Raw genomic sequence first — 57671 nt, forward strand, 5'->3', positions numbered from 1 at the left:
GTTTTTGAAAACTTTTTCAAAACATTTTAATTTTCTTTGATATATTCTCTTTATTGTATTCTAATGTGTAATCTATTGGTATTGCTCCCGTCATTTTGAGGGAATGCATATAGTCAAATTGACGTATTCCATTCAGTCAAATTGTCGTATACCAATCAGTCAATTTGATGAATTCGTGACGTCATTTTGCACAAATGTATGGCAGAATTGGTAGTTTTCATTTTAAAAAATAAACTTTACATTCTAGGAATTTATTTATTTCGGAAATTGTAACAAAATTGTTGCAGTTATAAATTGGGATGACTATATTTTCAAACACATAAAAGGAATTTATCATGTTTAAATTAGAAAACAAAAGAGGGGAAATATGGAGAAAGCTAAGTTTGGGCAAACAATCTTAAGAAACAAACACATGTTTTATACTTTGTATATAAAGACGATCGAGTCCCTTTTCTTCAATTCCTGAACAAATAAAGAAGCAAGATGTTTTTGGAGTTCTAAAAAGTTAGAATCCCAAAATATATGGTTTGGGATTCTATTGCCTAACGTTTATTCTCCGTCCATTTGATCTTTAAGCAAATTTTTCATCGTATTTTGATTTATTGGTTCATGTTTCGCATTAAACTCTGCCGCGAACTCTTCGTTATTTTGGTGTCTACGCTTTGCTAAATGTGTCACGTTAGAAATTTGTTCCTTTTCTTGTTTCTTATTATTGCTACTTACAAAAAGTTCAAATTGATCATGGTTTGTCATAAAAGCAACTCCTTTCAATAATTATTTTGAGTTAGCTTGATTTCTTTTATGTAAGCAAAAAGTTACAAAATAACTTATAAAAAACAAATTACATATTATCCGACACTTTTATTTAAAAATAAAAATATGCACGCATCTTAATTATAAATAAATTTTGAATTTAACTACGCATTTCTTCTTTAAGTTACTATGTGTGAATTTCTTTTGAATTGGAGAAAATATCAAATGAGATGATCATTTGGAGGGATTTGCATGAAGGCTGTTACTTATCAAGGGATTAAAGATGTAGAAGTAAAAGAAGTACCGGATGCTAAAATTGAAAAACCAGACGATATTGTTGTTCGAATTACCACAACAGCAATATGTGGATCAGATTTACACATTTACAGAGGAAGTATGCCAACAACAAAAGGTTTTATCATCGGGCATGAACCAATGGGGATTGTGGAAGAAGTGGGTCCAGAAGTGACGAGAGTAAAAAAGGGAGACCGAGTCATTATCCCATTTAACGTTTCCTGTGGTGAGTGTCATTACTGTACACACGATATGGAAAGTCAATGTGATAATTCAAATGATTACCCGGAAGTAGATGCTGCGGGTTATTTAGGCTATACAGAACGATACGGTAACTATCCAGGAGGTCAAGCGGAATTATTACGTGTTCCATACGGTAATTTTGCGCCATTTAAAGTGCCAGATTCATGTGAATTAGAAGACGAATCTTTGCTTTTTATTTCGGATGTCATTCCAACGGCTTATTGGAGTGTTGAAAATGCTGGAGTTAAGAAAGGTGATACCGTTTTAGTATTAGGATCTGGTCCTGTCGGGTTAATGGTACAAAAATTCGCATGGATGAAAGGCGCAAGTCGAGTCATAGTTGTAGATGCATTAAACTATCGTCTCGAACATGCGGTAAAAACAAATAAAGTAGAAATCTTTAACTTAGATGAGTTTGAAGATGTAGGAATGCAAATACGTGAAATCACAAAAGGTGGCGTGGATGTTGTCATTGATTGTGTTGGGATGGATGGCAAGCTAAGCATTATGGAAAAAGTGGAGCAAAAATTAAAATTACAAGGTGGGACATTAAGCGCCATCCAAATCGCCATCAAAGCTGCCCGTAAATTTGGTACAATTCAATTAACAGGCGTATATGGTGCGAAATACAATATGTTTCCATTAGGTAATATGTTTGAACGAAACCTTACATTAAAAATGGGACAAGCACCAGTAATTCACTACATGCCAAAATTATACGATATGATTGCGAAAGGTGAACTTGACCCAACGGATATTATTACTCATCGTATGCCACTCGACCAAGCCAGTGATGCATATCAAATGTTCCATGATAATGTTGACAATAGTATTAAATTTGTTTTAAAGCCTTAATAAAAGAAGTACAACATACGTCTAGTGTGTTGTACTTCTTTAACATAATCTATTAAATTAATAATAATGGCATCATGGTGTATTATTTAGCCTTATAACAATAATTCTGAATAGTTTCAAAGTATGAGTGACAGCTTGGAACTCTTGTGTTACCATAAAATAGATTAAGATATTTGCAGGGGGACGCAGATTACGCGTTGAGAAGGTAAAACCTGACCCTTAGAACCTGTTCGTTAATACGATTGTAGGGAGCAAAGTACAAACTAAAGTGTGTATTATTTTACTATTTGTACTTTTAGCTCTCCGTTATGGAGGGCTTTTTTATTTGCTAAGAACATTTTTGTTTAAAGCAATTGATGAATGTCAATCGATTGACGTTTATTACAACCTCACCTACATCTAAATATTTTAATTGCTGGAGGACCGTGACAATTCCACCTCCAAAGGTAAATCCTGACCCTTTAGACCAGAACAATCAAGCTGACGTAGGGAGCAATGTTTACTAAATTAGTCCCTAAGTCTTTTAAATCTTCGGGACTTTTTATTTTGAAAGTAGTAGGACAAACAAATTTATAAGCAGTGCACATACGTTCACTAGAAGGAGGATAAGTATGAGTTTTTGTGATGAGGTTAGAAAAGAGACAGATTTATATTGGGAGGGTAGTTTCAATCATCCATTTGTTAAAGGGATCGTGGATGGGACACTACCAGTTGAAAAATTTAAATACTATATGATGCAAGATGCTTATTATTTAAAACATTATACAAAGATATTGTCTATTGCTGCATCTAAAGCACAAACAAACGAAGATATTATGTATTTCCTTAAGAGTGCAAAGTTCATTAATGAAGCAGAATTAGAATTACATCGAACGGTATTTAAAGAATTAGATGTAACTGATGAAGAAGTAGAAAATTTCGATCCAGCTCCAGCGGCTTACAATTACGTTAGCCATATGTACAATGCTGCACATAATGGTGACGTTGGAGAAGCTTTTGCGGCCATGTTCCCATGTCCTTGGTTATATCAAGAGATTGGTGAAAAATATCAAGATGCAAAACCGGGAATTAAGTTGTATGAAGAATGGATTGCACTTTACAGTGATCCAGAATTTAAAAAGTCAATTGAACACCAAAAAACAATGATGAACCGTTTTGCAGAAAAACAGCCTGAAAAAACTCTTATATTTAAAAGACATTTTGAAAAAAGTTGCTATTACGAATGGAAATTTTGGGAAATGCCTTGGACGTTAGAAAATTGGCAAAAGGAGGTTGAGCAATATGAGTTTGTATAATATTCGAAGAAGAAATCCTCTTGTTCATTGTATTACGAATAATGTCGTGACTAATTTTACGGCGAATGGGTTGCTGGCAACTGGTGCTTCACCAATTATGGCAGACGAAGTTGAAGAAATGAATGATGTTGTATCGGTAGTGGATGCTTTACTTATAAACATAGGAACGATTCATGCTCGTTCAAGAAATGCGATGCTTGTTGCTGGTAAAAAAGCAAACGAACGAGGAATACCCGTTGTATTAGATCCTGTAGGTGTGGGCGTATCAGCCTTTCGAAAGGAAACAGTCAAGGAATTACTAGATACTGTAACCTTTAGTTTAATCCGCTGCAATGCTGGTGAGCTTGCAACCATTGCAGAAGTTGAATGGCACTCAAAAGGTGTTGACTCTGGTGATGGTGATATGGAAGTAGCAGAAGTAGCAAAAGAAGTTGCTAACAAATATAACAGTCTAGTTATTGTTACGGGTCCAACTGACGTTATTACAAATGGTGAAACAGTTCTTTATTCAACTGGTGGCAATGAATTGATGACACAAGTGACGGGGACTGGCTGTTTATTAAGTGCAATCTGCGCTGCTGCATTAACCATTGATGGAAACTCAATAGAACTCCTTCAAGAGGTCATGCAAAACTATAAGGATGTCGCGACAAAAGCTTCTGAACAAGATTTACTTGGTTCATTCCAAGTCGGGGTTTTGAATGCCATTCATGTATTGTCTCGAGGTGAAGAGTATTGAATATTGTCATGACGATTGCCGGTTCCGATAGTGGTGGGGGAGCTGGAATCCAAGCAGATTTAAAAACGTTCCAGGAACTTGGCGTTTTTGGAACATCAGTGATTACTGCTCTTACAGCACAAAACACATTAGGGGTAGAAGGAATTTTTCCTACAACACCCGATTTCGTGAAGCAACAAATTGAAGTGGTTTTTCAAGATTTGGCCGTAAAAGCGGTAAAAACAGGAATGTTATTTTCACCAACTATAATAGAAACTGTTTCAGATACGTTAAAAGAAAAGGACGTACAGCTAGTCGTTGATCCTGTTATGATTGCAAAAGGTGGGGCAAATTTACTGCAATCAGAAGCAGTCGATGCTTTAAAGTCACAATTATTACCTCTTGCAACTGTTCTTACACCAAATATTCCAGAAGCAGAAGTAATTACCGGAATGTCTATTCATTCAGTGAATGAAATTGAAAAAGCAGCAGAGAAAATCTTATCATTAGGTGTTGAATCAGTTGTCATGAAAGGCGGACACTTATCAGGTAAGGAAGCAATTGATCACGTTTACTTTAAGGATGGTTCATATTTTGCAATTCAATCGAATCGTGTGAACACGACCCAAACTCATGGTACTGGATGTACATTTTCTGCGGCAATTACAGCATTTTTAGGTCAGGGGAAAACATTAAAAGAAGCAATTATTGAAGCGAAGAAATTTATTCAATTAGCCATTGAACATCCACTCAATATCGGTCACGGGCATGGACCAACTAATCATTTTGCTTATAATCAAATGAAAAAAAGCTTTGAGGTGGTTGTACATGAATCGTAAACAATTAGAATTGTATTTTATCATGGGAACTTCGAATGTGAAAAATGCGAATCCCTTAAATGTATTAGAGTTAGCTCTACAAGCTGGAGTAACATTTTTTCAATTTCGAGAAAAAGGAAGTTCTGCTTTAAAAGGATTGCAATATGAAGAGTTTGCTCGTGAATGCCAAGCACTTTGTAGAAAATATAATGTTCCCTTTATTGTTAACGATGACATTGAGTTAGCTTTGAAACTTGAGGCAGATGGTGTTCATGTTGGTCAAGACGATATGGCTGTTGCAGAAACTAGAAAACTTGTGGGCAATAAAATCCTTGGTGTTTCGGTGCATAACCTAGATGAATTGGAAGTAGCAATCCGTAATAAAGCAGATTATATCGGGGTAGGTCCAATTTACAAAACTAAATCTAAGGCAGATGCAAAAGAACCTGCTGGTACAAGATTTTTACAACAAGCTTCAAAGAAATATCCTTCGTTACCTATTGTTGCTATTGGTGGAATCTCATCCTTGAACTGTCATGAATCAATTGAGGCCGGAGCTGATGGAGTAGCAGTCATTTCTGCGATTTGTGAAAGTGCTAACATCCACCAAACCGTAAATGAATTCAAACAAAAAATAAACGATGCTTCACAAGTCTCAAAAAGATAATTTAAGCATCGTATTGAAAGATTTACTAGAATTGTCGATTAATTTTGTTTGAACATTGTATACTATATGTAAACAATGATTTTTAGGAGAGATGGGATGATTTCTTTAATAGTTGCACATGACAAAAATCGTGTCATTGGATATAAAAAAGGCATGCCTTGGCATTTACCTGGAGAATTACAATATTTTAAAGAAAAAACAATGGGAAAGCCCATGATCATGGGGCGCAAAACCTTTGAGTCTATCGGTCGTCCTCTACCTGGGAGAAGAAATATCGTCATTACTCGAAATACTGACTATGAGGCTGAAGGCATTGAAATCGTTCCAAGTTTAGAGGAAGCATTAGATTTGGTTGGAAATGAGCAGGAAGTTATGATTATTGGGGGCGAACAAATTTTTAGAATGAGTCTTGATCTTGCAGACCGCCTTTATATAACGTACATCAATCATGAGTTTCCTGGGGATACATATTTTCCAGAATATGATGATAAAGAATGGGAACTCGTTTCTCAGCAAGACCCAATTCACACAAATGAGGGGTTTACTTATGAATACTTAATTTTTGATCGAGTAAATAAGAAACCAGCCATGTTAAAGGATGGAAGATTACTTTTAAATCAAGAGTATATCCAGCCTGAAATTACGCCAAGTCTAAAAAACCAAAAATAATACGCACAACCCAAGAGAATGGTTTGATCCATTCTCTTTTTTTGTAAAAAAATGAAACCTATGTAAACTTTATTCGTATATAAGTCAACAAAGTCAAAAGTTCAAAATAATGGTAAACGTGTTTATAAGTTATTTTCGATAACTTTAAATAAAAAGAACTCACATTAGGGGGAATAAGTGAATGGAAATTTTAAGTATGGCTTCCCTACTAGTCTTCTTGGTAGTACTAGTAGTATTAGGTGGTATTGGGTATGGTGTGTATTTTGTCATCACTCAAAGACTGCAAATTAAGGCAAAACCAACAGAGGTATTAATTGTTACAGGCCCAAAATTAGGAGATCCCGAAAAGGATAGTTCGATTTATGTGGGAATGGACGAAAAAGGAAATCCTAATGGAAAAATGGTAAAAGTTGCTCGCGGAGGTCATAGACGTAGACGCTTCCAAGTAGTTGAAAAAATTGAACTGAACGTTATTCAAATTAAAATTAATACAACTGCTCATGCTGGTGGAGAAATACAAGTTGAAGCAGAAGGAACAGCAACAATTTCTGTTGGAGAAGACAACGAATCAATTATTCGTTTTGCTGAAAAATTAGGTGCCATTGAGCCTTCACAGCGAAAACAAATTTTAACGAATATTTTAGAAGATAACTTCCGCGCAGTAATTACAGAAACAAAGATTGATAAGTTATATTCTGATAAAGAAACATTTAAAAATGCAGTTAAGACATTAGCAGAACCAGAAATTGCAGCTTTAGGTATGAAAATTGACTCAATCGGTTTAAGTGAACTACGTGACGTTGAGAAAAATGGATATATCAGTAACTTAGGCCGAGCAACAATTGAAACTTCCCGAGAGCTAGCTGAAAAAGCTCAATCTGACGCGAATAGAAATATTGAAAACCATAAGTTAGCGAATGACTTAGAACAAAAACGTAAACAAGTTGATGCTAACAAAGAAAAATCAGAATTAGAGAAGCAGTTAAAACTAACAGAAGCAGAAAACAAAAAGGTAGAAGATACTGCTCGTGCGAACTCTGACTTAGCTTATGATTTAGAAAAAGAGAAACTAAATAAAGCATTAACAGAAACTAGATTAGCTAATGAATTAGACGAGAACCAACGTAAACTAAGTGTAGACAAAGCTAGAAATGATTTGCGTTTGCAAGAATTAGAGATTAAAAAAGCTGAAGACAAGGCGCAAGCGGAAATCGAAGCGCAACGTAAACAAATTGAAGAAGAAACACAGGCAAGAATTAAGCAAATCCAAATAGAAACAGAACGTAAAGTTACAGAAACAAAAGCAAAGGCAGAATCGACACGTAAAACAGAAGAAGCAAAAGCAAGAGCGACAGAAATTGAAGCAATCGGACTTGCTGAAGCAAAAGCAGAAGAAGAAAAAGGGAAAGCAAAAGCGAAAAGTATTACATTAATTGGTACTGCCGAAGCGACAGCATTACGTGAGAAAGCAGAAGCATTAAATCTACTAGGTGAAGCTGGTAAACTTGAAATGATTCTGAATGTATTACCTCAATTTGCCGAAGCAATTGCACGCCCATTATCCAATATTGATGATGTAAAGATTATTGACATGGGCAATGGTGAAGGATTAAATGCACTGCCAACACAAGTAACAAAAAACGTGACAGCAGTTCAAGAAGTGCTACAGGCGACAACTGGTCTTAATTTAACTGACTTAATGACGAATGTATCGAAATTAGGTGCTAATCAAACAGTCGTGAATGTTGAAAAAGGATCTCAGGAACAAAATACTAAAGAGCCAATTGTAAATCAAGTAATAGAAAAACAACCACAACCTGTTGAGCTTCCAGAAGTAGATAAACTTTCGGAACAATAATAAATTAATAGTTAAAATGACAAAAAACAGGAGATGTTCTTTCAAAAGGACATCTCCTGTTTATTCAAATTTATAAATAAAACGCTATACAAACTACCATACATGCACAGCCACCAATCACGAACAAATGCCAGATTGCATGGTTATATGGAATCTTTCTCCAAGCATAAAAAATCGATCCAAATGTAAATAACAATCCACCAGCTAATAAAACTGTGAAACCCTCAAACTGTAACAACTCATACAATGGTTTTATTGCAAAAACAATCATCCATCCCATCGCAATATATAATAGTAGGGAAAATGTTTCGAAGCGATGTATAAAGAGGCATTTGAAAACTATGCCAAACAGTGCAATTCCCCAAACGATACATAATAATACAATCCCTAAAACGCCTTTAATGGCAATTAATAAAAAAGGGGTATAGGTACCAGCAATAAGAACGTATATTGAAGAATGATCTAAAATTGAGAAAAATTTCTTATATTTTTCGGGCATACTATGTAATAACGTAGACATTAAAAAAAGTAATACTAGGGAAGCGCCAAATATGGAATACGATACGATTTGGACTGCGCTCTCAGATTGAACAGCTAAAATTATGAGAATCACACAGGTTGGAATACTTAAAAATAAACCAAATCCATGTGTAATAGCATTCCAAAGTTCTTCTTTTAAATTTTTATAATCAAAGGCATTTTCTTGTTGCATAATTATTTCACTCCTTAAGTCTAAACTATGCTAATCGTGTTTAATCTGCTTTTTTTCAGTTTTTTTTAGGACGCTTAAAACCAAGTAGCTCCGCTTTTCCTTATACTTACCTTACTACGATAAGATCATTATGCCCATTATCATTTGTCATATGTTTTGAAGCTACTTTAACATACGAGAGTAGCGTCATATCAGCTTTTATTAAGTAATGAGATTACATTTGTCATCTTTACAACTAGTGGAAAAACTACTTATAATTGGCCTAATGCTAATAAAGGATGTGTCGTTGTGAGTCGAATACATATAGTTACTGATTCAACATCTGACTTGTCAAAAGATGAAATTATCGCTAATGACATTCATGTAGTTCCGTTAACAATTCAAATTGATGGAGAAACTTTTGTAGATGGTGTTGATGTACAACCTGATACTTTTCTAGAATTAATGAAAAACTCTAAAAATCTACCTAAAAGTTCTCAACCAGCAACTGGGAAATTTAAAGAATTATACGATGAGCTTGGAAAAAATGGTGACAGAATTATTTCCATACATATGACAGGTGGAATGAGTGGAACATATGAATCTGCTAGACAAGCAGCAAGTATGTCAGATTCTGATGTAACAGTCATTGATTCTCGCTTTATTGCAATTGGATTAGCTATTCAAATTCGTGAAGCTATTCGTTTACGTAAAGATGGGGCGAGTGTAGAAGAAATTGTAAAGCGCCTTGAGGTTGTAAGAGACAATACAAATTTATTCGTTGTCGTTGATACATTAGAGAATTTAATCAAAGGTGGTCGTATTGGTAAAGGTAAGGGAATGATCGGTTCTCTATTAAATATTAAACCAATCGCATCGTTAGAAAATGGTGAATATACACCGGTTTCAAAAGCAAGAAGCTACAAACAAGTAATCAATTATTTATTTAACCAATTCCAGGAAGATACAGCAGGTAAACAGGTTAAGGCTGTGGGTCTTTCTCATGCAGATGGCTTAAATACGATGGGTAACTCTTTAATTGGACTCATTGAATCAACAGGGTTTAAAGACGTAGAAATTAAATTTACTTCACCTATTATTAGTACTCATACTGGTCGTGGGGCAATTGGATTTATATACTTTGCGGAATAGTGAGAAGTTAAATTTTAATTTTTCTAACAATTCAATAAATATAAATGTGTCAGCATCCTAATAGAGGAGTTGGCACTTTTTTGTTAATAAGAAAATTAAGATGTATAAGTACAGCGATTTAATGATGAGTGGAAAAGTTTTTTTGCGAACAGTTAAAATAAATGAGACCAAACACACTAGTATTTCGTAGATAAATAGTGAAACTTATCTAAAGGAGAAGTGATGATTTAAGTGAGGTCATACCCAATAGATGTAAGAATAAATGAATTAGTTGAGTTTGCAAAGAAAAAGTTTGGATTAAACAACTATTATTTACAAGATTATCAGTTTTATCGAAGCATTAATTTCTTCAACGAAACGGTTTATACGTTATCCATGGAATGGTTCCCTAATCATGCAGTACTAGAAGAAGATGGTTCCAATCCAGAAGGTACTGCAAGTATTGAGTTAGACATAACAAGTCGTAAAATTAAAAGTGCCATTTTTGTAATGGGTAAGTCCTTTGCAATAGATGGAGTTAAGTTTAGCAATAATAAGGATGACGTCATTAAATGGGTAGAAAATGAAACAGGATTACAGTTTGGCACGCAATTTAATATACACAAAGAAAATGAAGGTGAATTTTACTTTATGGCATGTGTGGATGGTGTTTCTGTATCACCGTCTGGTTATATTGATGTCAAGTTTAACGCAGATGGGAAGCTCACTTTGTTTTCCATACATGGTCAATTTCCGTCAAAAAATCTAATTAAAGAAGGAAAATTTACACTTACCCTTGATCGATTAGGAGATTTGAAAAAAGAACAATTGAAGTTGATTGAATCTCATTTATATGACCAGAAGAAAATTATCTATATATATGCGATGGAAGAGATTTTTGTTACAAATGATGGAGAAACAACAATAAAATTTGAGGCTTTTGCAGATAAAAGCCAGTTTTTAAAAATCAATCAAACAATCTATTGGGATGAACCAATTAATAAACCGTTTAAAAGGAAAAAGATTCGTTGGGTAGAAGAACTTACAGCGGAACAAGCATTTTCATGTGAACCTTCTCCTGATTCGTTCCCAATTACAAAGGTAGATCAAGAAAAATGTATGATGGCTGTTAAGAATCTTCTAAGAATGGAGTATCCGAATGAATCTGGAAATTGGATATTAAACTTTCTATATCGTGATAAAGGGTATATTCACGTCACACTTAAAGAAAATAAACAAAACAATCGTTTATTTCAACGTAAAATTAAGGTGATGATTGATGGAACGAGCCTACAAGTTGTGAATTATATGGATAGCAAACTGTTGTTGAATGTCTTTGACAACTTCCAAGAACCTCCGCTAATAACAATCTCAAAAGATCAAGCCTATCAAAAACTGAAACAATTCTTTGAACTAAGACCTTTCTATGTTTATGACTTAAACCGAAAGCATTATGTTTTATGTGGAAAATTAGATTGTCACTACGGGGTGAATGCAACAAGTGGAGAAGTGCGAGCATTAGATGATTTGTAGTTTTAATAGTTTTTGAAAGGGAACGAACTTGTAACCTTTTAAAGATAATTAGTTCCGCTCTTTTTATTAGATTAGAATCGTAGTTAAATAGAAAAAATGATTCTGGAAGTTATTTGTATTATTCTATAGCCTTTGCGAATTTTAGGAGTTGATGAGACTGGATTATCAAGGGAAAACTCAACAAGGGTATTTGTACTTTTTAGTAATGGTATTGTTATTAACGATAAGTAATATTAAGTTAGACGGGTATGATGAAAAATATTTGTACATACAAATCGTTGTTTTTACTTTTACGATACTTACGGTTTGTTTTCGATTTAAATTTACAATTTACGAAAAAAAATTAACCTATCGCATCCAATTATTTATATTTCAAATTTATCAGAAGGAAATAGAAATTAATGAAATAAAACAGATCAAATTTACGCGTGTTGGCTGGGCGAAAAAGGGAGCGATTGTAAAGGTAACAAAGGGATTTAACATTCGGATTTTTGATTTCGAACCTAACCATGTATATACAGATTTACTAGAGTTTGCAAATAATAATTCAATCATGATTTTTAAAACTAAGGACTATTTAATTTTAGAAAAACTAAAGTAACTCAAAATATGGCGAGCAAAAAACACAGTGGAGATTTGTAATTCTCCCCACTGATTTATTCACATTATAGATTTTTTAATGCCTCTCGTTTGCTGAGTGGTTGTAAATTGGATGAGGTGACAAATTCTTTTATGATAGAGGGGTTTGTTTTAGCATATTCTCGCAATACCCATCCAATTGCTTTTTGAACAAAGAATTCCTTACTATCCGCTCGAGCAAGGATGTATTGAAACAAACGCTTCTCGTCGGTGCTCTTCTTAAAGAAAAGTTGATATAAAATCGCAGCTCTTTGTAGCCAAATGTTTTCATTCAAAATCCACTGATCTGCGTATTGAGGAATAAGTTCTGGATATGCCTTGAACATATATCCGGCGATATGTGGGGAAAGCACATCTACTGTATCCCACCAAGATTTTTTCACTATTAACGTTGTTAACCAGGACATATCTTCAACGGAAAGTGTTTTCTTTACCACCTCTAGTAGATCTAGTGCAGCTTTTTGATACTCCCGTTCTGGAAGATCCCATAATTCAAAAATAACTTTTTGAAGATTTTCTTTTGTTGGAACTCCATATTCCTTAAAATACTGTTTTGTAATCTTTCGGCGAATCGGAGTTCGTATTCCTAAAAAGTCAAACTGATTTCTCATGTAATTTTTCGACCATTCGGCATAATCCGGATCGATATACTGTGAATAAATCTTCCTTAGCTCTTCAACATATTGTTCGTTGTTAAGCTCTGTTTCTTTTCGTTTATTTAAGTTATTCTTCAAATTGTTTTTCTCCAATTCAAACTTTATTTCATTCTGCTTAATATTAGCTCCTGGTTAGACAAAATGGAAATGTACATAATTGATTTTATTTTAAATAGTACTTCAGTTCAAACGAGCATGATATTTCTCAAAAGATTTATTAAAAAAATTCAAAAATATGACACCAAAACCATTCACAATTCGTAAATTAAGTAAATATGATTTAAATTACTAATTCAATGCATAGAAGAAAAACTGAAAATACATATGTAAGGTCACGAATATTTAAATCAGAAAAGAAAGGATGGATTATTTGGATTCTACAGAACTTCGGAAGCTAAGGTTAAATCAAGTCGCGATCATAAATGGCTTAATGACAATTATTATGATCTCTTTTTTTATCATTATTAATAAATTCTCTATTACCTTCTCCCAATTCTTTTTGATTATTGGAGTAATTGCACTATTTCAAGGTGTTTTTGGTTTAATTAAGGGAGATTCTACAAAATCATTTATTCCTCTCTTTGAGAAAATAGCAATCTATGAGAAACAAAAAATGGGGAAAGAATGGTATAAACAACGAAAAGTAGGGTATATTTGGCAATTATTATTAAGTGTATTAATGTTTTTACAATCCTACTGGAATCGCGATACTAATGATCATATCTTTCAGTTCGATTTTGGTTTTATTGGAATCCTACTTATTATTCTTTTAGCTATGGTAAATATTAGCATGCTTCTACACTTTAGAAAAGTTGACCGTTCTAATTCACTAACGGATATGAAAGGATATACTTGGAAGTCAAATCTGGTTTCTATTGCAGTCGGAATTGTTTTTACCTTTGTAATCTTCTCTATTACTATTTTTTATTTAATGTCTAATTATTAATTTGCTTATTTTTGAGTTCCAAATGGGTTCAAAATTTTGGCTAAAGGGAAAAGTGTCGAGTCCTAGAAATCATAAGGAATCGACACTTTTTATGTTACGTAAAATATCGTTGAATTGTTTGAATGTGCAGTTCATTTCTCACATATATTTCATATTATATAGAAAGTATATGTTTATGTTAGAGGAACAGTTGGTTTGTTTATTTCGTCCTTATGATTAATCAGATGATTGAATCTGATATCTTTCATGATGAACAGAGAATTGTAGTAGTTTTAAAATGTGTGTGTTGGGGTTGAGATTACCCCCTTGAAAGTTATAAGGGGAAGGAGAAGGCAAATGAAAAGAGTATTTCTACTCATTTGCAGCGTTCTTTTGCTTTTGTTTTCTCAAATGCTAATTAGCGAAAGAGAGAAAGAGCATCAAGTAATGAAAACCGAACAAAAAACAATACCTATACAATCACAAGACGTAGAAGTCGAGCCATTCTTTGCACTACCTCCGCAATCAGACGTGGTCATCCCTCAAAAAGTAGAAGAGATACAATTTGATATTGTCGACGTAGAAACGGATTTGCTGCAAGATCAACCTTTACATGAAGATGAATCTCCAATCTATTATCTTGCGCTGGGTGATTCATTGACAAAAGGTGTTGGGGATGAAGAAAATAAAAAGGGTTATACTAAACGATTGGTGGAGAAAATTGAGCAATGGACATTAGAATCTAAAATCACATTAGACAATCGAGGGAAAAGAGGAAGAAGGAGTGATCAGCTTCTTTCCTTACTGAAAAAGGGACATTACGATATAGAGCTAAAGAATGCTGAGCTTATTACAATTACTATTGGTGGAAATGATTTAATGAAAATCGTTAAAAAAGATCTCTTTGACTTAAAGAAAGAGACTTTTGATAACGAGCTGATTGAATTTAAAGAACGCTATGATGAAATAATTAGAGAAATTCGATTGCGAAACAAGAATGTTCCGATTATTTTAATTGGGTTGTATAATCCAATAACAAAATTCACAGGAGATATACCTGAACTTGAAGCCATAGTTACAGAATGGAATCAGGCTATTTTTGAAATATCAGAGGAAAACACGAATGCCTGCTTTGTCAATGTGCAAGACTTATTTGATGAAAATACAATAATGGTCTATCATAGTGATTTTTTCCATCCAAATGGCAATGGCTATACACTGATTACGGAACGGATTCTTTCTAAAATGAATGAATGTCACTTGGAAGTGAAGCCTGAGGAGGAGTCATTAGATTCTGATTGATTGGGTGTTAGCCTTTCCTAGTAAGCGCGGCCTACCACAGTAAGCCGCGCAAATTACCCAAAAATTTAGTAGGACAACCTTTAAGGAAGTGGTACAAGGAGTCAAACGCGAGTATTGTGACATTAAACCATGTCCAAGCCCGTGCTCATCCCTTGCATGCTTTAACCTTACACTATTTTGATTTATTGTTAGAATATACCTAAATACAGTGAATTATATTTAGAACTATATTATGATTTTTCAACACGAACTCAATATAGTGTAATACTTATCCGGTATGAGTGAAAACCTAACAGTGAAAGATTGTTAGTTGTAAAAATAGTATACATAATAAGGAATTTAATTATTTTCAGATTAAAGGAGTGATTGCAATGAACATTTGGAAAGTCGCCTTTTTTGTACTTGCAGGAGCACTCATTTCATTCGTCATTCTCATCGTTGTTTGGGCGACTTCACCAACAGAAAAAGTTCCTGAAACGGTTCCTAAAGAGATGAGTGCTAATGGAAGTAGTAGCGTCTTACTCGTAGAAACTACAGCTAAGGATTTTGAAAAAATCGCGATGAAATATTTAGATGAAGAACTTAATTCGTCACCATTACCAGTAGAATTCGTTGTAAATGAACAAATTGAGTTATACAGCGAACTCATCGTTTTTGGCGTTTCTGTTCCCATACAGATGAATTTTGATCCAATTGTTAATGAAGATGGTAATATAAGGTTAAAACAGACTTCTGTAAACGTTGGGAAATTGAATATTCCTCCAACAACTGTGTTAAAATTGATGGACGATGCTATTGCATTCCCTTCATGGATCACCGTTCGACCAAATAATGAGGAAATTTTTGTGGATTTATCAAATTTACATATTTCTTCAAACTCAACGGTAAAAGCAAAAGAAATTGATTTAGCAAATGATCGCATTTTATTAGAAGTAATTGTGCCAAATGAGTGAATAGGAGGTTATCTTATATGACAAAGGAAATAGCAACTTTTGCAGGTGGTTGTTTTTGGTGTATGGTTAAACCATTCGATCAAATGGATGGAATCGACGAGGTAGTGTCTGGATATACAGGTGGACATGTTGAAAACCCTACATATGAACAAGTTTGTTCAGAAACTACGGGTCATTTAGAGGCAGTACAAATTACGTTTGATTCGGATATTTTCCCATATAAAAAACTTGTTGAGTTGTATTGGACACTTATCGACCCAACTGATCCAGGTGGACAATTTTTCGATCGTGGGGAATCCTATACGACAGCTATTTTTTATCATAGTGAAGAACAGCGCGTGGTCGCGGAAGAGTCAAAAAAACAATTAGAACAGTCAGGGAAGTTTACTAAACCGATTGCTGTAAAAATCTTACCTGCAAAACCGTTTTACCCTGCAGAGGACTATCATCAACAATATTATAAGAAAAATCCATTACACTATGAGCGATATTCGATTGGCTCTGGGCGAGCAGCATTTATTAATCAACATTGGGGGAACCAACATGAATAAAGAAGAACGTTTAAAACAGCTTTCACAAATGCAATATTATGTAACACAGCAAAATGGTACTGAACCGCCGTATCAAAACGAATTCGATCAACATTTTGAAGAGGGGATTTATGTTGATATCGTTTCGGGGAAACCTCTCTTTAGTTCAAAAGATAAATTTGATGCGGGTTGTGGTTGGCCAAGCTTTTCAAAACCAGTTGTGGAAACAGAAGTAATTGAGAAATTTGATACGTCACACGGGATGCGTCGAATTGAAGTCCGAAGTAAAACAGCAGACTCTCACTTAGGACATGTTTTCCCAGATGGCCCCCGTGAATTAGGTGGCCTGCGCTACTGTATCAATTCTGCTTCCCTACGTTTCATTCCTAAAGACAGACTAGAAGAAGAAGGATATGGGGAGTATTTAAAGTTATTTGATTAATGAATTACAATTTGCGGCTTTCCTTTTGAAGTGGAAATGTGAAAGAAGTTTCTTAAAATCATGGTAATTAGTAAAAGAATTCGCCATGTCTTTTAGTTGCTTTTAACCCTTAATATAGCAATGAAAAATGGGAAAAAAACCATTCTGATTTCTTCCTCCATTTATATTGCTATATACTGTGTTGTCCCCTTAAAAAGTGCCCTATGAAAATAAGGCACCTATACTTTTAAGGGGACCTTAAATCTTAAATTGATTGATCACATTACTTAAATCATCTGCTTGTTTTGCGAGTTCAATTGCAGAGGCATTGATTTCTTGCATAGAAGAAGAGCCTTGTATAATTGAAGCAGCTGTTTTTTCAGTGTGCATCGCAGTATTTTCAGCAATCGTATGTACTTCCATAAAGGATGCCGCCACTTCATGACTTGTAGTTAGAGTATATGATATCTTTTGAACCATTGATGCAAGGATTGTGGTAGTTTGGTCAGTTTGTAAAAGTATATTTTGAAGTAGTTGGTTCATCTCCGTCGATACTTCCATCCCTCTATTAACAGAGGCTACACCTCGATTATTTTGCTCCACAATTAAAGCTACCTCTTGTTGTATTGAATTTACAATATCGGTCACTTCTCTCGTTGCATTTTTAGATTGTTCTGCCAGTTTGCGAACCTCTCCTGCAACCACTGAAAAACCACGTCCATGTTCACCTGCACGTGCAGCTTCAATTGCTGCATTTAGTGCTAAAAGGTTTGTTTGTTCAGCAATAGCTTTGATTGTTGAAATAATTGAATTAATTTCTTTTGACTTCTCACCTAATATCTCAACTGTCGAAGTTGTTTTAGCCATTGTATTTTCAATTGACTGCATCACATTGGTAGATTGATTAACCGCGCGACTTCCATTGAAGGCTGCTTTTTTCATTTCTTCTGCCGCCACTTTGACTTCATTTGCTTCCTTATTTAAATCAACTAAGGATTGTTCAAGCCCATGCATTTTTTGTAATGCTCCATTCATTCGAGCCTTCGTTGACTGACTATCTGCAGCAATATCTTGCGTACTGTTTGCGACTTCATCCATCGCTTTGGAGTTTTCTTCTGCAAGTACCGTAAGCTCTTTTGAACTGTTAAATACGTTGTCTGCAAGATTCGATACTCTTTTAACAAGTGTAGAAATCGATTCTATTAAGATATTCGTAGAGTTTGCAATTTGAGCAAATTCGTCATTCGTTCTTACATGTACGCGTCGGGTTAAGTCTCCTCCAGCTTGTGCAATATCTAAAATAGAGTCATTAATTTTCTCTGTGTTGCGACGAATCGTTTTAAATATGATATATCCGAACGTCACTGTTAGTATCATGGCAAAAGCCGATAAAATGAAAAAGGAAATACGACTAATCGTTGCAAATGATTCAAGATCTCTTATTGTTTCTTCGTTTTTCTTTTCAAGGAGTTCAATTAAGTTAGCAGTATAGCCATCAATATAGTTTTTGCTATTTTGGGAGTCATTTAATTCCATCAATTTTTGAGCATTGTCAAATCCATAATCTCTCCTTGCTTCGACAACACTATCTGTATAGGACAAATAAGTTCTATAGTATTGGTGGATAATTGATATAAATCCACTTTCTTCCTGTCGGTCACTTAAAATGGATTGAAGCTCTTTTAGATGGGTATCAATAGTTTCTTTTAAAGATTCATAACTAGTTAAAGAGTCTTCTTTACCTGTAATGAGGTAGTGTTGCTGATAATTTGAAAGTTTTGCTATATCACTGGCAAAATTATTAATTTTAACTTGTTCATGTAAGTTTTCTTCAGCAAATAAATTTAAGTTTTCTTGTAGTCGAGTGATGTTAATATATGATAGAATTTGCATCGCTACAATAATTGCAATTAAGATGGTAAATATGATTAAAACCTTACCACGGATCAATTGATAGAACTTTGTCTTTATAGCTGAATTAGTCTTAAAGTTACTTTTTGTATTAGTAGTTTGGTACGATTTTTCTATACAAAACACCTACTTTCGAATTAATGGCTAATATTCTAAATTTTACAATATTTTTACACACTTTACTATATTTTAATAATTGCATCGTGTTTTTTTATTAAAGGAGAAGATTGTTATGAAAAAAAGCTTTTATTTATTTGTGCTAACTTTTCGAGGAGGCGACTGGTCTGATCAAAAGTCTAGATTTGCAGAGAGTATGTTCCATGATCATAGTTTTCCAAAAGCAAGTACTTCTTTCGAAGAGTTATCAAGCTATATCGAGACCCAAGCAGACGAATATTTAACAACATCTGCTTTCGATGAATTATGGGATATTTATCGATTAAAATATGAATAAGAACCTTACTTATTTTCCCATTAACGCTAGTGAAGGCTAATCATTGCGTAATTGTGGAAAAGCAAGTATATTTTAATGTGAAATAATTTTGGAAAAGAGGGATTGCTTTTGAGCATTCATATTAACGCAAAACAGGGAGACATCGCAGAAATCATTCTTTTACCTGGAGATCCATTACGTGCAAAATATATTGCTGAAAACTTTTTAGAGAATGCAACTATCTATAACGAAGTGCGAAATATGTTTGGCTATACTGGTACTTATAAAGGACATCGTATTTCTGTTCAAGGTACGGGTATGGGGGTACCTTCTATTTCTATTTACGCAACGGAGTTAATGCAAGAATATGGCGTACAAAAATTAATACGTGTAGGTACTTGTGGGGCAATCCAAAAAGATGTGAAAGTACGTGACGTAATTCTAGCGCAATCTGCTACAACTGATTCTAAGATGAATGATATTATCTTTAACGGTCTAAGCTATGCGCCAACTGCAGATTTTGATTTATTGTATAAAGCATATAACGCTGGTAAAGCAGCTGGTCTTAACTTAAAGGTCGGTAACATTATGACTGCTGATATGTTCTACTCTGAAGAAAATCAAAATGAGAAACTAGCACGTTACGGTGTTTTAGCTGTCGAAATGGAATCAGCTGCACTTTATACACTTGCTGCTAAATTCGGTAGACAAGCCCTTTCTGTATTAACAGTTTCAGACCATATTGTTACAGGTGAAGCGACAACTTCTGAAGAACGTCAAACAACATTCAATGATATGATTGTCGTTGCATTAGAAGCTGCGATACAAGAGTAGAAAATTAAGCAAAGCATGCTTGAACTTAAAGACTGTCTTAATTTTTTTGACAGTCTTTTCTTTTCGTTAATGCTTGAAACTGTTAATATTGAAATAGTGTCGCTATAGTAAGTGTAAATGAGAGTGGTGAATGAAATGGATGAACAAAATCAACAAAATAATGAACAGAAAGAAACAAATGTTCAAGAGCGAGATGAACAAGTAAAACCAGCTAAGAAATATTTATCAATTAAGCCTTTTACGTTCATCATGTTAATGTTTTTAACAATCCTACTGACTGCAGGGTTAACGATATTCGCATTAACTTTTGGTGATGAAAAAGTCGTTGAAGTATCAGTACCAGTAGAAAGAGAAGAATTCTCTAAACTATATGATGCCTATGACGAATTAAAAGAAAAGTATTATGTAGATATTGATGATGAGAAAGTTGTTTTTGGTGCAATCAATGGGATGTTTGAGGCTTTAGATGATCCTTATTCTGATTTTATGAATAAGGAAGAAGCAGACCAATTTAATGCTGATCTATCTTCTAGCTTCCAAGGAATTGGTGCAGAAATACAAGAACGTAACGGAAATATTGTCGTCGTTTCCCCAATTAAAAATTCGCCAGCTGAAAAAGCAGGACTTTTACCAGAAGATGTCATTCTTCTAGTTGATGGAAAAAGTATACAAGGGATGAGTGCTTCTGAAGCTGTCCTGTTAATTCGTGGTGAAAAGGGTACACCGGTTACTTTAACAATTCAGCGTGGAGATTCTGATGAAACAATGGAGATCAAGATTGTTCGTGACGAAATTCCTGTTGAAACCGTCTATGGAGAAATGGGCGATGACAAAATTGCTCACATCCAGATCACATCATTTAGTGAAAAAACATATGAAGATTTGGAAAAGCTACTAGTTCAATATGATCAAGAAGGAATGAAGAGTGTCATTTTAGACGTTCGTCAAAATCCTGGTGGGTTCTTAACATCCGCAATCGACATTGCCAATCTATTTGTAGGAGAAGGTAAACCAATAGTACAAGTACAAAGTCGTGAAGGTAAACCAGAAGTAATGGTTGCTGAAGGTGGTAAGAAATATAACATTCCAGTTGTTGTATTAATTGATAATGGTAGTGCATCTGCTTCTGAAATATTGGCTGGTGCTTTAAGAGAATCTGCAGGTGCAAAAATTGTTGGATTAACTTCTTTTGGTAAAGGAACTGTACAAACAGTTAGCTATTTACCAGATGGTTCAAACTTAAAATTTACAACAGGTAAATGGTTAACACCGGATGGTAACTGGATTAACGAAAAAGGAATCAAACCAGATATTGAAGTTAAATATCCTGAGTATGCTACCTTACCATTTATTAACCCAGAAACAGAGCTTTCAAAAGGGACAACTTCACCTGCCGTAAATGCTGCAGAGCAAATGCTAGATGCATTAGGATATGACGTTGGTAAGGTGGACACTGAATTTGACGACTCAACTGTTGCTGCAGTAAAATCATTCCAAGCAGATCATAACCTAGAACAAACTGGATCAATTGCTGGAGAAACAACATATGAAATAATGGACGCTTTAAGAGAGAAAATCGATAAAGATGATCCACAAATTAAAAAAGCAACTGAACTTCTAACTAAAAATGCTGACACTGAGCAAGAAAAGAAAGCAGAATAATAATTAAAGGTTGAAGGGCCGCCTTGCTTCGATGTATGAAGTAAGAGGCCCTTTCTTTTATCTTCATCCAGTTTAGGTAAAATCTCGACTGTTAAAATGATTTCAGACTAAGGTCGTTGCATCCGTGCGTACTTATGGACAAATCAGACACAATGATGCCCAGGGAAATTGAAAAAAACTAAGGAGATGCAAAAAAATGAAAGATGTCTATTTATTTAGTGGATTTTTAGGTAGTGGTAAGACTTCTATGTTAGTAGATGTGATTAGACAGATAAAAGAAGTGGGACTCAAACCTGCTGTTTTGATGAATGAATTTGGAAAACTTCCATTTGATTCACAAAGTGTAGAAGAAGACGTTCCGTTAAAAGAAATGTTAGAAGGGTGTATATGTTGCTCGGGTGCGGAAAAAACAGAAGCTCAAATTCAATCTCTTTTGATGGATTCTGATTTTGATGTGCTAATCATTGAAACAACAGGCGTAGCACATCCTGTAGAGGCATTAGATGCGGTTTATTCACCCTTATTTGCTAAGCAGTTGAACATAAAGGGAATTGTCACGGTTGCAGATAGTAAGCTTTGGTTAAATCGTGAACAGCTAGCGCCGCAAGTTCGTTCTTTATTTTTAGAACAGATCCGCCATGCGCATTTATTAATAGCTAATAAAATGGATTTATTAACTGAATCAGAACAATCAAAAGTCGTATTTGAATTACAGGGCGCAAACCCGCATGCATTTATTTTACAAACAACTAAAGGGCGTGTCCCAATTAAGTTACTTGAAAATCTTCAAGCTACTGTCAGACCAGCAAAAGATGATGTCCATTCTGCTCACATTGGTAAACACCTACACTTAAGTTCACGTTTAGTGGAGTTTACATCTAGTTTTACTATTGAGCAGTTTGAAAAATGGATCAGCACATTACCAAGTACAGTTTATCGTGTAAAGGGCTATGTTCCAATAGAAGGAGTACGAAATCCTTTTCTTTTCCAATATGCTTATGGTTTAGTTCAGTGGCTTCCTGAATACGTAAAAATGGCTCCTCAAATTGTCATAATCGGTGACGATGTTCAAAACGTTGAAATAATAGGGGATAAATAATTATCGTAATATTATTGTAAAATATGAAAAAAAGTTGTTTTACTAAAATTCTGTCAATAGCTTTATAGTGGAAATAACGTATTCGATTGGATATAGCTGTAAATATTAATACTTAAAAAGCCTTAATAGATTTGAGATCTAAGTTGGATTGTCACTCCTCCCAAATTATGGACCAATTATTACGAATTTTGTGTTATATGATTGTCTTTGAGAGGAGGAGTACAAAATGAAAAAATGGATCGCAACATCGTTTTGTGCAGTAGCATTATTCGCAACATCTTTTACTTCAGCAAATGCAGCAAGTGTAAATGAAGATATGAAAAATGATTCAAATCTTCAAAACTTCCAAATTATTAAGTGGGATAATCATAATGGATTTGTATTACGTTCAATCCAAAAGCTTTCTATACATAATGGACAATTAACTTTTAATTCTTTTGAAGATTTTATAAATGAAACATTAAAAGAGCTTCAAGGATATAAAGGGTTCCAAATTAATAAAATAGTTAAAGAAGTACCAAATACTAATGAAACAGCAAAAGAAGTACCTACACCGACTTCTGTTAATAAAGAAACTACTAATCAAGTAGAAGAAAAAGAGGCAGCTCCTACGGTAACAAAACCTGTAGAAACACCTGCTAAACAAACGCCTGTTAAAGAAACACCTGTTAAAGTAGAACCGGTTAAACAGACACCAAATACACAAGCACCAGTTCCAAATAATAACGGTTCAAACAATAACACAACAACAAATAATACAAATTCAAATCAACAACAAGTAGAAGCACCTGTTACAAAACCGTCTACTACTTCAAATCAATCATTCTCACAGTTTGAACAACAAGTGGTAGATTTAACAAATGCAGAACGTACAAAAGCAGGTTTAAAACCTCTTCAAATTTATGCGCCTTTAATGGCAGTAGCACGTGATAAATCAGAAGATATGGCTCGTAATAATTATTTTTCTCATACAAGTCCAACTTACGGAAGCCCATTTGATCAAATGAGATCTGCAGGAATTTCGTACCGTGCTGCTGGAGAAAACATTGCACAAGGTCAAAGGTCACCGCAACAAGTAGTACAAGCTTGGATGGATTCACCTGGTCACCGTCAAAACATTTTAAACCCAAGCTTTACGCATATTGGTGTAGGGTTTGTTGAGAATGGATACTATTGGACACAACAATTTATCCAAATGTAATAGTTTACTAAATTATTATTTTTAAGATGGTCTTGTAAGCTGATAATGCTTATAAGACCATCTTTTGTTTGTGTTATAATTTTATTAAAATGGTTCAGATCAGTTTTTCTATTCTTATTAGCAATTTGTGTTTTTATTAAAGTAATTGTATATTGCGACACGCAACTTGTTAAAAGTAAGTCTACTTTACTTTTTCTTCAATATTATCATCGTCTATTTTAAATTCTTCAGTTACATGATCAACTACATCTTTAGTAGAACCTTTAAATTCCTTTATGGTCTCTCCAACCGCTCGCCCTAGTTGGGGTAATTTTGACGGTCCAAAAAGAATTAATGCGATCATTAATATTATAATTAATCCGGGTATTCCTATTGACTGTATCATGCTGTCTCTCCTTATACCTTAAAATTTTATTCAGAAAACTCTAGACGGATTTTGAAACAATTATTTTTATATGTTCTTTATGAAACGAAGATATTTATAATATAAAAATGGAGATGCAAATATTAGTGTTACCAAAAAGGCATTTGTTATAATAATTAATCTTTTACGGATTTCGGTGAATGTTAAATGATAGTGAAGGATTATTTCTATACATCCAATTTTTATTAGATATTCTATAAAAGCTACGGAATAGGTGTGATATCCTTCTTTGTTTTGTTAAGAGAAGTGCGGAATCAAAATAATGGTCAAAAGTAAGGAAACCATAATAATTGTACAGATGTATTTTTAATATCAAGCGTTAATAATTTAAATCAAGCTTGCCGAGGCGTAATTGTTTATTTTATGTTAAAATCGTGTTTGTACATTTTTAATTAGTAACCCTACTTGTTATAGCCTTATTACATATGATATTCGTCATAAAGGGTCGAGATGTATGTGCTGTTATTAGTTATTCAAATAAGGTCTAAAACTGAAATTAGGTTAATGAATTATGCTGAATTTCTATGTCCTTAGTTGTCATAAGAATATATTGTTGGTAAAAGCAAACTTTTAAAACATGTATTTTAAGGAACAGCATGCGAATTTATTAAAAAGCCTTAGCATAAATTGGTAATTAGAGCAGATACACTACATAAATATTTTAAGTTTTTCATGATGATAGGAGAATAAGTGTGAAACAAAAATCAATTATTTTAACAGGTGGCGGAACAGCAGGACACGTTTCGTTAAATCAAGCAATTATCCCTTCTTTAATAGAAGAAGGGTATGATGTTCATTATATCGGTTCTCATGATGGAATTGAAAAAGAGTTAATTTCAGGTGCTTTTCCGAATATACCCTATCATAGTATTTCAAGTGGAAAGTTAAGACGTTATTTTTCAATGAAGAATTTTACCGATCCATTTAAAGTATTAGCGGGTATTGGTCAGGCTTTAGCCGTCATTAGAAAAGTGAAACCAACGATTATTTTTTCAAAAGGTGGCTTCGTATCTGTACCAGTTGTCATTGCTGCAAAATTGTCGAATATTCCGGTTGTTATTCATGAATCTGATGTAACCCCAGGATTAGCAAATAAAATTGCATTGCCATTTGCATCCCATGTTTTTACAATTTTTCAAGAAACACTTAAATATCTTCCAAGTGACAAATCAACTTGTACAGGTTCGATTGTACGTCAAGAATTATTCCAAGGTAATAAAAGTCGGGGTAAGGAACTGTGTGATTTTAAAGACGACAAAAAGATTTTGCTTATCATGGGTGGAAGTTTAGGCTCTGTCGTGTTAAACGATGCATTGCGAAGTAATTTACCTGAGTTATTAGTGAACTATAATGTCATTCATTTATGTGGAAAAGGTAATGTGGATCAATCACTTAGAAGTATGCAAGGTTACAAACAGTTTGATTATGTAACCAATGAACTTTCCGATTTATTATATGCAGCTGATTTTGTTGTATCTCGAGCTGGTTCAAATTCTATTTTTGAGTTCTTAGCATTGAAGAAACCGATGCTTCTTATTCCTTTATCAGCTTCTAAAAGTCGTGGGGATCAAATCTTAAATGCAAACATCTTCAATAAACAAGGGTTTGCCCAAGTGTTAGAAGAAGAGCTTTTATCGAAAAAAACATTTATGAAGGCTATTCAATCATTAGTAGCGCAACAAGATGAAATGATAGATTCGATGTTAAATGCAGAAAGTCCAAAAACGCCTGATGAGATGGTAAAACTCATCACACAATACGAGAAATAAAAAAAACGACAAAATCTATTATAGATTTTGTCGTTTTATTGTACTTGATTCAAAATTGTTTAACTATACGAAATGAAAAGTATTAGTTACCATAGTCAACTTAGATTTCTTTTTTGCATATTAAGATATGCTCTGTTGTAATTGGATTAGTTAATTAAGAATTGCCGACCACTAGTGTGGTACTAAGTTTTAATTGAATAAACTATGCCGCGAATCGTAACATTATATTAAAAATAGCCTCAGCTTTTCTAATTAACAGATTTCTTGTTCTTCTTCTTTTTGTTCATCATTAGCAGTAACTAAGTAGAACAAATCTTTTGGTATTTTAAATAGATCAAACTTTACTTCTCCAGCGTTAATTTCTTCATAAAGGGCTGGATGTGTATCCTCTGCACTTATTACATAAGGCAATTTTAAGGAGGCGCGTTTCGATTTTTCATTTTCCTTACGAATTCGAAGGAAAACCGTATGGAAATTATGTTCAAAGAATAGTTCATTTAAAAATTCTTTTTTAGCTACTTGATTGTATCCCTTTCCTTGAAAAGGTAATCCAATCCATGTTCCAAGAAATCCAGCGCCATCTTGTATGTCATATAAACTGATTGTACCGATTGGTTGACCCCAATCATCTGTAATCGTTCTCGAAATCGTCTTACCTAGTTGCTCTTCTTCGAGCAATTGTTTAGTCATAAATAAATACTCTTCAGCAGATGTTGCCTTTTGTCGAACATACGGGAAGACGGATGGGTGGATTAGTAATTGGTATAGTTCGTTTGTTTCAGAAAGATCACGGTGTTTTAACAATTTAAACGCCTCCTTTTTTAGGATATTTGTTTCACTTCATGTAGAAGAAGTTTTCCCACTTTAGAAAGAGAGTGAGAACAATGTCGAATATTAAAAATCACAAGACAGAAGTTAATAATAAACAATTTAAACCTAAAAATCTAGAGGTTAAACTAAGGGAAAATAAATTTTTTTATTTCGTCACAAAAAGGAGCGATTAACTATTTTATAAAAATATTTTATGCATTTATTTTATTATAAAAACCCAATTTCGGACAATATTTTTCTCGAAAAAAACAATTATTTCTTTGTAAATTTTGTGAACGCAAAATCGATTTTTGTTAAGGAAAGGTTAATGTTGAATTCATTGTATGCAAAGAATTATGATAGAATAAATTAAACAAAAAAAGGACGGATTCCCGATGAAAAAAACACTTTTAAAGGTTCATGGATCAGGAAATACATTTTATTTATATAATTCAGAAAATGAACAAGAATTTGATTGGGTACTGTTAACAAAATGGCTTTGTAAAAAAGAAAACGAAGGCGGGGCTGATGGACTGTTATTAGTTGTTCCTTCACAATCAGCAGATGCGAAAATGCGAGTTATCAATGCAGATGGTTCGGAAGCTTCAATGTGTGGGAATGGCTTGCGATGTGTTGCACGATTCGTTTGTGAGAAATTAGGCAAAGAAGAAGCAATCATTGAAACGATGAAGGCGAACTTACACGTCAAAAAAGAACAATCACTTTTTGAAGATCTACCTACTTATGCTGTTGAAATTTCACCAGTATCTTTTTTACTAAATACTTTACCCATGCAGTATAAAAATCAAACACAAATTCAGCATGAAACTATAAAAGAATTTCACCCTTCTATTGAGTACACAGCTGTTTCAGTGCCAAATCCACATTTAATAGGGATTGTTGATGTCCATTATATTCAAAATATTTCGCATCAACAATCTTTAGCGGAATATTTGAATGGAGAAAATGAATATTGTATAGATGGAATAAATGTAAGTTATGTGTATCCAATGAAAAATGATACAATTTTTGTTCGTACTTTTGAAAGAGGCGTTGGTTTTACAAATGCATGTGGAACGGCTATGACTGCCTCTGCCTTAGTATCAAAACAAAATGGAATTGTAAATTCAGCAGAGGTCCTAGTCTATAATCCGGGTGGGTTTGTTAAGTGTAAGGTGTCCCAAAAAGAAGAACAATATCAGTTAACATTAATTGGTAATGCTACTGTAGTAGCTGAATATGGTATAGAAATCGAAGAACATCAATACAAATTTGTAAGTCGAAAAGAGACAGGTGAACAAATTCAATATCAAAGATGTATTGATTACGTTAAGAAAGAAACAGAAGTAGTATTAAGTTAGCCAGTGATTTAAAAGGTGGTGAAATAATTGAACAATCAATTTCTAACGGAAGAACAATTTAATTTACTATTTAAAAATAGTAAAAACTTCGTATTTTTTATAAAAAAGAATCCTGATGACTATGAATATGTTTATATTAATGATTCTGCAAAAGAAAAGTTACTTTCGGGAAATGTTTGTGGAAAAAATTTATCTGATGTTATGCCACCAATTCAATATGAAACAATACGTGAAAATTATGATCGAGCAATTGACAGCGGAAAACAGATTGAATATCAAGATTATATATATCTAGATAATGAAGTTAGGAAATATGAGTCTACTGTTTTTCCATCTTTTTTAGATGGAGATATTTACTTATTAACTATTACAAAAGAAATCTCTTATGACCGAGATGTTGATGATAAATACTTATTTATGCGCTCTGTCTTTTTCCATTCATTCCTTTCAACTGTATTAATATCAAATGATGGGCGTTTACTTGAGGCGAATCCACAATTTTTAAATGATTTTAATATTAACATTGACGAAGTACGTGGTAGAGGATTTTTAGAACTTCCTATTATTAATCAAAAGAATGTTGAACAGTTAAAAAATTATTTTTCACAAGCTCATAATGGGATCACTTTATCTTCTAAATTAATAACATTTATTGATGGGGAAGGGGAGTTAAGAAGCTTTACTGCTACCTTCACACCTTTGTTAAAAGGTGAAAAAGAAGTGATTGCAGTTTTTATTATCTTGCAGGAAATTACCCATTATATTCGTCAAGAAAAGGCATTAAGAGTAACTTCAAATGGGTTAAATAACTTTAAAAATGCCCTTAACAATGCTGCAGAGGTTTCAATTACAAATATCAATGGTGTCATGATTGATGTCAATGATCGTTTTATTGAGCAAACTGAGTTTTCACGTGAAGAACTGATTGGAAGTACGCATCGTCTTATTAATTCACGTTACCATACGAAGGGATTTTTTGATAATCTTTGGAAAACCATTAATAGTGGTGAAGTTTGGCGCGGTGAAATATGTAACCGGACCAAATATGGTGTTACTTATTGGGTAGATTCGACAATTATCCCATTAGTCGATGAAAATGGGCAAATTGAACAATATCTTTCTATTAATTTTAATATAACTGAAAAGAAACGCATGCTAACAGAATTACACAATATAGAAAATATGTTTAAAATGATTACCGAAAATACAAATGATTTAATCGTCATTACAAATGAAGATGGAATTATCCAATTTGCTTCAAGTGCATATTGTAAAAAGCTTGGTTATACGGTAGAAGAATTAATTGGCCAATTTTATACTCAAATTTTAACTAAAGAGAGTAAGGAAATTTGGAATGCAGAGTTATATAACTTAACAGGTAACTCAAAAATTGAACTGATTCATGAATCTAAAGAAGGTATCTGTTTATGGACAGAATGTAACTACACTGTTGTAAATAATTATCTTCGAAATAATGGTAGCCAAATTATTATGGTATCTCGTGAAATTACAGAACGTAAAGAATTTGAAAATAAATTACTATTTTTAGCTTACCACGATACACTAACACATTTACCAAATCGTAGATATATTCAAAAAGAGTTTCCATACTTCCTTGAGAAGGCAAAGTCCAATAAGGAATCGATTGCTGTTCTTTATGTTGATGGAGATAATTTTAAAACAGTCAATGATCGATTTGGACATGATGTTGGTGATGAATTCATAAAGCAATTTGGTAAAGCCCTATCCAAGAGTGTACGTTATCAAGATTTAGTCGTTCGAGTTGGCGGAGATGAATTTGTGTTAGTCATAACGGGATTAAATCTAAATAAGACATATCGCGAACAACAATTACAACATATTATTAATCGAATAAAAGAAAATTTAAAAGTAGGATGGAGTATTGGGGGAAATCACTTTTCTCCAACCTCATCAATGGGGATTTCGTTCTATCCAGATCACGGCTCTACTTTGGATGAATTAATGGATTGTGCAGATCGCGCATTACACGATATAAAGGTCATCTCAAAGGATAGCTATAAAATTTATACTCATGAATAAGAGTTTCTATTTAAAAAGGAACCGCGTTTTAAGGTAAACTTAAAGCGTTGGTTCTTTTTATTATTGAAAAATTTAATGGAAACAAATTTCAATTAGTAGGGTAAATTCGAGGTGATAATATGAAGAAAAAACTATTAATAATAGAAGATGAGATAAGTATAGCTCGTTTCCTAGAACTCGAATTAAAACACGAACAATTTGATGTTACATTAGTACATGATGGTCGTGAAGGATTAGTTCGTGCTTTAGAACAGACTTATGATTGTATCTTGCTTGACGTCATGTTACCGTCTCTAAATGGGATTGAGGTATGTCGTAGAGTAAGAGCACAAACAGATGTCCCCATTATATTATTAACTGCACGAGATGCTGTTATGGACCGTGTTGCAGGATTAGATGCAGGAGCAGATGATTACATTGTAAAGCCATTTGCGATTGAGGAACTACTTGCGCGGATTCGTTCCATTTTTAGAAGGGTAGAACGTAACGATGGTAATGAAGATGTTTTACAAGTTCGACAACTGTTGATCTATCCAAACTCCTATGAAGTGTATTTTGAAGGTAATAAAATCGAACTTACAAAAACCGAGTATGATCTATTAAAATTACTGTGTGAAAATAAAAATAGGGTTTGTACTCGGGAGATGATCTTAGAAACAGTTTGGGGGTATGAGACGGAAATTGAAACAAATGTTGTAGATGTTTATATTAGACATTTGCGGGCCAAATTAAAAACGGAACAGAACCCCTATATCGAAACTGTAAGGGGGGTAGGTTATGTGGTGAGAGAATGAATAAAGTGAAAAATTTTTTTATGAATTTATCATTAAAAAAGAAGTGGACACTTTCAAGTACAATCGTCATTTTCATAAGCTATGCTGCAATTTGTACTATTATATACTTGGCGTTATATACCTGGCTTATTCATAACGAAGAAGACAATGCAATTCGTACTGTTGATGATTTAACTGCTTTCTTTGGTTCACAGGAAGGACCAATTACTATTTCAGAACTACAACAAAGTACAGGCCTTATGAAAGCCATTATTAATCAAAATCAAACTGTACGTATTTTTAATTTAGATGGTTATGAAGTACTAAGGATTAATAATACATCGCCAGCAGCAACACTCGAAAAATCTGAATTACAATACTTTGATACGATGGTTATGAAAAAAAACGTAGAGGGCAATGATGTATTTGTATTAGAAAGAGTAGTACAAATAGGTAGGTTTCAGGGTTATTTACAGCTAATTCATCCATTAAATAGCTTTCAATCTATGATGAAATATGTCTTAACTGCTATGCTAATTGCAGGGATAGGGGCTCTTTTAGTTGCTGGATCTATCAGTTACTATTTAGCAAATCTCTTAATGAAACCCCTTCAAGATCTACGTGACTCGATGGTATCAGTACGTGAAAAAGGATTTGACGAGGAAATTAGTGTTACATATAAGGCGGATGATGAAATAGGCGATTTAATTACGATTTATCAATCCATGATCGATGAATTACATAGTTCTTTTAAGAAACAGCATCAATTTGTTTCAGATGCGTCACATGAACTTAGAACGCCTATTCAAGCAATAGAAGGACATTTATCATTGATTAAGCGATGGGGAAAGAATGATCCAGAAGTGTTAGAAGAATCGCTTCATACCTCTATTACGGAAGTGCAGCGCATGAAAAAAATGATAGAGGAACTGTTAGATTTAGCACGTAAAGAAGAGAAAGAACAACACGCTTATGCAGATGTCCAACATGTCCTAGAATCTGTAATTATGGAACTGCAATTTGTTCATAAAGAAGCAAATGTTAATGTGCAATCCTATGGTGTGAAAAAAGATGCTCATATAACCGAGAACGCCCTCTCTCAAATCTTAAGAAATATTATTGAAAATGGAATCCGCTATACTGAACATCAACCGGTCATTAATATAGAAATTAATTATTTACCTGATAACCTATTTATTACGATAAAAGACAATGGGATTGGGATTTCAAACGAACATTTACCACACATTTTTGATCGATTTTATCGCATAGACGCTTCTCGAAAAAGTAATGGTGGAACAGGTTTAGGATTAAGTATTACAAAAATGCTCGCTGAACGATATGATGTGAAAATAAATGTAACTAGTAAAGTTAATTTAGGTACAACATTTACTTTGAGGTTTCCTATCGTTTAGTTTTTGACCATTCTGAACTTTTTTAGACGATTGTGAAGAAAATATGCTCTTTTTGTGAAAAATAGTTGTATTTTTTGTGAAGAGTAGTAAGATTGAAATGTTAAAAATACGTTCTTCATTTTTAATTAATAAGTAATGGTAATTAAATCAATAGATTTTTTCTATTGTCGAAGAATGGTAATATATGAAATAATATTACAGATACACAATGGAACTGCCTTAGGGCGTAATTTGGAGGTTATTCTCATGTCGAACAATGTATTATATGCTGGTTCCCCTTGGTCAGCATTCTCTGGACCTAACTTAGGGTATGTTATGGAACAATATGAATTATTCCTACAATCTCCTGAAGAAGTAGATCCAGATTTAATAGCGCTTTTCCAACAATTTGGAGCGCCAACAATTGAAGGTGGCACTACAGAAACGGAAGGGGCTGCTAATGTACCTTCAGCGAACTTAACAAAAGTATTTGCTGCTGTACAACTTGCAGATGCAATTCGCTCATATGGACATCTGGCTGCAGATGTATATCCGCTAAAAGATCGTCAATTAGATAATTCTCGAATTGATGTTGCTTCTTATGGTTTAACAGATGCAGATCTTGTTGAAATGCCAGCTACGCTATTCTTTAATAACGTTCCTGCAAGCGTTTCCAATGGTAAACAAGCAATTGATTATTTACGAGCAATCTATACTGGTAAAGCCGGTTTCGAATATTCTCACGTAGATAACAAAATCGAACGTGAATGGCTACAATCAAAAATTGAGTCAGGTATTGTTAATTCAAGCTTAACAACAGAAGAGAAAAAAGCAATTCTAGAGCGATTAACACGCGTTGAAGATTTTGAAAGATTCATCCATAAAACATTTGTAGGTCAAAAACGTTTCTCAATTGAAGGATTAGATACATTAGTTGTATTACTTGATGAAATCGTTAAAGCTGCAGATGAAGACAAAATGAATTATTTACAAATTGGTATGGCACACCGTGGACGTTTAAATGTTTTAACACACGTTGTAAATAAACCATACGATATGATGTTTTCTGACTTTGCGCACGTTCCAAATGATTTCTTCTTCCCAAAAGACGGCTCTTTAGAAATTTCTAAAGGTTGGACTGGTGACGTGAAGTATCATATGGGTGCTACACATACTAAGAATTCAGGGATGAAAGTAAAATTAGCTTATAATCCTTCTCACTTAGAAGTAGTAAGTCCGATTATTACAGGTTCAACTCGTGCTGCTCAGGAGGATACTACAACTCCAGGAACACCAAAATTTGATCCAAGTAAAGCTTTAGCTGTATTAGTTCATGGTGATGCTGCATTTGCAGGTGAAGGAATCGTTCAAGAGACTTTCAACTATGCAAATACAAACGGTTTCACAACTGGTGGTTCAATCCACATCATTTCTAATAACATGATTGGATTTACAACTGAACATTATGATTCTCGTTCTACACACTATTCATCAGATGTTGCTAAAGGTTATGGAGTTCCAGTAATTCATGTAAACGCTGATGATCCAGAAGCAGTAGTACAAGTTGCTCGAATCGCATTCGAATACCGTCAAATTTTCGGTAAAGACATTTTAATCGACTTAATTGGATTCCGCCGTTTTGGTCATAACGAAACTGATGACCCAACTGTAACAAATCCTTCAACTTATTTAATTGTTGCGAAACATCCTACTGTACGTGCAAGTTATGGGGAAAGATTAACTACAGAAGGTATTGTAACTGCTGAAGAAGTTAAAAACTTAGATGATCAAATTTATGCTGAAATGCAAGCTTCTTACGATCATGTTAAAGAAGTTGGTGCTGAAAATGGCCACTTCGAAGTTGAAATGCCTGAAGAATTAAAATCAGGTTACCCAGAAGTTGACACAACAATTGCTAAAGAAGATTTACAACAAATTAACCAAGATTTATTAGCTTGGCCTGAAAGCTTCGAGCCACAAAATAAATTAGCTAAAATTTTAAATAAACGTGTAGATGCAATGCAATCTGGTAAAATCGACTGGGGTCATGCTGAAACTTTAGCGTTTGCTGGAATATTACGTGACGGTAACCCAATTCGTATTACTGGGCAAGATGCACAACGTGGTACATTCTCTCAACGCCACTTAGTATTACACGATAAAAACAATGGTTCTGAGTATACACCATTACATCATATTTCTGGTTCAAACGCTTCATTTGCAGTTCACAACTCACCATTAACTGAGGCTGCAATCGTTGGATATGAATATGGTTATAATTTAGAAAATGAAAAAGCTTTATCAATTTGGGAAGCACAATTTGGTGACTTCGCAAACATGGCTCAAATCATGTTTGATAATTTCATTTCAGCTGCTCGTTCTAAATGGGGACAAAAATCTGGATTAGTTCTTTTATTACCAAATGGTATTGAAGGTCAAGGTCCAGAGCACTCTTCAGCACGTATTGAACGTTATTTACAGTTATCAGCTGAAAATAACTGGATCGTTGCAAACTGTTCAACTGCAGGAAACTACTTCCACTTAATACGTCGTCAAGCTAAAATGCTTGGAACAGAAGGAGTTCGACCATTAGTAGTAACATCACCAAAATCATTACTTCGTCATCCTTTAGCTGCTGCTACAATTGAGCAATTATCTGAAGGTAAATTTGAAGAAGTAATTGAACAACCAGGATTAGGAACTGCTCCTAAGAAAGTTGAACGAATTGTAATTGGTTCTGGTAAAGTAATGATCGATTTAGCTGATCGTGTTAAAGATGGCGAAGGCTATGAAAAACTTCACATTTTACGTGTTGAAGAATTATATCCATTCCCATCACAAAAATTATCAGATATTATTGCAAAATATCCAAACGCAAAAGAAATCGTTTGGGTACAAGAAGAACCTAAAAACCAAGGTCCATGGAAATATGCTTTAGAATATTTACTTGAAGTGGCAAATGGTAAAAAATTATCTTATGTTGGACGTCCTGAAATGTCTTCTACTTCAGAAGGTGACATGGATTCACATAAAGTTGCTCAAGCAAAAGTTATTGATGAAGCTTTAGCAATCAATTAATTCACTTATAAACTAACACTATTACGGAATATAGCTACAACTTAGAGTAGCGATACCATGCAAGTAAAGAGATATATTGCATGATATTCAAAGGAGGATATTAAAGTGGCTGAAATTAAAGTCCCTGAATTAGCAGAATCGATTACAGAAGGTACAATTGCCCAGTGGGTTAAAAAAGTTGGAGATCGCGTAGAAAAAGGCGAATTCATCGTAGAATTAGAAACAGATAAAGTAAATGCTGAAATTATTTCTGAAGAAGCAGGTGTATTAACACAAATTTTAGCTGGGGAAGGCGACACTGTTCTTGTAGGACAAGTAATCGCTGTTGTTGAAGCTGGCGAAGGTGCTGCACCAGCACCAGCTGCACCAGTAGCAGAAGCACCAAAAGCAGAAGCTGCACCAGCACCAGCAGCTCCAACACCAGCACCAGCTGCACCAGTTGTTGCGGAAGAAACTTCAAACGAACGCGTTGTAGCTTCACCAGCAGCACGTAAACTTGCTCGTGAAAAAGGAATTGATTTAAGCCAAGTTTCACCTGTTGACCCACAAGGTCGAGTACGTGTACAAGATGTTGCAGCTCATGGAGTAGCACCAGTTGCTGCTGCGCCAGTAGCTCAAGTTGCTCCATCAAACGGACCAGTAGTGTTCACACCAGCAGCAAACACTGATCGTGTAACAATCGAAAAAATGAGCCGTCGTCGTCAAACAATTGCAAAACGTTTATTAGAAGTTAAACAATCAACTGCAATGTTAACAACATTTAACGAAATTGATATGACAAATATCATGGCTTTACGTAAACGTAAACAAGAAGAGTTCGTGAAAGCAAACGACATCAAACTTGGTTTCATGTCATTCTTCACAAAAGCAGTTGTTGCAGCTCTTAAAAAATATCCATATGTTAACGCTCAAATTTCAGGTGATGAAATTCACTTAAATAACTTCTTTGATATCGGAATCGCGGTTTCAACTGAAGAAGGTTTAGTTGTTCCAATCGTACGTGATGCAAATAGCAAAAACTTTGCTGAAATCGAAAAAGATATCGCAAGCTTAGCTAAAAAAGCACGTGAGAAAAAATTAGGTTTAAATGACATGGCTGGTGGTTCATTCACTATTACTAATGGTGGTGTATTTGGTTCATTAATGTCTACTCCAATTATGAATGGTACACAAGCTGGTATTTTAGGTATGCACTCAATTGTAAACCGTCCAGTTGCAGTTAATGGTGAAATTGAAATCCGTCCAATGATGTATGTGGCGTTATCTTATGACCACCGTATCATTGATGGTAAAGATTCAGTTGGATTCTTAAAAACAGTTAAAGAGTTAATCGAAAATCCAGAAGATTTACTTTTAAATTCTTAATAAAAGAAAAAACTAGCGATTAAATTCGCTAGTTTTTTTATTTAACTTCATAAAAGTTCTTTAATTCAAAATACCTATATATATTATTATTTAGTAATTTGTGGTTACATTTGGTGAGAACCTTTCAAACCTTGATAAAACAGTATTTTTGTTTGTTGAATTGCAATTTTCTGAAAAAAGTAGCGTTGACATTACATGTTATGCATAGTACAATCGAGTAGTAAATTAATAAAAAAGCCTCACGTTCGAGTGAGGTAGAGGTGCGATCTTTATTAGTTCTTTATCGAGCTTGAGCAAGCGAAGAAGTAAAGAAGAAGGAAATATCGCCGAAGTTTGAAGTATGCTCGAATGCTTCATGCTGGGTCTGCAGTGAATAATTGCAGGACTGTCTCAGTTGGTTTTCCTAGCCATCTGAGTTGTGCTATCTCAAGAGAAGGAACGGAAGAGGATTTAGGCTTTATGTAAATAATGCGACCTGAGTTCATCTTAGGTCGCTTTTTATTTAAGTAAATATAAAACATAACAAAGGAGAGAAAATCAATGTCAAAACAACTTAAACTTCTTATGGTAGCTATGTTTGCAATTTTAATTTTAGCTGCATGTGGTACTTCAAAAGAAGAAGGGTCATCTAATTCAGATGCTTCAAATACTGAAGAAAAAGATGTATTAAAAGTTGGATTAGAAGCAGGTTATGCTCCATTTAACTGGACACAACAAGATGATTCAAACGGTGCAGTTAAAATTCAAGGATCTGAAGAGTATGCAGGCGGTTACGATGTAGAAATCGCAAAACGTGTTGCCGATGCTTTAGGTAAAGAATTAGTCATTGTAAAAACTGAATGGGATGGTTTATTACCAGCTTTAGAATCAAATGTAATTGATGCAATTATTGCTGGGATGAGCCCTACTCCTGAACGTGCAGAAGTAATTGATTTTACTGAAAACTACTATACAAGTAATTTTGTTATCGTAACAAAAGCTGGTGGAGAGTATGCAGACGCTAAAACACTAGCAGACTTTGCAGGAGCTAAAATTACATCTCAATTAAACACAACAAACTATGCAGTGATTGATCAAATTCCTGATGTTAAAAAAGAAACGGCAATGGAAAGCTTCTCACATATGCGTGTAGCATTAGAATCTGGTGTTATTGATGGATATGTTGCTGAACGTCCTGAAGCGGTATCTGCATCTTCAGCAAACGAAAACTTCACATATGTTGAATTAGAAGATGGATTCAAAACTGATCCAGCAGATACTTCTGTTGCAATCGGTCTTCGTAAAGGTGATGAAAATAAAGACAAAATTAATGAAGTAATTAAATCAATCACTGAGGAAGAGCGTCAAGAATTAATGGATCAAGCAATTGCAAACCAACCTGCAGCAAAATAAGATTTAATGATCTCACTGGTCACTTTAAGGTGGCCAGTGTGTCTCTTTTCTTTTAAAATATGAATCTATTTTGTTGTTCCAAAATACTTAGGAGGATATTTATGAGTTTGGATATTATACTCTCTATACTTGAAGAGAATTGGCCAAGTTATTTACGCGGCGCATATATGACGTTATTAATAGCTATTATTAGTACAATTATTGGTGCTCTTATCGGATTATTTATTGGGGTGATGCACACAATTCCACTTCGAAAGAAATCTATTAAATCAGTCATTTTAAAATTAGTTAATGTTATATTAACAGTTTATGTAGAAATCTTCCGTGGTACACCAATGATTGTACAAGCAATGGTCGTATTTTATGGATTAGCTGCTTATGGCTTTGAAATGGATCGCTTTGTTGCTGCAATTGTCGTTGTAGGATTGAATACAGGTGCCTATATGGCTGAGTATGTTCGTGGTGGTATTGTTTCCATTGATAAAGGCCAATATGAAGCTGCTGAAGCGATTGGTATGGGACATTTCCAGACAATGATTCATGTGATTTTGCCTCAAGTATTCCGAAATATTTTACCAGCTACAGGCAATCAATTAATAATGAACATTAAAGATTCTGCTGTGTTAAGTGTAATCAGTGTTACGGAGTTATTCTTCACGACAAAATCTATTGCAGGCGCAAACTTCCGATTTGCTGAATCATATATCATTACGTGTATAATTTATTTAATCATGACAGTTGTAGCTAGCCAAATTTTGCGTTATATCGAGAAAAAAATGGATGGTCAAAATGCCTACCAAGTTGAACAAATTAGAAAAAAATAGATTTAAGTCGCGTAAGGAGTTATAAAGATGGAAAAAGTAATTGAAATTAAACATCTAAATAAATCATTTGGTCAGCACGAAGTATTGCGCGATGTTAATTTCACTGTAAACAAAGGTGAAGTTGTCTGTCTAATCGGATCATCGGGCTCAGGAAAATCAACACTGCTTCGTTGTATAAACCTACTTGAAACACCGAGTGGTGGGGAAATTATTTATAATGGTGAAAATATTTTAGATGAAAAACATAATATTAAAGAATATCGTACTCATTTAGGGATGGTATTCCAGCAATTTAATTTATTCGATAATCATAATGTATTAAGTAATTGTATGGTGGGGCAACAAAAAGTATTGAAACGTTCAAAAGATGAAGCAAAAGTGAATGCTTTAAAATACTTATCAGTTGTTGGCATGGACCAATATGTTAATGCAAAACCTCGTCAATTATCTGGTGGTCAAAAACAACGTGTGGCCATTGCTCGTGCATTAGCAATGGATCCCGATGTAATGCTTTTTGATGAACCAACATCTGCTCTGGATCCAGAAATGGTAGGAGAAGTATTAAAAGTAATGCGCCAACTAGCAGATGAGGGGAATACAATGTTAATTGTAACCCATGAAATGGAGTTTGCTCGTGAAGTATCTGACCGAGTTGTGTTTATGGATAAAGGGGTAATTGTGGAAGAAGGACCACCTGAACAGGTACTTGTCAATCCAGTTAATGAAAGAACAAAAGAATTCTTAAAACGAACATTAAAATAATATAAATGAAAACAGCAATCGTATATGACTTATACGATTGCTGTTTTAGCTTCTAGAATTCCATTCAGCATATATAATGAAGACAATCGCAAATACGAATGCGATAATAAAAAACCACATTGGTAAACTACCAAAGGATAATGACATATACATAATCACCTCTATAAATTCATTGTATCATTTGCATGATTACCATTCAACAAAAGGAAGATAGTGATCGTTGTGTACGAATTAGGTATTTTTATTAACACAGACATCTGAAAATGGTATAGAATATAAGAGAACAATGCAATTATTAAAGTGAGGTTAAAGTTATGTTAAATTTGAAGTGGAAAGAGGCACCAACAATCCGCACTGTAAAATGTGTTAATACAAATGCTTCAAAATATTTAGTATCGAATGTATTAACGGTTGGTAAAGAATATGAAGTGAAAAATGAAACAGAAGAGTTTCTATTTGTAGTTGATAATACTGGCAATGTTGGCGGTTACTATAAAGATTATTTTGAAGAACTTTAATAATGAAAAAGCACGATTAGTGAAGACTGTATCTTCTACTAGTCGTGCTTTTATTTTTGATCAATTTCCAATAGTTTAGATTCTAACGCCGTTTGTTGCTCATTGCTTGTAGCCTGTACGCGTAGCGTTTCTTCAATTGATTCAATTAATTGAAGTTGAGTTTGTTTAAAGACGTCAATATCTGCGTGTGAAATGGTTTTGCGATTTGAATCATTTGCGGTTGACTTTAACATTTTTGCATTTTTACGAATCATTTCATCTGAAGCATTCATTAAGCGTTCCTGCATCATATTGGCCCGACGTTGATTATTTAAATTAATGAGTATTGAAATTTGAGATTGCCATAATGGAATCGTTGTCATAATAGATGATTGAATTTTTTCAATTAACATTTGATTTGTTTGCTGCATGAGTCGAATTTGTGGAGCTGATTGAATAGCTATTTCTCTCGAGATTTGCAATTCATAAATTTTACGGTCAAGCCATTCAATTGACATAAGTAAATCTGATAGTTTTTGCTTCGCCATCGGATCATCTTTGGATTGCTCGACTTTATTAAGTAATTTCGTGTAGTCATTTTTTTTCAAATCCATCAACTTTAATTCGCCAGCTGCAATAAAAACGGAAATATGATGAAAATAATCTTCGTTTAATCGAAATAGTTCGTCTAGCATGTTCATATCTAAGATTAGACCTTTTTGAGCGTGTTGAAGTTGTATGCTTAATCGATCAATTTGTTTACTTAAGCGGTTATATTGTGACATGGTTTCTTGGATAGTTGATTTTCTTCGACTAAAAAGTTTAGAGAAAAAACCTTTACTGTTCTCAATGAGATCGTCTGGGTTAATTTTTTCTAATTGTTCCATCAACTTATGAAGTACTTCTCTTATTGGGGAAGTATCATTTCGTTGAACTTGTACGAGCAAGTTATGGCTAAAAGTTTTTAAAGCTTCTTGAACCTCTGAACCAAAATTCAATACATAGTCATATCGAGAAACATCAATTTTACTAGCTAAATGCAAGGCTTTAGATTGATTTTCTGAAGAAAGAGACGAAAACAATCCTGGCAAATGCCCTTCACTTGAATCCGGTTGAGTCATCGAAAAATCAGAAAAAGAGCTCATGATATTTTTAATTGCATTACCAGAGCTCTTTGATTCTGTCATCTTTCTTCACCTCTTAGTTCGAGTTGTTTCCGTCTCTTTTCATTTTCTAATTTTACGAAATCCAGTTCAATTTTTAAATTTTCTATATCTGATTCAAGTGCTGACTTTAGATCATCTTCCATTGTTACATGTAAATCCTTTAATGTTTTACGTGTATCTTCAAGTGCTAGATGGACTTCAGTATCCTTAATTTGCTGTTGAGACAACATTGTATAGTTTTGCGTTAAATGTACAGCAGATGGTAAGTGTGCATAGAAGAAATCTTCTACATTATAAAATTTCTGTGGGTTTGATTGTACAATGTTTACAATACGACGAGATAATTTTGTCATTTCATTTAGTAATTTAAATGAGCGAATTGATCGAACACGAACATATTGTTGTGTTAAAGAATTGATATGTGATTTAGCTTGCTTTATTTGGCTTTCAATATGTTTAAATTCTGAGCGGGAAAGTTTCAGCTCTTTAGCTTTTTTGGATTTCTGGATCATTTTTATCGTACTATTACTCACAATATAGGTTAATATTGTAAGAATTGGCACGACCACAGCACCTAGGTCAAAATTAACTATTGTCAATATATATATAGAAAAACTGAACAAAAAGTTAAGTGCATGTCTGATAAAAAAATTCGTTGCACCAAGCATAATCGTACCTCCTCTAGTTCTATAGTTGTAATACGTATAAGTTGGAGAAAAAGTTTCAAAAACAAAGTTCTTTTTATTTAAAACTTATTATGATTGTACAACTTATTTCAATGTTTTTGTAATGGAAAGTAAAGTAACATTTTAACAACTAAACTAGATTTGAGTGAAATGTTGTATATCCTTTAATATCTTCAAAAATCTCCTTTTGATAAGTACAAGTTTGTTGAGACTCTACATATCCTTTTTGAAGAAAATGCAGAAATTCTCGAATGGAACTATTTTTACCCTCTACTTCGATTTCAAAGTGTTGTTTATTAAGAACAGTACAAAATCCCTTTAAGCCTAACTGTAATGCTTTTTGATGTATGCATTGTGTTAGTTGGAATGTAAGTTCTATTTTCATCTTTAATAAGATATGTACCCTTTGTGGCATCGGACTTCCTCCAATAAGTAATTAATAATGAGCGTATGTAAACGTATAAAAAGTACCGTTCACATCATTATAATAGAGTTTGGATAAATAGACATTTACTAAACGTTTGATAAAATAGAGTAAGGGAAGGGATGATCAATTATGTATAAAATAATCTATATGGTAGCAGATTTTGAACCATGGTGGTTATTTGATGGATGGGAGTCATCAATTATTTCTACAGAAGAATATCAATCCGAAGAAGAACTACATAACGCGTTAGAAGCAAAACTTAACGATTTTCGTAAAAAGTATCAACATGAGGCAAGTAAAGAAAAGCGGTTTTTCGCATTTTGGAATGATGATGAAGTTGAATTTTGTGAAGCGTGTGATGATGATTCACAAATTTACCATGGTATAATTGTTGAGACATTGTAGAATAATACGAATAGTAACAAAAATAAATTAAACATTCAATTTACAGAAATCAAAGAATTTTTGTGAAAAAGATTGAATAATTTATTTGACAATGAGTAAAATAATGGTATACTAAATTTAACAATAAAATTGTTTTACCGGGTACAAATGATTCACATATTACAAAGAGTGATCGGTGTAATGTCGGTACTCTTCGTAATATGTGAATTTTTTATTTGGGTAAAAAATTCCATATTGTTACACTTTATTTTTTGGAGGTTTTTTCAAATGAAACAAGGTACAGTAAAATGGTTTAACTCAGAAAAAGGTTTTGGATTCATCGAAGTTGAAGGTGAAAACGACGTATTCGTACACTTCTCAGCTATCCAAGGTGAAGGTTTCAAGACTCTTGACGAAGGTCAAAAAGTGGAATTCGAAGTTGTAGAAGGCAACCGCGGACCACAAGCTGCTAACGTAACTAAACTTTAATTCATAAGAATTAAAATTAAATTCGTTAATTCTAGACATCCCAATTTTGGGGTGTCTATTTCTTTTGCCTCAGTCAATATAGTATGTTACCTTCATTCATTTTTTATAATTGATATTTTTAATATTCTGTTATTTTTTTCATTTATTTAACAGATGGATGTTAGCGAATTTTACAACCTCTGCCACAAACACTTCTTTATGATCAATTGTTCTCCTCTATGTAGCATCAAAAGATTCCTATAGAAATTGCTCCATATTAATTGAAGTCCAGTTGAAATTATTCATGAAATCAAATAACTGAAGAAATGCATTTCACTTTCATCATAAAATGAAAAGAATCACCATCATAAAAAAATGATGATGATTCCTAATTGGTATTACCAATGGACATGATTTGCTAAGTAGGTAGGAAAGTGGGCTATTGCTGAGATATTTTTTCTAATGTTGATGTGACAATGTAATCTTCTTCTTGATCAATTTGCATAATGGATTCACGTTTTATTTCACCATAGTCTTTTACAAAATACTTTCTGTTGATGAAATTATCTCCTTTTTCTTCAATTACAAACACATTTTCGAATGTCTTGTATGGCGTTTTTAGTGTTTCATCAACTTTTACAATTTTCCATTTGCCAAACTGAGTTCCAACTTCAATGGGTCCAGCTAAATTGGTTTCAATGGCTTGCATATCCTCTAATGCAGAGACATCGGGATAAGGAATTTCACCTGACGTACCTTCTATTACTTCTTCAAGAATTATTTCAATCTTATCGTCTAAGATTCGAAAAATACGGAGTAATGTGACGCCACCATTATCTTCAACATGGGCAACATATTTTTCAGATAGCCAGACTGTTTTCACATTTAATGTAGCGAATTCATTTCCTTCTCCAATAAAGTATGCGGTTGATTGATTTGGTTTAAAAAATGATGAAAAGTCAATTGTATTATTTGTAGATTCGTCATTTGATTGATCTGTAGAGTCTTCGCTTGCCTCGTGGTCTGTTTCATCAGAAACTGTTGGAGTAGGGGAGTGTTCCTCTTGAACTTGTACTTTAACTTTATCATCATCGTTACAGCCAGTAAGAATCATTAACAAAATTAAGGAAAATGCTATTGCACTTCTCATTTGAATGCCTCCTTTAACTTACTATATCTTATTCTTTACCAGTACTCCTAAGTTATTCTTGTATATTAAAAATTTTCTAATTTCAATAATAGTTAATTATATTTATATTATGTAAACAAAGGTAGTGTTTGTTGCGTCTTTTAGTGAATAATTTGTCCCATTAATTATCCATAAAAAAGAGAGTGTTCTCATATTTGAACACTCTCTAATTCGGTAGAATCTTATTTAATTCCTTGAGCTTCTTTCCATTCTAAGAACTCATCATAAGTTAATTGTTTATCTAAAATGGTACCGTCTTCTTGAATTTCAATTACACGGTTAGCAATTGTTTGGATGAACTGATGGTCATGAGAAGTGAATAGCATCGCGCCTTTGAAACGAATTAATCCTTCGTTAAGTGCTTGGATCGATTCTAAGTCCAAGTGGTTCGTTGGTTCATCTAATAATAATACATTTGAATTAGCAAGCATCATTTTAGATAACATACAACGTACTTTTTCTCCTCCTGATAAAACAGAAGGGGATTTTTTCACTTCTTCACCAGAGAATAGCATACGACCTAAGAAACCACGTAAGAAGCTTTCTGTTTCATCTTCAGGTGAATATTGGCGTAACCATTCAACTAATGTTTTTTCACTGCCAGTAAAGTATTTATCATGATCATTTTCGAAGTAGCTTTGAGATGTTGTTACACCCCATTTAAATGTACCGCTATCCGCTTGACGTTGATCCATTAATATATCCATTAAAGCTGTTTTAGCAAGTGGGCTACCAAGTAGAATGATTTTATCTTCTTTGTTCATCATGAAGCGAACATCTTTTAGTAGTACTTCGCCATCTTGAGTAGCGGATAAACCATCGACTGTTAATACATCGTTCCCAATTTCACGGCCAATTTGGAAGTTAATGAAAGGATATTTACGGCTAGATGGTTTGATATCTTCTAGTTCGATTTTATCTAACATTTTTTTACGTGAAGTGGCTTGACTTGATTTAGAAGCGTTCGCAGAGAAACGAGCAACGAATGCTTGTAACTCTTTAATTTTCTCTTCTTTTTTCTTATTTTGGTCTTGAGCCATTTTAAGTGCTAATTGACTAGACTCATACCAGAAATCATAGTTACCAACATAAATTTGGATTTTAGAAAAATCTAAATCCGCAATATGTGTACAAACTTTGTTTAAGAAGTGACGGTCATGGGATACAACGATGACTGTATTTTCAAAGTTGATTAAAAATTCCTCTAACCATTTAATTGCTTTTAAATCTAAGTGGTTGGTAGGCTCATCGAGTAACAGAACATCTGGTTTACCAAATAAAGCTTGAGCAAGTAATACTTTGACTTTATCTGAACCTTCTAAGTCAGCCATTTGCATGTAATGAAGTTCGTCGCCAATACCTAAACCATTAAGTAATGTTGCCGCTTCAGAATCTGCTTCCCATCCGTTTAAGTCTGCAAATTCGCCTTCTAATTCAGCAGCACGCATGCCGTCTTCATCAGAAAAATCTTCTTTTGCATAAATTGCGTCTTTTTCAGCTTTTACTTCCCAAAGACGTTTGTTACCCATTACAACAGTATCAAGTACATTGAATTCATCGTATTCAAAGTGATTTTGTTTTAAAACAGATAAACGTTCGTCTTTACCCATTGATACATGACCTTCTTGAGGTTCAATATCACCAGATAAAATTTTTAAAAATGTTGATTTCCCAGCACCGTTTGCTCCGATTAGACCATAACAGTTACCAGGTGTGAATTTAATATTTACGTCTTCAAATAGTTTACGATCGCCATAGCGAAGACCTACACCACTAACTTGAATCATGTAAGTACCTCCTGAAATTTTTTCATTCTATTTTATACTGCAGATATACATAGCAAAAATTGCTACTTTTTCTTTTGTACACAATATTTCTATTATAGCATGTCAGTTGTTGTAAATAAACTAACTTTCATTATGAGTGTTAAAACGAATCGATTCGACAGCTATTGTCTAATTGTGTAAATTTTCAAAATTTTCCGGGAAATTAAATGAGAAATCTTAATTATTTTCCAACATGTTATTGAAATGATTTTAGGAGAAAAAACATTGCATTACATTGTTAAACTATAACCAAGGTAGGAAATTTTCAAAAATATAGATGAAACAAATAATGCAGAGAGAAATTTCATGTTAAAAGTAAAATTTCAATCGAATATAAGCGCGTAACGATGATTATAGGAATGACTCTCTCGTTTGTAACTAAATTATAGTATACTTATTAGTAGAAAAAGTTGAGAGGGATAGTAGATGTTGCGACAAGCTCAAAAAATTTTAAAAGATTATTTTGGTTACGATTCATTTCGTAAAGGCCAACATGAAGTAATTCAGAATGTATTAAATGGTCAAGATACATTATGTGTAATGCCAACTGGTGGTGGGAAGTCACTATGTTATCAAGTACCTGCATTAGCATTGGATGGAACAACAATAGTCATTTCTCCATTAATCTCTTTAATGAAAGATCAAGTGGATCTATTGCGTGCCAATGGGATTCAAGCAGCCTTTATTAATAGTTCATTGACTCCATCAGAAATTGATGAAACGATGATGAATGTTAGAAATGGTGAAGTAAAACTTCTTTATATTGCACCAGAGCGGCTTGAAATGGATTCCTTTTGTATGGCACTTTCACAACTCAATGTACCATTAATAGCAATAGATGAAGCCCATTGTATTTCTCAATGGGGACATGATTTTAGACCGAGTTATCGGGCTATTTCAAAGGTATTAAAATTATGGAACACTAAGCCGACGATAATTGCGCTTACTGCTACAGCAACTCCTACAGTCAGTGAAGACATTTGTCAGGTTTTACATATCGAATCAGAGGATACTTTTATTACAGGATTTGCGCGGGATAACTTAACATTTAAAGTATTGGTCGGGGAAAATAGAGAAAAGTTCATAAAAAATTATCTCGAAAATAATAAGAATGAGTCTGGGATCATTTATGCTGCAACCCGAAAAGCAGTAGACAGTCTTTATGAGTTGTTGCTGAAATTCGGTATATCGGTAGCGAAATACCATGCAGGGATGTCTGAGGCTGAACGAAATGATGAACAAAATCGTTTTCTTGCAGACCAAGCCCAACTCATGATTGCAACAAATGCTTTCGGAATGGGTATAAACAAAACGAATGTTCGTTATGTGATCCATTATCAAATGCCACGTAATATGGAAAGTTATTATCAGGAAGCTGGAAGGGCTGGTCGTGATGGACTACCAAGTGAATGTATCCTACTTTACTCACCTTCAGATGAACAAACTCAACGCTTTTTAATTGATCAATCCCGAGACCCCTCTAGAATTCCGCTAGAACTAGAAAAATTACAACGAATGGTTGACTATTGCCATACTGAAATGTGTTTACAGTTGTATATCCTTCAATATTTTGGTGAAGAAGTGGAAGTAACTTGTGAACGATGCGGCAACTGTTGTGATGAGCGTCCAAGTGTTGAAGTAACAGAAGATGCGCAACGAGTGTTATCGTGTGTTGTTCGAATGGGCCAAAAATTTGGGAAAACGATCACTTCACAAGTGTTAGCTGGTTCAAAAAATAAAAAAGTAGAAGGATTTAGACACCTTTCAACCTTTGGTATTTTAAAGAAAATGAGTGCAAAAGAAATCGCGAATTTTATTGAATTCTTAATTGCGGAACGGATTTTGCTCGTTCATCCTGGTCAATTCCCGACAATTTATGTTTCGGAGGATGGGAAGGATGTACTGTTAGGTAAAAGAAAGGTATCACGGCGAGTTCAAACTGTAAAAGCGGTGGTGAAGCAAGATGATCCGTTATTCGAGAAGTTAAGAGGATTGCGTAGGGAAATCGCTGAGCGTGAAGGTGTACCACCATTTGTTGTCTTTTCAGATAAAACATTGCGTGATATGTGTGAAAAACAACCAATAGACGAAGTAGGCTTCTTAGAAGTCAGTGGTGTCGGACAAAATAAACTAGAGAAGTATGGGGAATTGTTTATTTCTTCTATTCGCGAATTTGTGAATCCGTAACAAAGTGTTCAATAATTAGAAATTTATTTTGAAATAACTATAAAAAACGACAAACCTCCAGTTTACAAGTGGATGTTTGTCGTTTTTATTTATAGGGAGTTATTTATTATTTTCCCAATGTTGTTGGATGAATTCATCTCGGCCTGAAATTGCGCGGTCTTCTTTATAATGTTCTGACTCTTTTTTATAGTAGTCTTGATGATAATCCTCCGCGATGTAAAAAGTCTCTGCGGGAAGGATTTTTGTAACGATTGGCTTTTTAAAACGGCCGCTTTCAGCTAATTGTTGTTTAGCGCTTTCTGCTAGTTCTTTTTGCATTTTACTGTGATAAAAAATTGCCGTTTTATAGGATTCCCCACGATCATGGAATTGTCCACCATCATCCGTAGGGTCAATTTGCATCCAATAAATTTCAAGTAATTGTTCATAAGAGAAAATGTTAGGATCGAACTCGATTTGTACGACTTCTAAATGACCAGTATCTCCTTTTTTTACTTGTTCATATGTAGGGTTTATCACATGACCACCCATGTATCCTGAAGTTACTTTATGTACGCCATCCCAAGTATCGAATGGTTTTACCATACACCAAAAGCAGCCACCAGCAAATGTTGCCTTTTCCATTTTTTACGCCTCCATATGCTTAAAATAAATAGTATTGTACCATGATGTATGTACGACATCAAATTTATCTTTATTTAGCAGAAGTTCCTCCAAAATTCCAGGAGCAAATCTTATTTAAATCTTGATTCAGGGGATTTAAGTGGAAGTTAATATATATCCATGCGAACAACTGCTAACAGACCCTCACGCGTGAATTAAAAAGATGTAATTCATTTTACCAGTAAGATTATTCACAAGGATTTATCGTACTTTGTGGTAGTATTGGGAATAGTACGAACCATTTCTAATTTTTAGACGTCACAATATTCAATTGAAATAAAAAGGAGTTTTTATATGGAAGAAAATCAACAATTTGAACATCGTCCTACCCGCTATAAAAAGAGAAGACTCCGTAAAGGAAGAGTATTTTTTCTCCTACTGTTTATTTTCGCAATTGGGATAGGCGTTTATGCAGTAATGCAATACAGAAGTGGGCTTGAGCTTGCAAGTAAAACAAAACATCCGGAAGAATCATTTGTGGCAGACGAACCAACAGAAATGGTATCGAATTATTTAATTGTTGGTGTTGATAGTCGTGGTGAGGAACAATCACGTTCTGATACGATGATGCTTTTATCATGGAATAGTGTAACGGATGAAATGAAACTCGTATCTTTTATGAGAGATATTTACGCAGATATCCCTGAGTACCAATCGTATAAATTAAACACAGCTTATTATTTAGGCGGAGTTCAATTGTTAAAAGATACAATCAGTACGATGTTTGATGTGCCGATTCATCATTATGTATTAATAGACTTTAAAAGTTTTGAATCATTAATTGATATTATGGCTCCAAATGGTATTGAAATGGATGTAGAAAAAGATATGTCCGAACATATTGGTGTGTCCTTAACAAAAGGTGTACAAAACTTAAATGGTAAGGAACTATTAGGATATGCACGTTTTCGTCACGATGAAAATGGTGATTTTGGGCGAGTAGAACGTCAACAAAAAGTAATCGATGCATTAAAAAATGAACTAATATCTCCAAGAAATATAAAAAACTTACCAAAGTTAATTGGTGCTGCACAAGGTTATATCACGACAGACCTTTCGACAAGTGATGAAATAAAAACAGTGTTATCTGTTGCAGCAAGTGGGTCCGTAGAAATAGAAAAATTAACGATTCCAGCTAAGGGGACGTATTCTTTTGCAGATTATAGTCATGCTGGTTCTGTCATTGAAATAGACAAACAAACAAATACACAAATTTTACATGAATTTTTGAAATAAATGGAGACTATTATTTTATTAATCAAATTTTACATGATAAAATAAATTATAGGTATGATTGGTAGTTAAGTCGAGGTGATTGTTTGGAGAAAGAACGAGGAACAAGTAAGGAAGAGCGTGAACGTTTTGGTTCATTTTTCTTTTCCACTAAATTTATTCGATTTTTAGGTGGGAAAAATCTATTATTTCTATTAATTTCGCTCCTTTTATTAGGCTGCGTTATTTTCATTTTTGATAAGATAGACTGGATTTTTCATCCACTACAAGTATTGTTTGAAGTAGTTATTCTTCCAGGTGTACTCGCAGTAATTGCCTATTACTTATTGCGTCCATTATTAAAGATCCTTGTAAGATGGAAAGTTCCTCGGGCATGGGGAATTATTATTCTCTTCATTCTAGTAATCGGTTTACTGACATTGCTAGTATTACTCGTTTTTCCATTTTTAAGGGATCAATTTACAAAGTTAGTTCAAGAATTCCCAATGTACTTTATGGCCTTAGTTGAAAACATTGTTACTTTCCTTAATAGCACTCGATTTAATGAATTATTTGAAAGAGTGAATATCAACTACGATCAAGTGTTAAATGATGTAATGAACGATCTTGGTTCAACAGTTAGAGAAACCTTTTCCAACTTAGCATCAGGAGTAGCTACAGGGATTACCGGATTAGTTTCAACTGTGACAGGGATTATATTATCACTTGTGACCGTACCATTCATTCTATTTTATTTATTATACGAGGGTGAAAAGCTCCCTAGATTTATTTTGCGTTTATTCCCTCCGCGTATGCGTAATGAAATAGGGCAAGTCATGAGAGAAATGGATAAACAAGTAAGTTCTTACATACAAGGGCAAATTATGGTGTCTATTTGTATTGGGATTATGATGACAATTGGATTTTTAATAATCGATTTAGATTATGCCTTTTTACTTGGTTTCTTAGCCATGATTACAAGTGTTGTCCCTTATTTAGGACCCGCAATCGCGATAACTCCTGCAGTAGTCATTGCTATTGTTACATCACCGTTTATGCTTATTAAATTAATTATTGTTTGGACAATTGTTCAACTTGTAGAAGGGAAGTTCATTACCCCAAAAATTATGGGGAGATCCTTATCGATTCATCCAATTACCATCATTTTCGCTTTATTAACAGCAGGTTCTTTATTTGGCGTGCCAGGTGTTATCCTTGGAATTCCAGGATACGCATTATTTAAAGTTCTTGTGACACATTTATTTAAGTTCATGAAAAGACGCTACAATAAATTTGAACACGAATCAGAAAATAAATATGAAATTGACTAAAAAAGGTTGTTCACTCACTGAAGTGAACAACCTTTTTAAATAGAAAAAATATATAAATAAAATATAAAAATTTTCGAAAGTATGAATAGTGTCTAGTTCCGCGGGCTAGCTGCTCGAGACAGTTCGCCTCCTCCTACGAAGGCAAAAAGCGACTTCTTCTCGGAGTCTCCAGTGCCTGGGGCTCACACGAAGTGAGTCATGGCTGCAATGCGACAGGACGTCGCGTTTTTGAAGTCGCGCAGCTTGGCGAGCCCGTTCCGCTTTTCTAAATAGATAATGTTTTTAAACGTTCCACTGCTTCTTTCAATAATTCAACGTCTTGTACTAAGGCTAATCGCATAAAACCTTCACCTTGAGAACCGAATGTTGTCCCTGGCACCATTACAACACCAGTTTGCTCAATTGCTTTAAAGGCAAATGAGACACTGTTGATATCATATGGATATTTTGCCCAGACAAACATACCACCATTTGAAGGTGCTACAGTCCATCCAAGGTCTTTTAATCCGTTCATTAACACGTGATGTCTTTCAGCGAATGTAGATCGTAAATTTGCCGTAATCTCTTCTGCATGGTCTAAAGCAAGAGCGGCAGTCGATTGAATTGGATCAAAAATTCCGAAGTCTAAGTTAGACTTTAGTCGACTCATGATTTTAATTGCTTCGGCATTCCCTATTATATACGCAACTCGAGCCCCTGCTAAGCTAAAGCTTTTTGAAAGGGAATTGATTTCGATTCCAACTTCCATTGCACCTGGGGTAGCTAAGAAGCTAATAGGACGATCCCCCGTAAAATAAAATTCCGAATATGCTGCATCATGTAAAACGAGAACGTTATATTTTTTAGCAAACTCCACAACTTCTTTAAAATATTCGATTGAAGGAGACATAGGTACTGGATTCCCTGGCATATTTAAAATGAGTAGTTTTGCTTTTTGTGCAATGTCTTCAGGAATGGCTTGTAAGTTTGGTACGAAGCCTCTGTTTTCATCAAGAGGTATGTAATAAGGTTTTGCACCAGCTAAACTTATTCCTGCTGCATAGGCAACATATCCTGGGTTTGTTGTTAACACGTAATCGTCAGGATCACAGAAAGCGATAGGTAAGTGAACTAGTCCTTCTTGTGAGCCAATTGTTTGGATTACTTGTGTAGAAGGGTCTACTTCAACTTGGTTTACCCGCTTGTAGTATCTAGCGACCGCTGATTTAAATTCATTAGAGGCTGCAAGTGTGTAACCATATGATGAGGGTTTTTTACTTAACTCGGAAAGATGATTGCGTAACATTTCGTGTGGTGCAATATCTGGACTTCCAAGGCTTAGGTCGATTAACTTCATGCCTTTTGCTTGCTGTTCTTTTGCAAAGACCTTTAAGTCTCCAAATATGGAAGGTTCAAATAATGACATTTTCTCAGAAGGTACTATTTTCAACGGGAACACTCCTATCAACTGTTCATGTTTTATACTGAATTAAATATAAGACACATTTTATCATAGTTAAATGCAAGTAGGAGAAAAAAGAGAAAAAAGGGGATATACAAATACTAAAACATAATAAATGAGCATTTTGATAGATAGTAGAGTCAAAGATAGATTTCGATTAAAATAGACTTAAAGATAAATTAGGGGTTGAGGCAATGATTGTACATTCTTTAAGTGGTCCAAGTGGAACGGGCAAAAGTACGAGTGCTTTACAATTCGCATTTGAACACCAAATAGAGGCCATCATTGATGATGGACTGTTAATTATTGGTGGGGAAAAGAAAGCAGGAGTTTCTGCAAAGTTTGAGAAAAATACGATAACGGCAGTTCGTCGAGCCATTTTTCAAGATGATCTTCATAAAGAGGAAGTCAGAAAAGCTCTTAATAATTTTAATGTAGCTTCTATCTTAATTATTGGAACGTCTGATAAAATGACAAAAAAAATTGCAGATCGACTCGAAATCGGTCCTATTACACATTTCCATTATGTAGAGGATATTCGGTCTAGAAAGGAAATATTAATCGCTCAATTTGTGCGCGGAACACAAGGTAAACATGTTATGCCTATTCCGTATAAGCAAGTTGAACAAAATTTCTTTAAAAGATTTATTCAAAGAGGATTTGTAATCTTTTCTAAAAATAGAGTGAAACTAGGGGAGACGACACTTGTACGTCCCGACTTCCATCATCAAACCTTTACGATTTCAAAAAGAGTTTATTCGGATCTAATTAAGCATGTTGTGGAGACGAACCAACGTGTGGGGAAGGTAGATAGCATTCATTATGGGATGGAGAATAATTTTCCAATTGTCCAAATAGGCATCTATTTAAAACTGCCTGTCACTTATGTAGTTGTAGAAGAATTGCGCGAGATGCAACAACAAATAACAAATGAGTTTTTAACGCATTTCGGATTCGAACCTGGTGAAGTGAAGATTGAGGTTAAAGGCATTATTTGAATCGAAAAATTGATAAAAACACATTACGAGTTTAAGTGTAGTATAGAGGTTTTTTAATAAAAAAACATTTATTAGACAAGCAGATTATTAAATGAATTTGCTTGTTATTTTTTTAATAAGACTATAGCTATTGGACGTATGAGGTAACAAAGATCTAAATACTTTTCTATGTTATATAAAACAAATTTGATTTGTACATTAGAGAAGAGGAATTTGTAAATGAAAGTAGGTAGAATTAAATTATTGAAATAAACGAGACAAGAAAAGAACTTTCAAAAAGAGGGAAGAACGGAATAGGCTTTTTATTATCAGCCTTCGTCATTTGGTCAATCATTACGATTATCTTTTTACAAAGAATCGAAATATCTCATAAAAACATTTATATGCTATATGTAACAGGCTTGATGTTTCCGTTGTCTGTTGGAATTTCAAATTTAGTTAAGGCAGATTGGAAGTTGAAAAATAACCCTTTAGGTAATCTTGGTTTATTTTTAAATCTTGCTCAGATTATCTATTTTCCTATACTTTTTTGGGGAATGATTAATCATCCTAACGATGCCATCGTGTTTTTTTCCATTATAACAGGAGCTCATTTTTTTCCTTATGGATGGTTTTATAATGTTAAAGCGTATTATGTAATGGCACCAATGATCTCTGTTGTAATCATGTTTTTGGCACTATTTCTAAATGGAAATTACTTATGGGTCATACCATTAACGATGGCATTGTTTTTAATTATATTAATTGTATGGATCCATTTAGATTATAAAAACAAATTTTCAAATAATAAAATTTAAGAGTTCGTTGATGAATCAATCAAATAATAAAAACACAGAGGAAGTTAGAACCTCTGTGTTTTTTAAGGATGGCAATACAATATAAAGGCACAAACAAGTAATCGAACTCCATAAAATCATAAGCTTATTTTTGACGATTAAATTGTGGAGGTCTTTTTTCAACAAATGCTCGAACACCTTCTGGAAAGTCTTGTGGATCTACAAATGGAGTGGAACCTTGCCAAAGTGAAGGAGTTGAGTCCACACATTCTTTTACTGAACGCTTTACAGCTAAAAGTGAAGCAGGTGACATCCCTGCAACTAATTTCCCCATGCGTATTGAGAATCGAGTTAAATCTTTCTCTGCAACCAGATAGTTCAACATGCCAGCTTTAAATGCTTCTTCAGCTTTATACATGCGACCGGTAAACACAAAGTCTTTTGTAGCTGAAGGACCTACTAAATCAACTAGTCTTTTTGCGAACTTATTATTAATAGTAATTCCTAACTTACCAACAGGAATGCCCATTTTAGCTTTATCAGAACCGATTCGAATATCACATGCCATCGCTAGTTCAAGACCTGCTCCCATTGCTGGCCCATTAATAATGCCAATGACTGGGAGAGGTAAATTCTCAATAGTAGAAATGGTTCTTTCCATATGTACAAAAGCCTCTTCAGCTTTTTCTAAAGAAATAGAATTAAACTCCTTAATGTCTGAACCTGCCGTGAAATTTTCTCCTGATCCACGAAGTAGAAGTACTTTATTTTTTGGATTATCTAATGTTTTTAATGCGATTTTTGCAAGTTGATCCCACATGTTTGCTGTTAAAGCATTTTTAGCTTGAGGTCGATCAATCGTAATAATCGCTAAGCCAGCCGTTTCTTGATAAATAATCTTTGCCTCTTCTTCATCCAATCTCATCGTACGAACTTGCATGCATACAACCCCTTTAGGACTATTTAGTACAGTACATTATAGTATATGGATGTAACAGCTGAAACTATTTTTAGAATATTCAAGGAAAACTGAATATAAATGGAGAACTTTCGGTTTTAAATTATGATTTGTTCATTTACAAAAGAGTCGAGGAATGGAAAATGCGTATGCTTATCGGGAAATTGGACGCAAAAGAAGTAGAAAATCGTTAATACTATCTTAAGGGATTATAAATGTAATGCGCGGTTAGAAGTAAGATGTCCCCAGCTTTATACTGGGGAAATGATCTAATTGGTTTGTTATATGGGGAAAATTAATCTTTTTCCGGATAGTCAACATGTAATGGTGGTGGCACAAGCCATCCTTTAGCCTTATTTAAACGTAAAAGTTTTGCACCAAGTTGAGCTTTCGCAATGTGGAATTGACCATACATTGCTGCGATATCTTCTCGAGTTGAAGAGCCCATTGCTGTACTACATGCAACTAATCCAGCAGCAGTATCTCCTGTAAGCATAGCACTAATTTCATTGTCATTAAACTTTGCACCTGGAGGGATATCTTCAAGTCTAGCTACAGGTCTTTCTGGAGGTGCTGGTGGTAAACCAACGCCATTAGTTTTTAGTATTTTCTCGAATTGTTTTACCTCTTCACGACAAAGATCGATAGCTTCTTCAAGAAGTTTTTTTAGATCTTCATCTCCAGTGTGATTATAAAGAGTTTGATACCCTGCAATCATACCGTAGTCCACAAGTAAACTTGACCAAATACCAAATACTTCACCGTAATGTAAAGGTTCATCTTTTGGATTTCCACCTAAAATTCCCATACTACACTTCCTTTTCAAGTTAATCGCATTTTTCTTGCAAGGATAGTATGGATGAAAAAAGCAAATAAATTCATTTTAAACTGTCCATTTTTAACTTAACGAAAATGGATTTTAATTATCAAATTTTAGCTGTGTGTAACCCGTTCAACTCTCCGAAACATATTTACTTCTTTAAGTACTTCTTTTTCAACACTGCTTCCTTTTCAATAATCAAGAATAATTTCCTGAATTTTTTTAACAGTAGCGCGGCTAAAAAAGTCGTAAGATCCTCATTTACTCATTCTTTCTACTAATTCTACAGAATCCACCATTTACTATTGTTAATTTACCGAAAGTAGGAGTTTCCAATATCCTTTATTTGATAAGTTAGAATATTGCATATTATCCGACTCTTATATATAATGGAAAATAAGGGTTCCCGCCCCAAAAAAATACAATATCAAAATTCCATGACGCCATTATCTAATAAGGAAGTGGACAAATATGCTGAAATATTTAGATTACTACCGTGCTCATCTTGAATCTTTGAAGAAATCGCCACATACGATTA

General features: G+C 34.0%; 53 protein-coding genes, 1 pseudogene and 2 riboswitches (1 of these 56 only partly in view). Of the genes and pseudogenes, 39 read left to right on the plus strand and 15 right to left on the minus strand.

Going from position 1 to position 57671, the window contains the following annotated elements; translation table 11 throughout:
* Window positions 1-549 precede the first annotated feature (549 nt).
* Window positions 550-753, minus strand: coding sequence for a hypothetical protein (locus JOD29_RS04500; RefSeq protein WP_124762970.1), 204 nt, complete (start codon window positions 751-753; stop codon window positions 550-552).
* A 252-nt stretch (window positions 754-1005) separates the two neighbouring features.
* Between JOD29_RS04500 and JOD29_RS04505 the strand changes: the two genes are divergently transcribed.
* The 7 genes and pseudogenes from JOD29_RS04505 to JOD29_RS04535 all read left to right on the plus strand — a co-directional run bounded on the left by JOD29_RS04505 (window position 1006) and on the right by JOD29_RS04535 (window position 8170).
* Complete coding sequence (locus JOD29_RS04505) at window positions 1006-2145, plus strand: zinc-dependent alcohol dehydrogenase (RefSeq protein WP_124762968.1); 1140 nt, start codon at window positions 1006-1008, stop codon at window positions 2143-2145.
* A gap of 167 nt (window positions 2146-2312) precedes the next feature.
* Window positions 2313-2413, plus strand: a riboswitch (TPP riboswitch).
* Between the two features lie 343 nt (window positions 2414-2756).
* Window positions 2757-3440, plus strand: a complete 684-nt coding sequence (gene tenA, locus JOD29_RS04510) for a thiaminase II (RefSeq protein WP_124762966.1) — start codon at window positions 2757-2759, stop codon at window positions 3438-3440.
* Window positions 3427-4179 carry a hydroxyethylthiazole kinase gene (gene thiM / locus JOD29_RS04515; protein WP_124762964.1) on the plus strand — a complete coding sequence of 251 codons (753 nt, stop codon included), beginning with the start codon at window positions 3427-3429 and terminating at the stop codon, window positions 4177-4179. The genes tenA and thiM overlap by 14 nt, the downstream gene beginning before the upstream one ends.
* Window positions 4176-4997: a bifunctional hydroxymethylpyrimidine kinase/phosphomethylpyrimidine kinase gene (gene thiD / locus JOD29_RS04520; protein WP_192894186.1), complete on the plus strand. Its 822-nt coding sequence runs from the start codon at window positions 4176-4178 to the stop codon at window positions 4995-4997. The genes thiM and thiD overlap by 4 nt, the downstream gene beginning before the upstream one ends.
* Window positions 4987-5643, plus strand: coding sequence for a thiamine phosphate synthase (thiE, locus tag JOD29_RS04525; RefSeq protein WP_124762962.1), 657 nt, complete (start codon window positions 4987-4989; stop codon window positions 5641-5643). The genes thiD and thiE overlap by 11 nt, the downstream gene beginning before the upstream one ends.
* 96 nt (window positions 5644-5739) lie before the next feature.
* Window positions 5740-6213: pseudogene (locus JOD29_RS04530) on the plus strand (dihydrofolate reductase); the annotation flags it as partial.
* Window positions 6214-6493: 280 nt separating this feature from the next.
* On the plus strand, window positions 6494-8170 hold the full coding sequence (locus JOD29_RS04535; RefSeq protein WP_124762958.1) for a flotillin domain-containing protein: 1677 nt from the start codon (window positions 6494-6496) through the stop codon (window positions 8168-8170).
* Window positions 8171-8240: 70 nt separating this feature from the next.
* Here the strand turns inward: JOD29_RS04535 and trhA are convergent, their stop codons facing one another.
* Window positions 8241-8882, minus strand: a complete 642-nt coding sequence (gene trhA, locus JOD29_RS04540) for a PAQR family membrane homeostasis protein TrhA (RefSeq protein WP_124762956.1) — start codon at window positions 8880-8882, stop codon at window positions 8241-8243.
* Between the two features lie 288 nt (window positions 8883-9170).
* Here trhA and JOD29_RS04545 point away from each other — a divergent pair, with 288 nt between their 5' ends.
* The 3 genes from JOD29_RS04545 to JOD29_RS04555 all read left to right on the plus strand — a co-directional run bounded on the left by JOD29_RS04545 (window position 9171) and on the right by JOD29_RS04555 (window position 12126).
* Window positions 9171-10013, plus strand: coding sequence for a DegV family protein (locus JOD29_RS04545; protein ID WP_124762954.1), 843 nt, complete (start codon window positions 9171-9173; stop codon window positions 10011-10013).
* 231 nt (window positions 10014-10244) lie between these two features.
* On the plus strand, window positions 10245-11525 hold the full coding sequence (locus JOD29_RS04550; protein WP_240033585.1) for a hypothetical protein: 1281 nt from the start codon (window positions 10245-10247) through the stop codon (window positions 11523-11525).
* 151 nt (window positions 11526-11676) lie between these two features.
* Window positions 11677-12126 carry a hypothetical protein gene (locus tag JOD29_RS04555; protein WP_124762952.1) on the plus strand — a complete coding sequence of 150 codons (450 nt, stop codon included), beginning with the start codon at window positions 11677-11679 and terminating at the stop codon, window positions 12124-12126.
* Window positions 12127-12190: 64 nt separating this feature from the next.
* Here the strand turns inward: JOD29_RS04555 and JOD29_RS04560 are convergent, their stop codons facing one another.
* Window positions 12191-12898, minus strand: coding sequence for a DNA alkylation repair protein (locus tag JOD29_RS04560; protein ID WP_239585560.1), 708 nt, complete (start codon window positions 12896-12898; stop codon window positions 12191-12193).
* A 292-nt stretch (window positions 12899-13190) separates the two neighbouring features.
* On the opposite strand from JOD29_RS04560, the gene JOD29_RS04565 reads away from it, so the two are divergent.
* The 5 genes from JOD29_RS04565 to msrB all read left to right on the plus strand — a co-directional run bounded on the left by JOD29_RS04565 (window position 13191) and on the right by msrB (window position 16972).
* On the plus strand, window positions 13191-13766 hold the full coding sequence (locus JOD29_RS04565) for a hypothetical protein (protein ID WP_124762950.1): 576 nt from the start codon (window positions 13191-13193) through the stop codon (window positions 13764-13766).
* A gap of 336 nt (window positions 13767-14102) precedes the next feature.
* Entirely contained in the window at window positions 14103-15047 is a 945-nt protein-coding gene (locus tag JOD29_RS04570) for a GDSL-type esterase/lipase family protein (RefSeq protein WP_124762948.1), read from the plus strand.
* Between the two features lie 371 nt (window positions 15048-15418).
* Window positions 15419-16000, plus strand: coding sequence for a YpmS family protein (locus JOD29_RS04575; RefSeq protein WP_124762946.1), 582 nt, complete (start codon window positions 15419-15421; stop codon window positions 15998-16000).
* Window positions 16001-16017: 17 nt separating this feature from the next.
* Entirely contained in the window at window positions 16018-16551 is a 534-nt protein-coding gene (msrA, locus tag JOD29_RS04580; protein ID WP_124762944.1) for a peptide-methionine (S)-S-oxide reductase MsrA, read from the plus strand.
* Entirely contained in the window at window positions 16544-16972 is a 429-nt protein-coding gene (gene msrB / locus JOD29_RS04585; RefSeq protein ID WP_124762942.1) for a peptide-methionine (R)-S-oxide reductase MsrB, read from the plus strand. Before msrA (JOD29_RS04580) ends, msrB begins: the two co-directional genes overlap by 8 nt.
* 237 nt (window positions 16973-17209) lie before the next feature.
* Here msrB and JOD29_RS04590 read toward each other — a convergent pair whose 3' ends face one another.
* A complete protein-coding gene (locus JOD29_RS04590; RefSeq protein ID WP_239585561.1) occupies window positions 17210-18901 on the minus strand; it encodes a methyl-accepting chemotaxis protein in 1692 nt (563 codons plus the stop codon).
* Between the two features lie 193 nt (window positions 18902-19094).
* Between JOD29_RS04590 and JOD29_RS04595 the strand changes: the two genes are divergently transcribed.
* The 5 genes from JOD29_RS04595 to JOD29_RS04615 all read left to right on the plus strand — a co-directional run bounded on the left by JOD29_RS04595 (window position 19095) and on the right by JOD29_RS04615 (window position 24091).
* Window positions 19095-19316, plus strand: coding sequence for a YozE family protein (locus JOD29_RS04595; RefSeq protein WP_124762940.1), 222 nt, complete (start codon window positions 19095-19097; stop codon window positions 19314-19316).
* A gap of 108 nt (window positions 19317-19424) precedes the next feature.
* Window positions 19425-20129, plus strand: a complete 705-nt coding sequence (gene deoD / locus JOD29_RS04600) for a purine-nucleoside phosphorylase (RefSeq protein ID WP_124762938.1) — start codon at window positions 19425-19427, stop codon at window positions 20127-20129.
* Between the two features lie 135 nt (window positions 20130-20264).
* Entirely contained in the window at window positions 20265-21791 is a 1527-nt protein-coding gene (locus tag JOD29_RS04605) for a lmo1851 family serine protease (protein WP_124762936.1), read from the plus strand.
* 196 nt (window positions 21792-21987) lie between these two features.
* Window positions 21988-22890 carry a CobW family GTP-binding protein gene (locus tag JOD29_RS04610; protein ID WP_124762934.1) on the plus strand — a complete coding sequence of 301 codons (903 nt, stop codon included), beginning with the start codon at window positions 21988-21990 and terminating at the stop codon, window positions 22888-22890.
* Between the two features lie 226 nt (window positions 22891-23116).
* Entirely contained in the window at window positions 23117-24091 is a 975-nt protein-coding gene (locus tag JOD29_RS04615) for a CAP domain-containing protein (RefSeq protein WP_239585562.1), read from the plus strand.
* Between the two features lie 181 nt (window positions 24092-24272).
* On the opposite strand, the gene tatA is transcribed toward JOD29_RS04615, so the two are convergent.
* Window positions 24273-24476: a twin-arginine translocase TatA/TatE family subunit gene (gene tatA / locus JOD29_RS04620; protein WP_124762932.1), complete on the minus strand. Its 204-nt coding sequence runs from the start codon at window positions 24474-24476 to the stop codon at window positions 24273-24275.
* Window positions 24477-25207: 731 nt separating this feature from the next.
* Between tatA and JOD29_RS04625 the strand changes: the two genes are divergently transcribed.
* A complete protein-coding gene (locus JOD29_RS04625; RefSeq protein WP_124762930.1) occupies window positions 25208-26284 on the plus strand; it encodes an undecaprenyldiphospho-muramoylpentapeptide beta-N-acetylglucosaminyltransferase in 1077 nt (358 codons plus the stop codon).
* Window positions 26285-26536: 252 nt separating this feature from the next.
* Here the strand turns inward: JOD29_RS04625 and JOD29_RS04630 are convergent, their stop codons facing one another.
* On the minus strand, window positions 26537-27088 hold the full coding sequence (locus JOD29_RS04630) for a GNAT family N-acetyltransferase (protein ID WP_124762928.1): 552 nt from the start codon (window positions 27086-27088) through the stop codon (window positions 26537-26539).
* Between the two features lie 401 nt (window positions 27089-27489).
* Here JOD29_RS04630 and dapF point away from each other — a divergent pair, with 401 nt between their 5' ends.
* From dapF to JOD29_RS04680, 10 genes are all read left to right on the plus strand, one after another.
* Window positions 27490-28455 (plus strand): diaminopimelate epimerase, encoded by a 966-nt coding sequence (dapF, locus tag JOD29_RS04635; RefSeq protein ID WP_124762926.1) that lies wholly within the window; start codon window positions 27490-27492, stop codon window positions 28453-28455.
* Window positions 28456-28482: 27 nt separating this feature from the next.
* Window positions 28483-30516, plus strand: a complete 2034-nt coding sequence (locus tag JOD29_RS04640; protein ID WP_124762924.1) for a diguanylate cyclase domain-containing protein — start codon at window positions 28483-28485, stop codon at window positions 30514-30516.
* A 119-nt stretch (window positions 30517-30635) separates the two neighbouring features.
* The gene (locus tag JOD29_RS04645; protein ID WP_124762922.1) at window positions 30636-31310 is read left to right on the plus strand and encodes a response regulator transcription factor; all 675 of its coding nucleotides are present in this window, start codon (window positions 30636-30638) and stop codon (window positions 31308-31310) included.
* The gene (locus JOD29_RS04650) at window positions 31307-32704 is read left to right on the plus strand and encodes a HAMP domain-containing sensor histidine kinase (protein WP_124762920.1); all 1398 of its coding nucleotides are present in this window, start codon (window positions 31307-31309) and stop codon (window positions 32702-32704) included. The genes JOD29_RS04645 and JOD29_RS04650 overlap by 4 nt, the downstream gene beginning before the upstream one ends.
* A 246-nt stretch (window positions 32705-32950) precedes the next feature.
* Entirely contained in the window at window positions 32951-35761 is a 2811-nt protein-coding gene (locus JOD29_RS04655; RefSeq protein WP_124762918.1) for a 2-oxoglutarate dehydrogenase E1 component, read from the plus strand.
* A 105-nt stretch (window positions 35762-35866) separates the two neighbouring features.
* Entirely contained in the window at window positions 35867-37126 is a 1260-nt protein-coding gene (odhB, locus tag JOD29_RS04660; RefSeq protein WP_124762916.1) for a 2-oxoglutarate dehydrogenase complex dihydrolipoyllysine-residue succinyltransferase, read from the plus strand.
* Window positions 37127-37373: 247 nt separating this feature from the next.
* Window positions 37374-37558: riboswitch (Lysine riboswitch) on the plus strand.
* Window positions 37559-37666: 108 nt separating this feature from the next.
* On the plus strand, window positions 37667-38518 hold the full coding sequence (locus tag JOD29_RS04665) for a transporter substrate-binding domain-containing protein (RefSeq protein ID WP_124762914.1): 852 nt from the start codon (window positions 37667-37669) through the stop codon (window positions 38516-38518).
* A gap of 101 nt (window positions 38519-38619) precedes the next feature.
* Window positions 38620-39342, plus strand: coding sequence for an amino acid ABC transporter permease (locus tag JOD29_RS04670; RefSeq protein ID WP_124762912.1), 723 nt, complete (start codon window positions 38620-38622; stop codon window positions 39340-39342).
* A 27-nt stretch (window positions 39343-39369) separates the two neighbouring features.
* The gene (locus tag JOD29_RS04675; protein WP_124762910.1) at window positions 39370-40104 is read left to right on the plus strand and encodes an amino acid ABC transporter ATP-binding protein; all 735 of its coding nucleotides are present in this window, start codon (window positions 39370-39372) and stop codon (window positions 40102-40104) included.
* Window positions 40105-40418: 314 nt separating this feature from the next.
* On the plus strand, window positions 40419-40622 hold the full coding sequence (locus JOD29_RS04680) for a DUF6501 family protein (protein WP_124762908.1): 204 nt from the start codon (window positions 40419-40421) through the stop codon (window positions 40620-40622).
* A gap of 50 nt (window positions 40623-40672) precedes the next feature.
* Here the strand turns inward: JOD29_RS04680 and JOD29_RS04685 are convergent, their stop codons facing one another.
* The 3 genes from JOD29_RS04685 to JOD29_RS04695 all read right to left on the minus strand — a co-directional run bounded on the left by JOD29_RS04685 (window position 40673) and on the right by JOD29_RS04695 (window position 42868).
* Complete coding sequence (locus JOD29_RS04685; RefSeq protein WP_124762906.1) at window positions 40673-41788, minus strand: toxic anion resistance protein; 1116 nt, start codon at window positions 41786-41788, stop codon at window positions 40673-40675.
* Window positions 41785-42435, minus strand: coding sequence for a 5-bromo-4-chloroindolyl phosphate hydrolysis family protein (locus tag JOD29_RS04690; protein WP_124762904.1), 651 nt, complete (start codon window positions 42433-42435; stop codon window positions 41785-41787). Before JOD29_RS04690 ends, JOD29_RS04685 begins: the two co-directional genes overlap by 4 nt.
* A 148-nt stretch (window positions 42436-42583) precedes the next feature.
* Window positions 42584-42868 (minus strand): acylphosphatase, encoded by a 285-nt coding sequence (locus JOD29_RS04695; RefSeq protein ID WP_239585564.1) that lies wholly within the window; start codon window positions 42866-42868, stop codon window positions 42584-42586.
* A 141-nt stretch (window positions 42869-43009) separates the two neighbouring features.
* Here JOD29_RS04695 and JOD29_RS04700 point away from each other — a divergent pair, with 141 nt between their 5' ends.
* Window positions 43010-43285 (plus strand): DUF1033 family protein, encoded by a 276-nt coding sequence (locus tag JOD29_RS04700; RefSeq protein WP_124762902.1) that lies wholly within the window; start codon window positions 43010-43012, stop codon window positions 43283-43285.
* A 267-nt stretch (window positions 43286-43552) separates the two neighbouring features.
* Window positions 43553-43753 (plus strand): cold-shock protein, encoded by a 201-nt coding sequence (locus tag JOD29_RS04705; protein ID WP_102692015.1) that lies wholly within the window; start codon window positions 43553-43555, stop codon window positions 43751-43753.
* 418 nt (window positions 43754-44171) lie between these two features.
* Here JOD29_RS04705 and JOD29_RS04710 read toward each other — a convergent pair whose 3' ends face one another.
* Window positions 44172-44882, minus strand: a complete 711-nt coding sequence (locus JOD29_RS04710) for a hypothetical protein (protein WP_124762900.1) — start codon at window positions 44880-44882, stop codon at window positions 44172-44174.
* A 221-nt stretch (window positions 44883-45103) separates the two neighbouring features.
* Window positions 45104-46708 (minus strand): ABC-F family ATP-binding cassette domain-containing protein, encoded by a 1605-nt coding sequence (locus JOD29_RS04715; protein WP_124762898.1) that lies wholly within the window; start codon window positions 46706-46708, stop codon window positions 45104-45106.
* A 465-nt stretch (window positions 46709-47173) separates the two neighbouring features.
* Between JOD29_RS04715 and recQ the strand changes: the two genes are divergently transcribed.
* A complete protein-coding gene (recQ, locus tag JOD29_RS04720; protein ID WP_124762896.1) occupies window positions 47174-48934 on the plus strand; it encodes a DNA helicase RecQ in 1761 nt (586 codons plus the stop codon).
* Between the two features lie 99 nt (window positions 48935-49033).
* Here recQ and msrA (JOD29_RS04725) read toward each other — a convergent pair whose 3' ends face one another.
* On the minus strand, window positions 49034-49558 hold the full coding sequence (gene msrA, locus JOD29_RS04725) for a peptide-methionine (S)-S-oxide reductase MsrA (RefSeq protein ID WP_124762894.1): 525 nt from the start codon (window positions 49556-49558) through the stop codon (window positions 49034-49036).
* Between the two features lie 333 nt (window positions 49559-49891).
* On the opposite strand from msrA (JOD29_RS04725), the gene JOD29_RS04730 reads away from it, so the two are divergent.
* Both JOD29_RS04730 and JOD29_RS04735 read left to right on the plus strand, forming a co-directional pair.
* Window positions 49892-50833, plus strand: coding sequence for an LCP family protein (locus JOD29_RS04730; RefSeq protein WP_124762892.1), 942 nt, complete (start codon window positions 49892-49894; stop codon window positions 50831-50833).
* A gap of 83 nt (window positions 50834-50916) precedes the next feature.
* On the plus strand, window positions 50917-52140 hold the full coding sequence (locus JOD29_RS04735) for an AI-2E family transporter (RefSeq protein WP_124762890.1): 1224 nt from the start codon (window positions 50917-50919) through the stop codon (window positions 52138-52140).
* A 265-nt stretch (window positions 52141-52405) separates the two neighbouring features.
* Here the strand turns inward: JOD29_RS04735 and JOD29_RS04740 are convergent, their stop codons facing one another.
* Window positions 52406-53569 carry an aminotransferase class I/II-fold pyridoxal phosphate-dependent enzyme gene (locus tag JOD29_RS04740; RefSeq protein ID WP_124762888.1) on the minus strand — a complete coding sequence of 388 codons (1164 nt, stop codon included), beginning with the start codon at window positions 53567-53569 and terminating at the stop codon, window positions 52406-52408.
* Window positions 53570-53775: 206 nt separating this feature from the next.
* On the opposite strand from JOD29_RS04740, the gene JOD29_RS04745 reads away from it, so the two are divergent.
* Both JOD29_RS04745 and JOD29_RS04750 read left to right on the plus strand, forming a co-directional pair.
* Entirely contained in the window at window positions 53776-54579 is an 804-nt protein-coding gene (locus tag JOD29_RS04745; RefSeq protein WP_124762886.1) for a hypothetical protein, read from the plus strand.
* A gap of 248 nt (window positions 54580-54827) precedes the next feature.
* Complete coding sequence (locus tag JOD29_RS04750; protein ID WP_420844543.1) at window positions 54828-55376, plus strand: DUF7010 family protein; 549 nt, start codon at window positions 54828-54830, stop codon at window positions 55374-55376.
* Window positions 55377-55500: 124 nt separating this feature from the next.
* On the opposite strand, the gene JOD29_RS04755 is transcribed toward JOD29_RS04750, so the two are convergent.
* The gene (locus JOD29_RS04755; RefSeq protein ID WP_124762882.1) at window positions 55501-56295 is read right to left on the minus strand and encodes an enoyl-CoA hydratase/isomerase family protein; all 795 of its coding nucleotides are present in this window, start codon (window positions 56293-56295) and stop codon (window positions 55501-55503) included.
* A gap of 313 nt (window positions 56296-56608) precedes the next feature.
* Window positions 56609-57121, minus strand: coding sequence for a DUF3231 family protein (locus JOD29_RS04760; protein ID WP_124762880.1), 513 nt, complete (start codon window positions 57119-57121; stop codon window positions 56609-56611).
* 483 nt (window positions 57122-57604) lie between these two features.
* On the opposite strand from JOD29_RS04760, the gene JOD29_RS04765 reads away from it, so the two are divergent.
* A protein-coding gene (locus JOD29_RS04765; protein ID WP_124762878.1) for a tyrosine-type recombinase/integrase crosses the window boundary here: on the plus strand, window positions 57605-57671 show its start. Its footprint extends 809 nt past the window's final position; 67 of the gene's 876 nt are visible here — the first part of the coding sequence; it begins with the start codon at window positions 57605-57607; its stop codon lies off the right edge, out of view.

The organism is Lysinibacillus composti, assembly GCF_016908465.1.
Lineage (GTDB): Bacteria > Bacillota > Bacilli > Bacillales_A > Planococcaceae > Ureibacillus > Ureibacillus composti_A.

Excerpts from the sequence above, each read along its gene's own strand:
- dapF (WP_124762926.1), top strand. The coding sequence starts at position 27,490 with ATGAAAAAAACACTTTTAAAGGTTCATGGATCAGGAAATACATTTTAT.
- JOD29_RS04730 (WP_124762892.1), top strand. The coding sequence starts at position 49,892 with ATGGAAGAAAATCAACAATTTGAACATCGTCCTACCCGCTATAAAAAG.
- JOD29_RS04615 (WP_239585562.1), top strand. The coding sequence starts at position 23,117 with ATGAAAAAATGGATCGCAACATCGTTTTGTGCAGTAGCATTATTCGCA.
- JOD29_RS04505 (WP_124762968.1), top strand. The coding sequence starts at position 1,006 with ATGAAGGCTGTTACTTATCAAGGGATTAAAGATGTAGAAGTAAAAGAA.
- thiE (WP_124762962.1), top strand. The coding sequence starts at position 4,987 with ATGAATCGTAAACAATTAGAATTGTATTTTATCATGGGAACTTCGAAT.
- JOD29_RS04570 (WP_124762948.1), top strand. The coding sequence starts at position 14,103 with ATGAAAAGAGTATTTCTACTCATTTGCAGCGTTCTTTTGCTTTTGTTT.
- JOD29_RS04675 (WP_124762910.1), top strand. The coding sequence starts at position 39,370 with ATGGAAAAAGTAATTGAAATTAAACATCTAAATAAATCATTTGGTCAG.
- msrB (WP_124762942.1), top strand. The coding sequence starts at position 16,544 with ATGAATAAAGAAGAACGTTTAAAACAGCTTTCACAAATGCAATATTAT.
- JOD29_RS04595 (WP_124762940.1), top strand. The coding sequence starts at position 19,095 with ATGAAAAAAAGCTTTTATTTATTTGTGCTAACTTTTCGAGGAGGCGAC.
- JOD29_RS04555 (WP_124762952.1), top strand. The coding sequence starts at position 11,677 with ATGAGACTGGATTATCAAGGGAAAACTCAACAAGGGTATTTGTACTTT.
- JOD29_RS04690 (WP_124762904.1), bottom strand. The coding sequence starts at position 42,435 with ATGCTTGGTGCAACGAATTTTTTTATCAGACATGCACTTAACTTTTTG.
- tenA (WP_124762966.1), top strand. The coding sequence starts at position 2,757 with ATGAGTTTTTGTGATGAGGTTAGAAAAGAGACAGATTTATATTGGGAG.
- JOD29_RS04755 (WP_124762882.1), bottom strand. The coding sequence starts at position 56,295 with ATGCAAGTTCGTACGATGAGATTGGATGAAGAAGAGGCAAAGATTATT.
- JOD29_RS04670 (WP_124762912.1), top strand. The coding sequence starts at position 38,620 with ATGAGTTTGGATATTATACTCTCTATACTTGAAGAGAATTGGCCAAGT.
- JOD29_RS04665 (WP_124762914.1), top strand. The coding sequence starts at position 37,667 with ATGTCAAAACAACTTAAACTTCTTATGGTAGCTATGTTTGCAATTTTA.
- recQ (WP_124762896.1), top strand. The coding sequence starts at position 47,174 with ATGTTGCGACAAGCTCAAAAAATTTTAAAAGATTATTTTGGTTACGAT.
- JOD29_RS04500 (WP_124762970.1), bottom strand. The coding sequence starts at position 753 with ATGACAAACCATGATCAATTTGAACTTTTTGTAAGTAGCAATAATAAG.
- JOD29_RS04655 (WP_124762918.1), top strand. The coding sequence starts at position 32,951 with ATGTCGAACAATGTATTATATGCTGGTTCCCCTTGGTCAGCATTCTCT.
- JOD29_RS04760 (WP_124762880.1), bottom strand. The coding sequence starts at position 57,121 with ATGGGAATTTTAGGTGGAAATCCAAAAGATGAACCTTTACATTACGGT.
- JOD29_RS04575 (WP_124762946.1), top strand. The coding sequence starts at position 15,419 with ATGAACATTTGGAAAGTCGCCTTTTTTGTACTTGCAGGAGCACTCATT.
- JOD29_RS04610 (WP_124762934.1), top strand. The coding sequence starts at position 21,988 with ATGAAAGATGTCTATTTATTTAGTGGATTTTTAGGTAGTGGTAAGACT.
- JOD29_RS04710 (WP_124762900.1), bottom strand. The coding sequence starts at position 44,882 with ATGAGAAGTGCAATAGCATTTTCCTTAATTTTGTTAATGATTCTTACT.
- msrA (WP_124762944.1), top strand. The coding sequence starts at position 16,018 with ATGACAAAGGAAATAGCAACTTTTGCAGGTGGTTGTTTTTGGTGTATG.
- tatA (WP_124762932.1), bottom strand. The coding sequence starts at position 24,476 with ATGATACAGTCAATAGGAATACCCGGATTAATTATAATATTAATGATC.
- JOD29_RS04535 (WP_124762958.1), top strand. The coding sequence starts at position 6,494 with ATGGAAATTTTAAGTATGGCTTCCCTACTAGTCTTCTTGGTAGTACTA.
- JOD29_RS04605 (WP_124762936.1), top strand. The coding sequence starts at position 20,265 with ATGGATGAACAAAATCAACAAAATAATGAACAGAAAGAAACAAATGTT.
- JOD29_RS04695 (WP_239585564.1), bottom strand. The coding sequence starts at position 42,868 with ATGCCACAAAGGGTACATATCTTATTAAAGATGAAAATAGAACTTACA.
- trhA (WP_124762956.1), bottom strand. The coding sequence starts at position 8,882 with ATGCAACAAGAAAATGCCTTTGATTATAAAAATTTAAAAGAAGAACTT.
- thiM (WP_124762964.1), top strand. The coding sequence starts at position 3,427 with ATGAGTTTGTATAATATTCGAAGAAGAAATCCTCTTGTTCATTGTATT.
- JOD29_RS04745 (WP_124762886.1), top strand. The coding sequence starts at position 53,776 with ATGATTGTACATTCTTTAAGTGGTCCAAGTGGAACGGGCAAAAGTACG.
- JOD29_RS04650 (WP_124762920.1), top strand. The coding sequence starts at position 31,307 with ATGAATAAAGTGAAAAATTTTTTTATGAATTTATCATTAAAAAAGAAG.
- msrA (WP_124762894.1), bottom strand. The coding sequence starts at position 49,558 with ATGGAAAAGGCAACATTTGCTGGTGGCTGCTTTTGGTGTATGGTAAAA.
- JOD29_RS04700 (WP_124762902.1), top strand. The coding sequence starts at position 43,010 with ATGTATAAAATAATCTATATGGTAGCAGATTTTGAACCATGGTGGTTA.
- JOD29_RS04705 (WP_102692015.1), top strand. The coding sequence starts at position 43,553 with ATGAAACAAGGTACAGTAAAATGGTTTAACTCAGAAAAAGGTTTTGGA.
- JOD29_RS04685 (WP_124762906.1), bottom strand. The coding sequence starts at position 41,788 with ATGACAGAATCAAAGAGCTCTGGTAATGCAATTAAAAATATCATGAGC.
- JOD29_RS04645 (WP_124762922.1), top strand. The coding sequence starts at position 30,636 with ATGAAGAAAAAACTATTAATAATAGAAGATGAGATAAGTATAGCTCGT.
- JOD29_RS04680 (WP_124762908.1), top strand. The coding sequence starts at position 40,419 with ATGTTAAATTTGAAGTGGAAAGAGGCACCAACAATCCGCACTGTAAAA.
- JOD29_RS04715 (WP_124762898.1), bottom strand. The coding sequence starts at position 46,708 with ATGATTCAAGTTAGTGGTGTAGGTCTTCGCTATGGCGATCGTAAACTA.